Here is a 57,671-nt window from a genome sequence, read left to right on the forward strand (position 1 = left end):
TTTTGGTGTCCTGCGCCTTTCAGTCTAAAGAGAAGCCCACCCCTGCAACCCAAAGCCAGGAGGCAGAAACTGTGGCAAAAACCGATGAGGTTAAGGTATATCCCGTTTCACATGCAACGGCCGTTCTGGATTGGGGAGGAACCATTATTTATATTGATCCGGTTGGCGACCCCGATGCTTTTCAATCGCACCCCTCCCCCGACCTGATTCTGATTACCGATATTCATGGAGATCACTACAGCCTTGAAACCCTCGAGGCCCTGGACACAGAAAAAGCAAAGCTCATTGTACCAAAAGCGGTGGCGGAATTAATTCCTGAAGCTTTTGCTGCTCAAATTGATGTACTCGACAACGGCGAAACAAAGGAACGCTTCGATATAGAGGTGACGGCTATTCCGATGTACAACCTGAGGCCGGAAGCCCAGAAGTTCCATGTTCCCGGGAGGGGAAATGGGTATGTCCTGGAAAAAGACGGGATGCGGATTTATTTTTCAGGAGATACCGAGGACATCCCTGAAATGCGTGACCTGAAGGATATCGATAAAGCCTTCGTATGCATGAACCTTCCCTACACCATGACTGTAGAGCGAGCGGCTGATGCCGTAATGGCCTTCGCTCCCAAAGAAGTATACCCCTATCATTACAGGGGTAATCCGGATGTTAGCGATGTGGCGCGCTTTGCGGCTATCCTCGGTGAATCAAATTCGGATATCCGGGTCGTGCAATTAGATTGGTATCCCTCGGCTCCATATTAAAGAAATCCGTGGAAATGTGTAACATGCTACCGATTCAGGCGACTTATACTGCATTTAAAACTACAACTACGCAATAAACCTAGATTTATGATGACACGATTTGCAATTATGCGATTCTCCGCACTTTTTGGACTCTTGCTGCTGCTGGGCAGCTGTGCAGAGGAAAAAAGCAAAGAAGAAACCGCTTCAAAATTTGAAGTCCCCGTTACCTATTACACCCTGGACAATGGGTTAAAGGTAATCCTCTCGGAAGACACCACCTCCCCTACGGCTATTGTGGCGGTGTATTACAATATCGGGTTTCGGAACGAACCCCGCGATCGCACTGGATTTGCACACCTTTTTGAACATATGATGTTCCAGGGCTCTGACAACCTGGGAAAAATGGAGTTCATAAAACTGGTTCAGGAAAACGGTGGGATTCTTAATGGGTCCACCCGATTCGACTTTACGAATTATTTCGAAATAATCCCTTCCCATAAACTGGAAACCATGTTATGGGCAGAGGCCGACCGGATGAAGGGGCTTAGTATCACACAGGAGAACCTGACAAACCAACAGGGCGTAGTTAAAAATGAGGTGAAGGTTAACGTCCTCAACCAGCCCTACGGAGGGTTTCCCTGGTTGGACATGCCTCAATACGCCAATGAGAACTGGTACAATGCCCACAATTTCTATGGGGATCTGGAAGACCTTGATGCGGCAAGTCTTGAGGATGTCGCCAGTTTTTTTGACACTTTTTACGCCCCTAATAACGCCGCAATCTCGGTTGTTGGCGATATTGATGTTGAGCAGACCAAAGCCTGGATCGAAACCTATTTCGGAAGTATTCCGGCCGCAACCTTACCCCCGACCCCGGACATCTCAGAACCGCGACAAGAGGAGGAAAAATATTTTGTTAAGAATGATTCCCTGGCGAATAAACCTGCGTTGGCCCTGGCCTACCACATGCCAGAGCGCAATACCCCGGAATACTATGCTATGGGGCTGCTGGACCAAATTCTGATTCAGGGTGATAACAGTCTTCTGGTTCAGAAACTGGAAAATGAAAAGGGCTTTACCTCGGATGTTGCCGGGGGCATCAATTATCTTGGAAGCATGTTCAATTACAAAGGCCCCATGCTCTGGATGTACGATTTTACTTTTGACGATGCAGAAAGCAAGGAGGCAATCCTAAATGCTATCGATGAGGTAATGACTGGGCTGAAAGGGCAAATTGACCAGAAAATGCTGGATCAGGCCGTTGTTAAAATACGGTCACAACTCTACGACGATATAGGAGGTACTTTTGGCCTTGGAAGGGCCGATTTGCTGTGCAGTTTTGCACTGTTCGATGACAACCCTGCCCGGATTAATACCCTGGAAGCGGAATTCAAAAAAATTGATGTAGAAACGGTTCAAAGGACCATTGATACTTTTCTGAGAGCCAGTAACCGCACGGTCCTCGAAGTCAATCCACTATTAGCTGCTAACGAAAAAACTCAATAAAATGACTGCATTACGATATATCATCGCCCTTGCACTTCTGCTGCCTTTGGGAATCCTCAGGGCACAGGAGAAAGAAACGCCCCCGGAGGGAGGAACGCCAAAGGACTTTACCCTTCCCGAAAAACAGGTTATTTCCTATGACAATGGCCTTACGCTGGTCATGATTCCCTATGGTTCCATTCCCAAAGCGAGTATCCGCTTTAACCTCAAGACAGGGAACATCAATGAGCTGGAGGATCAGGTATGGTTGGCCGATTTAATGGCAGACCTTTTGGAAGAAGGCAGTACTACCCGTACATCCCGTCAGATTGCAGACCAAATGGCCGCTATGGGTGGGAATCTGAATATCGGTATTGGGACACATACCGGGTCTTTGTCTACTTCGGTACTTTACGAATTCGCCCCGGAAGCCATTCGGGTAATGGCAGATGTCCTGCGAAACCCTAAATGGCCAGAGGAGGAAATGGATCGTTTAAAAAGCGATATGAAGCGGAATCTTGCCGTTCAACTCTCCCGTCCTGGAAACCAGGCTTTTAAAGAGTTTTATGCCGCCCTTTACCCGGATCACCCCTATGGAAGGGTGTTTCCGACTGAGGAAATGATCGATTCCTATACGGTAGAAGACATCGCGGACTTCTACAATGAAAACCTCGGTGCCCGGCGGACGACAATCTACGTGGCCGGAAACTTTGATGCATCGGCAGTCCAGGCAGCCGTGGAAGAATCTATGGGTGACTGGCGTGAAGGTAAGGAAGCGGAGTATCCTATTGCTACACCGGCTACTTCGGCCGCGATTAAAATCATCGACAGGCCGGGGGCACCCCAGTCTACGATCTATTACGGACTTCCTGTACCCGATCCGTCCAACCCCGATTATCTGGCTCTGGATGTGACCAACTCCATCCTCGGAGGGTCTTTTGCCTCCCGGATTACCAGTAATATCCGCGAGGATAAAGGGTATACCTATTCCCCTTATTCCTCCCTGACCTCGAATTACAAGACGGGTATTTGGTATGAGGCGGCCGATGTGACCACAGAGCATACGGGCGCATCGCTCCAGGAGATCAAAAAGGAGATTGAAACCCTACAGAACGAGCCCCCGTCACAGAAAGAACTGGATGGGATCATCAATTATGAATCCGGAATTTTTGTGCTGCAGAATTCATCCCCCAATGGTATTATTGGGCAACTAATTTTCCTCGACACACATGATTTAGAAGAATCCTTCCTGAAGGATAAGGTAAAGAACATGCACGGCGTGACTCCTGAAAAAGTCATGGAAATGACCCGTAAATATATTCGGCCAGAGCAAATGACCCTTATCGTAGTAGGCGACAAAGAAAAGATTGAAAGCCAGATCGATCAAACCCTTGAAAAGCCTCTAAAACAATAGGAGACATTCAGATAAAAAAAAGCCCGGGAAATCCCGGGCTTTTTTTATTCGCGAATGAGTTTTTTGTACTTAAGGCGTTTGGGTACGGCATCCCCTCCCAAACGTTTTTTGCGATTTTCTTCATAATCCGAGAAGGATCCCTCAAAGAAGTAAACCTGGGAATCCCCCTCAAAAGCCAGGATATGCGTACATACCCGATCCAGAAACCAGCGGTCGTGGGAGATGATTACAGCACAACCCGCAAAACTGTCCAATCCCTCTTCCAGGGCACGAAGCGTGTTGACGTCCAGATCGTTCGTAGGTTCATCCAAAAGCAAAACATTCCCCTCTTCCTTAAGTGTCATCGCCAGATGGAGGCGGTTGCGCTCTCCCCCTGAGAGCATGCTCACTTTCTTATTCTGTTCGCTTCCTGAAAAATTAAACCGACTCAGATAGGCTCGGGAATTGATCTGATTACCGCCCATTGCGATGAGCTCCTGCCCGTCGCTAAAATTTTCCCAAATCGATTTATCCGGATCGATGTTTGAGTGGCTCTGGTCCACATAGGCGATTTTTGCCGTATCCCCTATGGTAAAAGATCCCTTATCCGGGGTTTCCTCTTCCATAATCATTCTGAAGATGGTCGTTTTCCCAGCTCCGTTTGGGCCAATTATCCCAACGATTCCCGCCTGGGGCAGCTTAAAATTGAGATCCTCGTAGAGCAGTTTATCTCCATAGGCTTTACTAACGCCCTTGGCTTCTATAACATTGGTGCCCAGGCGCGGGCCATTGGGAATATAGATCTCCAGTTTTTCATCGAGTTTTTTCTGGTCCTGGCTCAGTAATTTGTCGTAGTTGTTTAGTCGCGCTTTTTGTTTGGCGTGCCTGCCTTTGGGGCTTTGCCTTATCCATTCCAATTCGCGCTCCAGGGTCTTCTGTCGCTTGCTCGCCTGTTTTTGCTCCTGTGCCAGGCGCTTTGCTTTTTGCTCCAACCAGCTCGAATAATTTCCTTTCCAGGGTATCCCTTCCCCTCTGTCGAGTTCCAGGATCCAACCGGCAACATTATCGAGGAAATAGCGGTCGTGGGTTACCGCAATAACCGTACCCTTATACTGGGCCAGATGGTGTTCCAGCCATTGTACGGATTCCGCATCGAGATGGTTGGTGGGCTCATCGAGCAACAGCACATCCGGTTCCTGCAGGAGCAGCCGGCACAAGGCAACCCTTCGACGCTCTCCCCCTGAAAGGACGGAAATCTTTTTATCCGGTTCAGGAGTACGTAGGGCATCCATAGCCAGTTCAAGCTTAGAATCCAGCTCCCAGGCTCCGGAGGCATCGATCTGATCCTGAAGTTGCGCCTGCTTGTCCATCAGCTGCTGCATCTTATCCGGATTCTCATAAACCTCAGGCAGCCCGAATTGATCATTGATCGCATTGTACTGATCGAGAATCGACACAATCTCAGCAACCCCCTCTTTTACGACCTCTATTACGGTTTTATCCGGGTCCAGTTTCGGCTCCTGCTCCAGCATTCCCACCTTATATCCCGGGGAAAAGACAACGTCTCCCTGGTAATTTGGGTCTGTACCCGCAATAATGCGCAACAGGGTGGATTTTCCGGAGCCGTTCAGCCCGAGGATCCCGATCTTGGCCCCGTAAAAAAAGCTCAGATAGATATTCTTAAGGACCGGGGTATTTGAATTTTTATAGGTTTTGGTTACTCCGGACATGGAGAAAATAACCTTTTTATCATCAGCCATATAAAGTCTCTTTTTAAAGAAAAAGCCCGGGGATTACAGACGGCCCTTTAAAGCGTTGAAAACCCAGGCTACGGCAAAGAATCCGATGCCAACCGAGGCAAAGCCCCATCCGGCCACATCGTCATATCGGAATGCTCCGAGCGCAATCAGCCCAAGCCCAACTATAATCATAATAATTGTGGCCCATGCCAGTATGGTGTTTTTATTCATCCCCATGGTTTCAAAAGTTTGGTAAGAAAACAAATATCGGAAATTTTAAAGCAATTTTCAGTCCTGAGGATTACACTTTCAGGGTTTAGGGAAATCAATCCCTGCCAGACCCCTGATCTTATCCAATAGGGTGTGCAGGGCTATACTGTCTGCCCAGGTCCAAATTGGGCTCTCCAGGACCCCGGCACCCAGGCATCGGTGGACCTCCGCTATCTCATAGGTATATCCGAAACCCTCTGTAGGCCTGGATTCCTCGTGTACTTCCCCTCCCTTTTCCAGACGATAACTTTCGGTTTGATGCCATTTGGGATTCAGGAAAGCACTTCCGTCTTCACAGGAAATTTCCGCTTTCATTTCGCTTCGGGAAGAGAATCCACTGTACAACATGGCCATCGCATCCCCGTAATCAAAAATCATGGCAATTTGTTTTTCAACTCCCGTATGGTGGAAGTGTGCTGCCACTTTGATCGCTGCAGGAACCCCCAAAAACAAATAGGCAAGAAAAACAGGGTAAATCCCAATGTCGAGGAGGGAGCCTCCCGCCAGGGCGGGGTTCAAAAGGCGATCCTCCGGATTCCGGTTTAGGGCAGGAAAGGCAAAGTCCGCCCTGAGATAGGCAATCGCACCGAGATCTCCGGCTTTCACCCTTGCGTAGACCTCCTGGATACTGGGGTTAAAACGGCTCCAAAGTGCTTCCATCAAAAAGAGCCCTTTTTTGGAAGCGAGATCCGTCATTTGACGGACCTCTCCGGCATCGATGCCCAGCGGTTTCTCACAGAGCACATGTTTTCCTGCCTCGAGGGCGGCTAAGGTATGCGCGCAATGAAAACTATGGGGTGTTGCGATATAGACCACATGTACCTGTGGATCATCAAAAAGTTCCCTGTAGCTGTCAAATGCCTTTTTAGAGCCGAATTCCTTCGCAAAATTATTGGCCTTCGCCATATCCCTGGAAGCCACAGCTACCAGTTCAGATTCCGGAAAGCGTGCCAGATCACTGGCAAATTTTCCGGCGATATTCCCTAACCCAACGATGCCCCAACCAATCTTTGTACTCATTTGTCCTGCTTTAATACCTTAAAGGTACTCATAAATCCTCCGTATCTTTAGGGCTTAAAGTACATCGCTCAAAGAGAAAAACACATGGATCTTACCTTCAATAAAAATGAAGACCAGAACAAACTTGCCCTTGCAGACCTTAAAAAGAGGACTGCAGAGATCAAAAAAGGTGGGGGTGAAAAACGAATTCTAAAGCTGCATAAGGAAGGAAAAATGACCGCGCGGGAACGTATCGAATACCTGCTGGACACCCCTGATAATGCTCTGGAAATAGGAGCCTTTGCGGGATTCGGGATGTATGAGGAATACGGGGGCTGCCCTTCGGGAGGCGTTGTCGTGAAAATTGGACATGTCCAGGGACGGCTTTGTGTTGTGGTGGCCAATGATGCCACGGTCAAGGCAGGGGCATGGTTTCCGATTACCGGGAAGAAGAATCTTCGCGCCCAGGAAATCGCCATGGAAAATCACCTTCCGATAATTTATCTGGTGGACAGCGCCGGGGTATTCCTGCCCATGCAGGATGAAATTTTTCCGGATAAGGAGCATTTTGGCCGCATTTTCAGAAATAACGCCCAAATGAGCAGTATGGGAATCCCACAGATTGCGGCTGTTATGGGTAGTTGTGTGGCAGGAGGCGCATACCTGCCCATCATGAGCGACGAAGCCCTGATTGTGGACAAAACCGGGAGTATTTTTCTGGCTGGAAGTTACCTGGTCAAGGCCGCCATAGGTGAAAGTGTGGACAATGAAACCCTGGGTGGCGCAACAACCCACTGCGAAATTAGTGGGGTTACAGACTACAAGGCCAAGGATGATAAAGACGCCCTGAATCGCATTAAAAACCTGATCGACAAGATGGGCGCCTTTCCAAAAGCAGGGTTTAACCGGGCGGTACCCGCAAAACCGGCCAAGGATAGTAAAGAGATTTTTGGCCTGTTACCCGGATCGCGTTCGGAACCTTATGATATGCTGGAGATCATTGAGCGTTTGGTGGACGAATCTTCCTTTGAGCAATACAAAGAGGGGTACGGAAAAACACTGCTCACCGGGTATGCGCGAATAGACGGATGGGCCGTAGGAATTGTTGCCAACCAGCGTAAGGTGGTCAAGAATAAAAAGGGTGAAATGCAATTCGGGGGAGTCATCTACTCCGACTCCGCGGACAAGGCCACCCGGTTTATCGCAAATTGCAACCAAAAGAAAATCCCCCTGGTTTTTCTGCAGGATGTGACCGGTTTTATGGTGGGTAGCCAGAGTGAACACGGAGGAATTATTAAGGATGGGGCAAAAATGGTTAATGCCGTGAGTAACTCGGTAGTGCCCAAATTCACCGTGGTGATCGGCAATAGCTATGGTGCCGGAAACTACGCCATGTGCGGCAAAGCGTATGACCCTCGCTTTATGGTGGCCTGGCCCAGTGCAAATCTGGCGGTAATGAGCGGGAATTCAGCAGCCAAAGTGCTCCTGCAAATTGAAAAAGCAAGGTTGGAGAAGTCCGGAGAGTCCATTGATGCGAAAAAGGAAACCGCTTTGTTTGAAAAGATAAAACAGAAATACGATACTCAAATTTCTCCCTATTACGCAGCGGCCCGTCTATGGACAGATGCCATTATAGATCCTATGGATACCCGGCAATGGATTTCTACAGGGATCGAAGCGGCAGACCATGCACCAATCGAGAAACCCTTTAATATGGGAGTGCTTCAGGTTTGATCTCTGGTACAGACTCCCCGGTAGGAGTGGTTATTCCCGCTGTAGCTGGAAATTGAAGTTACGCGCCTCCTCCACCTCTACCAAAATCTGGAGCATTCCAGGATAATAAACGGAGAGCATATCCCCTCTTGATATTGTGGTGGTGTAGCGTCCCCACTTATCGGTTTCAGCGACTTCATTGCGGGTGTAATTGCGGACCAAAGCGCCCCGCAGGGGGTTCCCTGCATGAAATACATATCCGGAGATTTCCTTTTCGTTCTTTTGCCGTTTTCGTAAAACCCTGGCCTTTGGGAGTTTCCTTGGGTTGTCGGTATAAAGCGTACTTTGTATGGTAAAACCCACCACGGCTTCATCGATATGCTCCCAGGAATCCTGACTCGCATACCTCCTGTACGAATCTCCCCCTGTATACGCACCTGCAGGTAAGCTCAGGCCTACCCTATCGGTACCGAAGACACCCAATAGTTCCAGGCTAACGATGAAATCGTCTTTCGCCCAAATTTCAAAGGGTTTGAGGTCTATGGCCGTTAGGAGTTCGCCCTTTTTTAAGGTATACAGAATGTTTTGTCCACTCGTATTAAGGTTTGCTCCTGGTTTTCTGCTTTTTGCGTCCGTTTCGTATATATTGACCCGCAACCAAACGCTGTCCGACGGATTATCCAGGATGTGAAAGAAAAGGGCATTCAGCCTGCGCATACCTTTATCTATCCTGATCCGGGAACCGAGCTCTCCGCCCAGGGCCACACTGTCCTTCCAGTATCCTATTCCCCGGCCAATCAAGTCGGGATAGCCCAATTCCTCTTCTACTTCAAACAATTCAGAAGTGGAAACCACGACTTCATTGAGGTCTATCGGGACAGGCCTGAGCCGAAACGTAAAGTGTTCTGTAGACTGCTGTAGCCGGCTTAGTGGCACTTCCTTTGGCTCATACCCCAGGGAAGAAATACGAAGTACATCCCCGGATTGCACCCGGTCCGGCCTGAATTCCAGGAGAAAATCACCCTCTTCATTACTTACCGTTCCGATCGCACGGTTAAGCACCCCGATATTTACAAACGGTATGGGATCCCCGGTGGAAGCGTCTACAACCTTGCCTAGAAAGGCGAGCTGGGCCTGAACGGGCAGCGCAAGGACAAATAGTGCAGTGGCCAGAACACTTCTCATTGACTATCGCACGCGACTTATTCCCGGATTATTGATCGAAAGAAGTTTTTGCCAGTTATCCTTAAGCGAGAGCTTGAAGGTATATACCTCCTCTTTCTGATCGCGTTCACCGTAATTGTAATACGTGGTAACCTTCAGATAGGTTGGGGTAAGACTTTTATTCCCGTGGTACCTCACATTGACTTCCCAAAGGCCGGGTAAGGCATTATCGATAATATGCTCCTCCATGGAATACCCGGACATTTTTTCCTCGACAATTCGGTCTTCATTATCAACATAGGTGTGTTTCCAGGTGTGATACTGTCCTTCTGGATTTACGAATTGCAATTCAAATTCCGCCTCTGTATCGTTCCACTCCACTACAACCCTTGTCGTATTCTGAACATAGGGGTCAGAGACAATTTTACGGGGATTCGCACCAATCTGAGAAGCGTGTAACTGCAGCAGGTTGTCGCTTTCGTGTTGGATTATTTTAGAGAAGTCATCGGAAGGCAGGAGAAAGTTTTCGTCCACCAGGTATTTGTACCGTGCGTATATGGCTGCGGATTTATCGTAGGCGGCCACCTTCCTGTAGGCTTTGGCCAGATCCAGGTAGGACTGGCTGTAATTCGGTCTGAGTATAAAAACGTCTTTCAGGACTTCAAGCGCCAGCTTATCCCGGCCCTGTTCCTCATACATATAGGCAAGGGCCTTCAACATGGCCGCATTAGACCCGACCATCCGTTCGTTCTCCCGAATAATCTGATCTGCAAATTCGGGTGCCCCAGCCGTTTGATAGAAATAGCGATACGCATCCAGATAGAAGTAAGGAGAACTCTTGTATTGGGATTCATACCGGTAATAAGCGGTGCGGGCTTCCTCGAAAGTCCCCGCCTCCCGGAAAGCAGACATATAAGTGGGTTCGCTGTTGGCGACAGCTGTTTCACCAAGGACCGGTTCTTTGACATAATTATTACGCAAGCGGGCCCGATCCACGATTTGATTGGATGCCGGGTTTCCTGAAAGCGTATTGATTACCACGACTCCCCCACTACCTACCGCTCCGTATCGGGCAGTATAGGCTACGGAAGAGATCAATGCCATTCGCTTTATCTGGCTGACATCAATCCAAACGGGGACCTGCTGAAAAACAAGGCCATCCACATCAAAAATCCCTACCCTTTGATTGCTGACAGATCCGCCCCCTCTGAAGATCACTGCGCCGCCTTCCTGGCAGTTTCCGGTGGTACGGATCCCGGGAAAACGATTCCGAATCACATCCAGGATACATAGTGCGACGGGTAAAATCGAAGACTGGTCGAGCATGCGTACCTGGGCAGGGGCCGTATCCGCATCCAGGAGTCCAAAAGCAGTTTTGAGAATCCTGGGATTACTCTCATACTCCATAGCCAGGTCCTGCTGGGATTTTCGATTACTTCGGGTGACGGTTACCTCATCGAGTTCTTCCACATCCGGGATCATCACAAGATTCAGATATCGGGTGACGTCTTCTACCCGTACCAGGTAATCTTTCATACCGGTATACGAATATTGCAGCAAGTCCCCTACCTCTGCTTCAATCTCATATTTACCCTCATCATCTGTAAATACACGTACCTCCTGCTTCCCCTGAATGGCGATAAGCACATCCTGCATTGGATTTGTTCCATCGGAAACACTCCCCCGTACGGTTCGGGTCTCCTGTGCAAAAGCATTGAGGGTCAATGCGAAAAAAACCAGTGCAAATACAATTTTCCCCTTTCTCATAATTTCTGAACTTTAGAGTAAAATATAAAATTCACTCCATATATTTTTATATATATTTTAAAGCAATTGCATAAAATATATTTATGCTAAAGGCTTACTAAATCTGTAGAAAAATAAGAAGTCCTGAAGCCTGAAGACCTGGTCCCGAAAAAAGGCTCAGCGTAATCAGGGAAGCCTCCCTGCTAATTCAGTGCTACCGTAGCCCCCTTGGTTAGGGTGAACAAACGCTGATTAACATCTTTCAGGCTTAATTTGAATACCCGCACCTCTTTGCGCTGTGACCGGCTCCCGTAATTGTCGTAAATCGTCACTTTGAGGTAGGTAGGGGTCAGGCTTTTGTTCCCGAGATATCTGACATTGACTTCCCAGGTTCCGGGCAAGGAGTCGTCTATCAGAAATTCCTCTGTGTTAAAGCCAATTTCCTTTTCCCTCATTATGCCATCAGCATCACTTGCCATGGAATGTTTCCAGATGTGATACTGGTTTTCCGGATTGACAAACTGCAGATCGAACTCTGCTTCCCCGTCATTCCATTCAAAAACCAGCCGGGTTCCCTGAAAGGTCTCTTCTTCAACATAAAGGGATTCCCGCTGGGCCGCGCTGACAATACCCGCCTGATGCAGGAATAACAGATTATTGTAATCCCGGTTCAGGATAGGTACAAAGTCTGTGCTGTCCACTGGGATCATATTCTCTTCAACGAGGTAGTCGTAACGCTTATACTGGGCCGCTGCCTTGTCATACCTCTCCAAATTGCGGTAGCTGTTCCCCAGATCCATATACGATTGCCCGTAATTGGGACGCATTCGCATTACCTCCTTATAGGCTTCATGCGATTTATTAAATCGCGACTGACTCTCATAAGTGTATGCGAGGGCTTTCATATTGACGGGGTTTCTATCGAACAGATAAGCCTTGCTGCTCACTATTTCGTCAGCGAATTCCTGATCCCCTCGTACTTCGTAAAAGTGCCGGTAGGCATCGAGCACAAAGTATGGGGCACTAGAATAGCGGGAGGCGTATTTCTCATAAACAGCCTTTGCATCTGCCGTGGAGGTGGCCGCATTGAGTTCCTGGTAGTAAGTGGGTTCTCCTGAGGCAACATCCGCCCGGGTCAGGATAGGGCCCGTCTGAAAATTATTTCGGAGCCTCGCAAAGTCCTTGAGTTTGCCACTTTTGGGACTCCCGGCCAGCGTATTGATAACAATGACCCCGCCTGCTCCCAGGTTCCCGTACTGGGTAGTGGTCGCAAAATTGTTGAGAATGGCCATGCGCTTTATCTGGTTGATGTCAAGCCAAATGGGAGGATCTGAAAAGATCTGTCCATCGACATCGAAGAGGGCTGCCCTTTGATTGAAAATAGATGAGGTCCCCCGGATGTACACCCGTTGTGGCCCCAGGTTGTCGAACTCCTCAAAGGAATCTGCATCGGATTGCCGCACCCCTTGTATATTGGTAATCTGTCCGTCAGACGGTGGAGCTCCGCCTCCGGCACAATCTCCAACGACACGAACCCCGGCAAACCGGCTTCTCAGCAAATCCAGGATACATACATAGATCGGGCTTATCTCCTCCTCTGTCATAAACCTGATATTTCCAGGCGCCGTATCCGCATTCAAATACCCGTATGCTGTGCGAATCAGGCGTTCATTTACCGCATATTCATTGGCCAAATCGCGTTGGCTCTTTCGATTGCTCCCAACGACCACCACTTCTTCCAATTCAGCCACATCAATGACCATGGTAGGACTGAGAATCCGGGTAACGTCTTCTACGCGAATCCGCAGGGTTTTCATTCCCTGGTAGGTATACCGGAGAACATCCCCGGGCTCGGCGGCAATGGTATACATCCCTGAGGCATCCGTAAACGTCGAAGCACCACCTTCCTCCACACTGATCGCCACATCAGCAAGGGGACTGGTTCCGTCTGTAACGGTACCCCGAATGGTCTTTTGATTTTGTTGGCCAAAAGTAAGCGGGCCGATTAATAAGAGGAGAATCCAGAACTTTTTCATAGCAATACGGTTTTAACTACCTTAAAGATAAGGCTTTAAATGTTAAAAAAATTAAAATGCAAGGGTTTAACACCCTTTTATCTTTCAATAAAGAAGCGTGAAATCTAAAAAGGTTGCGCTCGTTTCCCGTCAAAGCCCAGGGCTTTCGTGAAGCATTATTCAAATTAAGAACCGAAGCTGCAGATTTCGGGATTACCTGGGAATAAGGTATAAATCGGTTTGTCGTCCATTCACATACCTGAAACCATCTGGGCCGTAATACCCGGCTTCCTCCAACATTACGCGAATATCCCTTTTCCATTCAGGAAGGGTAACCGTCGTATTTAACTCGATGGCATAAACGGTGCTTGGGTTCAAAGGATATCCCATCCCGTCCTTCGTTTTGACCCCATTTTGGGCATCCCACATCCCTATGGTCGTCCCGGCGGAATGCCCATAGGTTCCGAGAGGGTGCGTATAGATCGAAGGCTTAAGCCCCTCATCCCGGCCCTGGGCCAGGGCAGTAGCCAGAATATCATTTCCTGTCTTGCCTGCGATCATATTCCCGGTAAGCAGATCCTGTACCCGGTTACCATCCCTGAGGGCCTCTTTTAAATACCCGGGAGCTTCAGTTTCTCCGGGTTTTAAAACATAGGCCAGTTGCTGACAGTCTGTATTGAGTCGCAGATAGGTAATCCCAAAATCGCAGTGGAGTAAATCCCCCGGGGTTATGACCATACCTTCCGGCCTGTCCGAGAAGGAGTACAAATGCCCTTCGAGCTGGGCTGCCGTCCGCTGGATATCCACCGTGGGATGAAACCAGGTTTCGAGACCGAGATCCGTAACCTTCTGCCGCATCCACCATTCCACCTCGGTGGTCGTCGTGACTCCAGGAGTGATGACGGATGTCGAAAAAGCCTCCCCGATAATATTGTGCGTAATTTCGACCAGATGGGACATCAGGGTCATTTCCCTTGGGGTGCGGGTTTCAATCCATGAAACAGCCAGGTTTTCCGCCGATACCACTTTCGATCTATACCTTGAAGGGAGGTATTCCATAAACAGGTCGTAATCGGTCTTATCCAGGCCATCGGCTATGTTGTGATCCTCAGAAAAATTAAGTCCGATTTTGTCGGGGTTTCGCTCCTCAATCAGGTCCATCAGACGACGCCATTGATCGGGTTGTTGTTCTTTATCCCAAGCCGACTGGATACTCTCACCAATATTGTACCGGGCCACAGCGAGTTTATCTATGGTACCCTTGGAGGCGTCCCTGTAAAAGAGCAGGATCGTCCTTCTCCGTGCATTTAGCCAGGTTGCCGGCAACATGGTTTTTAACACAGGATCCTCGTTGTATTCCCTGGAAATCAGTACCCACATATCGATACCTGCCCGGTCCATCAAAACAGGTAGTAAGGAATCAAAGCGCTCTTTTAAAAGTTCATCGACCACCCTGGCACGATCCACTTCAGGAAGGATATCCTGAGAGCGAACCAAAAAACTGCCAAGCAAACAAATTATTACCAAAATTCCTCTCATCGCAAATCCGTTTTAAATTAATTTTTGTGTGATCTCCGCACGGCTGATCTTACCCGATTTAGTTTCCTCAAAAGCGCTGAGGTAATGTACCGCTTTGGGAACCTCGTATTTCTCCAACCCGGAAATACGCTTTATCTCAGCTATCAGGTCCCCCTCAGGTTCTCCCTCTACCACCAGTACCAATTTTTGCCCCAGTACCTTATCGGGCAGTCCCGTCAGGAAAAATCGCTGCTTTATAAAGGGTTGAAGTTTTGATTCCAGGAGTTCGGGCATCAATTTAACCCCTCCTGAATTCACTATGTTATCGGCACGCCCAAGCCAGTAAAATGAATTTTCTTCCGGCCTGGAAACCATATCATTCGTGCGAATGGAGGTTTCTGAGAGAAAAGGGGCATCGATAACAAGGCATCCGGTTTCATCCTGATCTACATGAATGCCTGGCAACACCTGAAAAGGGGGCAGGGATCCGGACTTTGAAGCCTCGGGAAGCGGATTGAGTTTTCGCAAGGCGATATGGCTGGCGGTTTCACTCATCCCATAGCTTTCATAAACGATCGTATCCAATCCCATCAAGGCCTGCTGCAGATGTGCGCTAACCGGTGCGCCGCCAACAAGGACCATGGAGACCCGATCCATTTCTTTTAGCGAAGCCTCCAGCTGCATCGGTACCATGGCTACAAAATCAATGGTATCCTGCAGGGCCCATAGCGGTGTCCGCTCAGGGGCCACCATGGTGAGTTCCCAACCCAGAATCAAGGCGCGAACGAGCATCATTTTTCCTGCAATGCTGTTTACCGGCAAACACAAAACTGCTTTTGTCCCTTCGCCGAGTCCCAGGAAATCCCCCGTGATTCGTGCACTTTTCACCATGCCTTCTTTGGACAATACAATTTCTTTCGGAGTCCCTGTTGAGCCCGAAGTACGCTGTACAATAACCGGGGACTCCGATATCCAGTCCAGGAGGAAATCCCCGATCTCGCGTTCGAAAGGCTCCCCTTCCTTTACCAGGCTGTAGGCTACTTCGCTCAGATCTGCATAGGCGATCTGAAGGCCGTTTATTGAAAATGAGGTGTTGAATTCAGTTATCATGATGTTTCTTCATTTAATAGGGGCATAGCCTCTGCTTTCGAAAGTACGCGCCCTGTGAGCCTTTCTTTCCAGTCTTGCCATCCATACCTGCGGCCGAAATAATAAAGCAGCAGGGGAAAGACAACAAATATAGGCAGGTATGCATCCCAGCTCAGGCCGGGTTCTGACACATCCTTTAGGATGGAATCCGTTTGAAAGGCCGTCCAGTCCGCTGTGACCAGAAGGGCAGTTATCAGGTTATTCGCCGCATGAAACCCCAGAGCGAGCTCCAGACCTTCATCCATGAGCGTTATGATTCCCAGGAAAAAGCCGGTTCCAATATAAAAAACCATGATGCCGTATCCCAATTTCCCGACTTCGGGGTTCCCAAGGTGCATTAACCCAAAAATAAGGGAAGTGACCACCAGGGGTACCCAGCGGTTCTTAAAGATAATACCCAGTCCCTGCATCATATGCCCCCTGAAAAGGTATTCTTCAAAACTGGTCTGCAGGGGTATCAGCAGTATCCCAATTAGGGCGAGCTTCCAGAATGCAGACCAGTTAAAATTCAGCACATAACTGTCCGGGGAGATCACATAATCGAGCAAGGTTAGCCCTGAGGTAATCAATGCCCAAAGCCCAAATGCAAAAAACACCCGATTCCAATCGATTTTCCTGCGGGAGGTAGTCAGGGAACGAATGGATTGCGGATGCACGAGTTTTGTCCATCCCAAAACCAGGACAAGGCCAAAAGCCAACGGAAATAATAAAAGAATCAAAACAATGTTGGTGCCCAGTTGGGCAATCATATCCGCCATCATCTGATCCACGCTGACCGGAGAATTCACAGTTGCAACGTAGTTGCCGACCATTAAGGCGATAAAGCCAAGAGGTAAGACAAAATACTTCCACAGACCGAGATCTCCTCGATACCCTTGTTCTATATACATAAGCTTTGAATTTTTTGAACATCCCAGGAGGCCCTGAAGTCATATCGAAGTGCCCCCCCGGCAACCTCCAATGGGCTGCTGATATTATTCGTAAACAAACTACCCGTTCCAAGCCCCTGTGGCATATGTACATCCAGGGATGAGGTCCATTGGGCAATAGCATTCAAACCAATATTGCTTTCCAGGGCACTGGTGACCCACCAGCCGATGCGTAGTTCCTCTGCCAACCGGATCCACTCCTCGCTCCCCGAAAAACCGCCCACCAAACTGGGCTTTAAAATAATGTACTGCGGTCGGATGGCTTTGAGCATCCTGGATTTATCCTCATACGGAATGCATCCGATCAATTCCTCGTCGAGCGCGATAGGCAGGGGTGTACCCGTACAGAGTTCAGCCATGGCATCGGGCTGGCCCGCCGCTATGGGTTGTTCAATAGAATGCAGGTCCAACGCCGCCAGGTGCTTCAGGCGTAAGAGAGCTTCACCTGCGGGAAAAGCGCCATTTGCATCTACCCGAATCTCCAGGTCCGCAGGGCCAAATTCGCTTCGGATTTCGCTCAGCATACGGAGTTCTTCTTCAAAATTGAGCGCTCCGATTTTGAGTTTCAGGCAGGTAAAACCTTGTTTTAACCTGTCCGCAATCTGCGCTTTCATAAACCCGATATCACCCATCCAGATCAGACCGTTGATCGGTATGGGATCGCCATTTAAAAAAGGGGCGTCCGGAAAAAGGCAAAAGGGATCAGGACTCTGAAAGGAGCGTACGGCCTGTTCCATACCAAAAACAATACTGGGGTATTCCTGGTATTTGAAAAGTGCACCTTCGAGATCCGTCTCCAGATCTTTACAGGCCAGGGCCAGCATGGCCTCATAATCCGGCCTGTCGTCGTAACTCAAGCCCCTGAAAAGTCCGGTTTCGCCTATCCCCCACTGGCCCGTGTCTTCCAATACGATAAAATAGGTATCCTTTTGGGTAAGCACCCCCCGGGAAGTGCCTCCGGGCTGTTTGAACTGGAGGGTGTATTTTAGGTAGGATGCTTTCATACAGGCCATCAAATTTACGTATATTTTTGATCTGAAACAGCGGATAAACATGGAACTGAAAGATAAGGTGGTTTGGATCACAGGAGCATCCTCGGGTATTGGCAAGGCTCTGGCGCAACAGGCGGGAAAAAAAGGGGCAAGGCTGATCCTCTCGGGAAGGAATACAGCACGGTTACAGGAGGTTCAGAAATCGCTTTCGGATCCCGGAAATTCCAGGGTACTCCCCCTGGATCTCGCAAATTTAGAATCCTTTGACAGGATCGTGCAGGAAGCACTAAGCGCTTTCGGGACTGTCGATATCCTGGTCAATAATGCCGGGATCAGCCAGCGCTCCCTGATCGCTGAAACAGGCCTTGACGTTTATGAAAGATTGATGCACGTGAATTACCTGGGAACCATCGGACTTTCTAAAGCCCTGCTCCCCTACTTTGTGGAAAACCAAAAGGGGCATTTTGTAGTTGTAACCAGTTTGATGGGGAAATTCGGCTCTCCGCTGCGCTCAGGATATTGCGGCGCCAAACACGCGCTCCACGGCTTTTTTGATGTGTTGCGGATGGAACATGAGAAGGATTCCATTGCCGTTACTCTGGTTTGTCCCGGATTTGTCAACACGGATATCGCCCGAAATGCGCTCACCGGGGATGGCAGTGCTCAGGAAAATCAGGATAACGCGACGGCCAACGGAATGGATCCGGACCGATTTGCCCGTAAAATGCTCCATGCCATTCAAAGGCGCAAAATGGAGGTGAATATTGGAGGGAAAGAGGTGTCCGGAGCATACATGAAGCGCTTTTTTCCAGGGCTGCTACACAAACTGGTGCTCCGCAGTCAGGTCGTCTAAACGCTGACTGCTTCCCCGATATCGGGCAATAAAAGCGTTTTACCACCCTGTTCGAAGGTTCGGACTGCCTGCTGCGTATCAATCTCAATATATCCGAAGGTATTGTAGTGGACGCCCATCACCCGGTCACAATTGACAAATCCTGAGGCCTGAAGCGCATCTTCTACCCCCATTGTAAAATTGTCTCCAATGGGCAGTATGGCCAAATCCGGTGTTCCATAAAGGGGGATGAGTTTCATGTCCATATGGAGGGCGGTATCTCCGGCGATGTAGACCATTTTCCCATCGCTTTTCAGGAGAAAACCTCCGGGTTGCCCACCATAAGTTCCATCGGCAAAAGACGAGGTATGAACGGCATTGACGTATTTCAGCCATCCAAAATCAAAATCACGGGCACCCCCATGATTCATCGGGTGACCTTCCAGGCCTTTATTCTGGTAGTATGTTACGATTTCGTAATTACTGATGATCAGGGCACCTGAGCTATGGGCAATGGTCTCAACATCCAGGACATGGTCCTGGTGGGCATGGGTGAGTAAAATAAAATCAGGATTGAGGTCCGCTACGTCTATTTTCCCCTTTGCCTGCTCGTTCCCCGTAATAAATGGATCGATCAGTATACGGTGTTTGCTTGTTTGAATAAGAAGGGCGGCATGCCCCAGGAAGGTAATTTTCATGGAAGGGTTCTTTCTCCCAAATTTATTTAAAATTGAACCAAAAACGAACCCCTTCAGCGGTTTTATCGATATTCAGGTTAGATTGTAACTGATTGACCAGCCTTTTGATCAGCCGAATACCCATGGAGTTCTCGGCCCGGGTTTCCGTGTCTTCGGGAAGTCCGACCCCGTTATCCGTATATTCAAAGAACCCGCCGTCTGTATTCTTCTGAATATGTATGTAGATCTTTCCGTTCTCGGAGGCTTCTGTAAAGGCGTATTTGAACGAATTAGATACCAGCTCATTGAGAATCAAACCTATAGGTATGGCCCTGTCAATGTCCAGTTCAACGCCTTCAGCGTCAATAGTGATATTGATACTATGGCCTCCTTTGCGATAAACAGACTGAATGCTATTGATCAGGCTTTCGATATAGCCCTGCATTTCTATCACCGAAAGATCGTCGTTTTGATAGAGTTTCTGATGGATCAGGGCCATGGCCTTTACACGGGTTTTGCCCTCCTCGAGGGCTTCTATGGCCGCCTTACTCCTTGTGTTTTTGGTTTGCAGGCTCAGCAGGCTCGAAACCATTTGCAGGTTGTTTTTTACCCGGTGGTGGATTTCCTTCAGCAGCGAATCCTTTTCGACCAGGGAATTTTCAATAATGCGTTTCTGTTCTGCGATTAAGCGTTGATTCTTGATGCTTTTTAAATAGGCGTAAACCAAACCGGCAAAACCGAGGAGCGTAAAAACCAAAGAGATGAACACCAGGTTAATCCTCATGTCCTGGGCCTCCATCACTTCCCGGCCCTGCTCGAGCATCAATTCCTGTTCCTTGTTCTTTTCCTTCTCCTTTTCGAGTTCTTCACTGGCCACGATGGAAACCAATCGCTCCTTCTGATTAAAGGCGTCCAGGGCATTAATGGAATCCTGAAGACGCATTGCATTTTTCAGGTAAATGGCTTCTCTTGAGCTGTCCCCGGTTGCTTTGTAATAATCCGCTAGTAGCCTATTGCGCCTTATGAGCAATTCCGGTTGAAAGGTATCCAGGTCCGCTGTGAGGTACTCGCGCGCCTTTCGATAGTTTTCGAGCTCCAGATAAGCAGAAGCCAGGGCGAGGGTGTTGATGGACTTCTCCTCATGGAAGGCCTCGGAAGACAGAGTACTAAGGACACCCAGGCTGTTTTCCAGATAGGGCAAAGCCTCTTCGTGCTCATTCTGAAGTATATGCGCTTTTCCGATATTTCCTTCGATAACTGCTTTTAGCAGACTTGCATTGTCTATTTCCTCACGTGTACGTACCTGATTGATGTCGTTTACAAACACCACAATGTAACCCTGTGCCTTCTTAAAGTAAGCCATGGCTGTGGCGGAGGACTTTTCCTGCAGCAGGAACTTTCCGATCTGGTTGTTATACACCGCCAAATGATAAAAATCCGAAGAATCGATGGTTTTCTTGACCTCTTCAATATATTGTTCCATCGCCTTGCGGTGCAGGCCCAGATTGGAGTAGATGTCGTAAAAACTGATGTTATCCGAGATGCCAAATTGCAACTTTCGCTCTCTTATCTCAATTTGCTTGTCAAACTGCCTGAGTTTCCCGTAGTTTTCGTCCATCAGATCCAATAACCTCTGAAGGCTGACCTTTTCGAGGGACTCCAGTTCCGGGTACATTTCCTGAGTGAGGGATGCGGCGCGCTTGTAGTTGCCGAGATCGTAATAAATCTGAGCTCGAATAAGCTGATAGGTACGCATTGCAGTAGAGTCCTGTTGCTGGACAGCGGTATTGATATCGGAGTTGATACGGTCGAGCCAGTCGTAGGCCGAGTGATATGTATACCGATTGTCCGTCTCGAAAAAGTAGGACAATTTTTCTTCCGGGGATTCCTTTTCAGTATACGTTTGCAGAAGGGACTCCGACGGTACGGCAAACTCCTGGGCCATTCCCATTGCGGGTAAGGCCATGCCTGCCAAATAACAAATGATGAGTAATTTTTTCATAAATCCGCCCTGCAGCAGTCGGATGCTATGGAGGCTGCTACATCAAGGTTGTTCAAACTTACCTCTAACTAACGGAAATTCGAATCTTTTGTTGTCAAACGGGAACATTCTGTAGCCTTTAATAAGAAAGGGGAAGTCTGAGGGGTCAAAATAAGAAAAGGCCGTGCAAATAAATGCACAGCCTTTTCATCTACATGTAAGATTTGGGATCTTAACTAAAGACCCTCCAAAAATAGAATTTTGGATGACCCGCCCGCTGGTTTTGTTGTGTAAGCGCTCAGAATTGTTGTGAAATTGGCTTTTGCGTCCCAAAGCTGCACTAAATCCAATGCTATCTGCCATTGATTTGCCAAAATTTCTACGATTGGCCGCAAAAGAAGAAAGAGTCTTGCCGCTTTGGCAAGACTCTTTCACGAGAACACTATATGAAAATGAAAAAATTTATCCTTAAATCCTGAAACGAATATACCCCGGATGCGGGCCGGAGCCAAGTCTTTGTTGTGAAGGGCGGAATTCTTGTTGTGAACAAGCACGCAGTGTTGTTTTACCCCTATTTACAAACCTGTATGGAGACCTCGGAGTTCGGCTTCTGAACATTCCGCTGCTTGGACCAGGATTTTCCATACCCCCTGAAATCAGAAAGAGCCTTGCCGCTTTGGCAAGACTCTTTCACGAGAACACTATATGAAAATGAAAAAAATTTATCCTTAAATCCTGAAACGAATATACCCAGGATGCAGGCCGGAGCCAAGTCTTTGTTGTGAAGGGTGGAATTCTTGTTGTAAAAGTGGAAATCCTGTTAGTCCGCGCTGTTTATGCAGGTCTTAAGAATTCATGGCCGAGATAATAAACTCCTTAAAATCTTTAGAGATCGGGATAAGCGTCCCGTTGATCAGGATATCTCTGGTATTGATGCCATCGATATGGTCTACATTTACTATGTACGATTTATGCGCCCTGTAGAATTTATTCCTTGGCAATTTCTCAAGGTACGTTTTCAGCGGAGAGCGTACCAAAAACTTTTTGTCTTTTGTATTGACCTCCAAATAGACGTTATCCGCCTTGATATAATGGATGTCATCAAAATAAATCCTGTAATACAAATGCTGCTTCTTGACAAAGATGGAATCCTTTAAAACGGAATTGGACGTAAATCCTTCTCCTTCGACCTCATCTCCGGTGTCGGCACTCCTGGATTTTTTTCCCGGCTCAAAATTAGAAAGTGCGATTTCTATGGAAGTGTACAGATCCTGCTGCTCAAAAGGCTTTACCAAATACCCATTCGGCTGAACGGTCTTGGCGTTTTCCACCGTAGCCCGGTCCGAGTTTGAGGTGACGAAAATAAATGGGATGTCGTAGGCTTCGCGAATGTGCTTCCCGAGATCTATACCCGTTTTATCCGAAGCAAGGATAATATCTATCAGCACCAGGTCTACCTGGTTATTTTTAAGGACCTCCACTGCCTGTTCGTAGACGATGACGTTATCGACAATCTCATAACCAATCTCCTCCAGCATGGACTGCATATCGTCGGCGATAATCACATTGTCCTCAACAATTAATATTTTGATAGGTTCTTCCAAAATAATTCAGGTTTAGCAGTTATGATTATAAAGCTACGAAAAATAATAATTTACTACCAGAAGCAGCAGGCCAATACCAAAAGTACTCAGCGCCAATTTTTTCAGTTCGGGATCCAAATCTGCGGGATTCTGGCAGGAAAGCACTTTACGAAGGTGGCTCAATACGACCAGGAAAGGAGACAGACAAATCAGGTAACGCAAGGGGTATTCCTGTATAATGACATAGCACAACATACACAAAAATGCGGTAAGGCAAAGGAGTAAATGATAGCGGACGCCGTTTCTAAAACCCATTTGCACCACAAGGGTGCGTTTGCCGGAGGCACGGTCGGATTCACTATCCCTCAAATTGTTCAGATTTAAAACCGCAGTACTCAGGGTCCCAATTGCTATGGCAGGGAGGAGGGCATCTGCTGTCACAGATCGGGTATATACAAACAAGGAGCCCAAAACACTGAGCAACCCGAAGAACAGAAATACAAAGAGATCCCCTAAACCGCGATATCCATAAGCATCGGATCCCACTGTATATTTTATAGAGGCCCAGATGGCTGCACTTCCCAGACCGAGGAATAAAAGAAGATAGCCAATGGATTCGGTTCCGAAGGCGTACACCAGTGTCCCCAGGGTGAGTAAGGCACTAAGGACAGCACTTATCCAGATCCCGTTTTTCAGACTCTCAGCGGACAGGGCACCGCTTTGAAGCGCACGCTTCGGGCCGATCCTGGATTCATTGTCCGTACCCTTGACCCCATCACCATAGTCATTCGCAAAGTTTGAAGTTACCTGATAGACAATTGTTGTGGCGAGCATCAAAAGAAATAAAAACCCGTCGGAGACCCCTGCTGCCAGTGCGAGCGCAGTGCCTGTAAGGATTCCGGAAATTGAAAGGGGAAGTGTTCTCAGGCGTGCCGCCTGTACCCACACGTGTAGCGTATTCAAGCTTTTGCGTTTCGGCTATTCTTCAATGGCGATGCGTTTTCCATCCTGGTAAGAAGCGACAAAAGCGTCCTTAAATCCCATGCTGACCAATTCGTTTTTGAAATTCCGGGCTTCTTCAAGGGTTTCAAAATTCCCGAGCGAGTAACCGTAAAACGGATTGTTTTTAACCAGAATTGTATTGGTAAGGGCTTCCGGGGCCAGATTAAAATTCTTATCTACGAAGGCTTTTACCTGTACAGAATAGATTTTCTCTTTTTCAAGAAACTCTTTAGCCAAATAAAATTCTTTGACCAGGCTCAACTCCTCATTTTGTTTACGAAGACTGCTCATTCGCCTGTTAACAGCATCCAGGCTGTCCCAAACCCCAGCCATATCCCGGGCTTTCGGACCCGAACTCAACCCCATGCTAAAAGAGGTGACAGCCAGCACGGCAATTAGGAATAAAATGGTGATTCCCGCAAATACATTGCGCTGAATTCCCTTCCTTCTGAGCTCGTGATTCTTGTGTTTTATCTGATCGAGCAGACGCTCATTGATAATCTGGGCTTTATCGATGTCTTTATGCAACTCCAGCAGATCACTCTCTTCGATGAATGGCATATACCAAGCCTTTTAAGTCTTAAGCGCTAAGTTAACCAAAATGCCGGGATTCAACAAAATAGAAATGGGTTATCTCAGGCACTTACCCGGTCAAATCCCATGCGCCGGTCAATCTGAAATCTTTTGGCCGGGAAGGCAAATTCCATCGGGCTGTATCTCAATCTTGCGCTCCCGGTACAAGATGCCTATCCCCTTTTTGAAAACCTTCTTACTCATCTTCAAAGCATCCTGAATTTCGCGGGGGTCCGATTTATCATGCAAAGCCAGTTTTCCACCTGCAGCCTCCAGGGCTTCATAAATACGCTGGGCCGCAGGTTCCAGTTTCCTGAAACCTATAGGCTCAAGGACAATATCGAGCTTTTGATCCGGACGAATGGCTTTAACATAACCCGTCAGGGTATCCCCCGGTCTAATCTTTTGGTGGACCTGATCGCGAAAAAGCAAACCCGTATGACGATTCTCCACCACAACCCCATATCCAAGAGGTGTTTCCTTAAAGACCAGTAGTGAAACTTGCTGACCTGCCGTTACCGAGATTGACGTATTGTCCAAAAACCGATCCAGACGCGCCGACCCCACGAGTCTTGACGATTTTGGATCCAGGTAGCAGTATACTACGTGGACTTCGCCCGCCTTCATTTGAACGGGTTGCTCTCTATAGGGTACTAAAAGGTTCTTCTCTAAACCCCAATCCATAAAAGCGCCGTATTCATTTACCTCCAGAACCTTCAGGGCTCCGAAGTTATCCCTGGTTACAGCTGGCTGGAGCGTGGTTGCTACCGGCCGTTCTTCATGGTCCAGGTAACAGAAAACTTCAAGGGTATCCCCTATCTCAAAATCCTGTGGAACGTATTTAGTGGGAAGAAGAACCTCTGCTTCAGTATTACTTCCCAGAAAGAGACCCACGCGGGTATCCCTCAACACAGTTAACGTATTGTACTTCCCCAGTTCAATCATAAGGTGATAGCGATGTATTCCAGGCTCTAAAACGGGTTTAAGCCAGGTAAGGATTATTTATAAATCCCTTCTTTGTTAAATCTTCGGGCCAGGATATAATAAACAACCGCCCGGTACTTATTTCTTTCGGAAGCTCCGTACTCCCTGATTACCTCTTTAATGGCATGCATCAGGTGCGGGCCATCTTCCAAACCTAATTTCTTAATGAGGAAATTTGCCTTAACGGTTTCAAGCTCAGACTCGTCACTCCCGGATACCAGGGCAGCATCACGGTTATAAATAGCAGGACCCAGGCCAGTAACTACTTTGTCGAGAAATGCCATATTGGGAGTTTCGGAAAACTTTTCTGTGATATGTCCGGCGTATTGGGCCAGAAGGGCTTCTTTTTTCTTACTCATCAGATTGGATTATTTCATTGGTTAATCGGCAGGGACCAAGATAGAAAATCAAAGTAGTCCAGCAAAATGGTATCGTTGAGCTTTCGGGGGGTTTTAATCTCCAGTAGCTCAGGCGATCCGGTGGGTTTGTAAAACGTTTTTAGGTTTGCTCCAAGAGATCCGGAGTCGTCGGCCAGTGCATAGCCAATACCAAAAGCCTTACAAAGCGCCTCTATGGAACGGTGTTGTACGGTTTCAAAATACGTTTCGAAATCAGGGTTTTCCGTTTTTCCGGGCAGGATCCTAAAGATCCCTCCTCCCCCATTATTGAGTACGATGATTCTGAAATCAGCTTTGATATAGTTATTCCAAAGTCCGTTGATGTCGTAAAAGAAACTCAGGTCGCCCGTAAGCAGCAAAGTAGGCTGCTCGGAATTAACAGAAGCCCCAACGGCTGTGGAGGTGCTCCCTTCAATACCACTGGTACCCCGATTGCAGTAAACCGCATTCTCAGCACCCATCTCAAAAAGCTGTGAATACCTGACCGTAGAGCTATTGGCCAGCTGTACCTGAACGCCGGGAGGAATACTTTGTAAAACCTGATGAAACGCGTGAAAATCCGTAAAGGGTATTTTATTCAAATAGGCCTTCCGGCGGTTCCGATAGGTCTGCATCACTTCAAGCCAGGGAGCCTTATAGGCACAGACACCCTTTTTAACGCTCGGCAGGAATTCCCTGAAAAAATCCCCTGCCCCCATTTGAACATGCCCGTCAAGGCTGTAATAGGTATCTGGGGCTGAATAAGGATCTATATGCCAATGCGTCTGAGGTTTATACCGCCTTAAGAATTGCTTTATTTTTTTGGAAACGACCATGCCTCCAAGGGTGAGCAAAACATCAGGGCGAAGGTTCTGGTAATGCGCTTCGGCATTTTCCGTTTTTTCAATCGGAGCCAGTATACTGTCAATACTCGGAAAGAACTGAGGGTGATGAACGTTGGACGTCGTTTCGGTAAACACCATGACGGAAGGGTCCTGCCCGAGCACCTCCAGGATTTCCGCCTGAATGCTTGCAGGAGGCAAGACACCGATAAGGATCATTTTACGGTTTGCTCCTTCCCATTTGTTTCTCAACGCGGTCCAATCCGGATTTAACCGATCAGATTCCGCTGCCTGAGACAAGGAAGGATTCACCGGTGGTTCATCCTGCATGTTGTAGAGGGGTTCTTCAAAAGGAACATTTAAGTGCACGGGAAGGCGCCGATTCAAGGCGGTTTTTAGGGCCATGCAAATCAGGTTTTCGTTTTCGCTCTGGCATTGGTCCTGCATCTGTTTTAACTGCCTGGCATTCTCAGGAGGATCACCTGCCTCCCATCGAATAGCCTCCGTAGCGTGTGTAACGTCCTGACCTAAAGCTGCCTGAAAACCGATATGCTTCTCGAATACCCCATTTTGCCTTATGGTTTGTCCGTCCCCTATATCGATCTTGTACTCGGGTCGGTCTGCTGAAAGGATGACCATAGGAATCCTGCTGTAATAACCCTCTGCCACCGCCGGATAATAATTTAGCAAGGCACTCCCGGAGGTACAGAGTAAAACTGCGGGTTTCCCGCTTTGCTGGGCGAGGCCTAAGGCAAAAAAAGCAGCGCTGCGCTCATCGACAATACTGTAACACCTGAAATACGGATCCTGAGAAAATGCCAGTATCAATGGGGCATTCCTGGATCCGGGTGAAATAACCACCTGCTGTATTCCATTGAATTTAAACAGTGAAACCAAGGTATGGGCAACGGGAATACTCGAGTACTTCATAGCGCTTGCAAAAATAAGGTCGTCTGCATTCTTACCCAATTGCTTTTGATGAATTCTCCAGGAGGGAAAGCATGGTGGTGCTTTTTTGCTGGGTTTCCTCCCATTCAGATTCTGGATCCGAGTCTGTCGTAATCCCTCCTCCCATATAGAGATAGGCCCGGCCATTGCGAATTTGAATGCATCTCAGATTGACAAATGTTTCAAAACTATCCGGGGCATCGATTCCCACCTCACCCAGAAAACCGGTATAGTATTCCCGATTGTAATTTTCATAGGTTGAAATAAAAGATTTGGTTTTATCCCGCGGAAGCCCGCATACTGCCGGCGTGGGATGAAGCTTTCTCAAGAGGGCTTCCGCCTTATCAGGGGGCAGTGGTGCTCGTACCGAAGTGCTGAGATGCCATAATTTGCCGGCCCTGAAATTTTCAACGGGACCTGTTTCAGGCTTCAGACCTGAAGCCTTCATCTGTTTCAAAATAAAATCGGTAACCACCTGCTGTTCGTACAACTCCTTGGGCGTCCACATGGATGATTTTTCTGTAGGATCTGAGCTTCGTGTCCCTGCAAGGGCTACGGTTTCTCCAATCCCCGATTGAGATCTTAAGAGTAATTCCGGGGTGGCTCCCATCCAGGTCCCAATGTCAGGATGATGAAACAGGTACCCAAATGCCTGTGGATACGCCTGTATCATCCGGAAAGCCAGTGAGACGATATCGACCTTAATCGGAACGGAATAACGCCGGCTGACAACTACTTTTTTGAATTCACCTTTCTCAATATGCTCCTTTGCCTCCTGAACCAGTTTAATGTGTATTTCCCGGCTGATCGGATTGGCATGGGGCTCTGCGAGCTCAAGCGGGGCAACAGCAGGTTTGGATTTACTGCAATAAAGCGCATCCGGCCTGAGAAAAACCAGCGGGGCCTTCTCTGGAAGGAATGGGGCCATTACAAACCCGGGGCGGTCAAAATCCAATGCGGTTTCCAACGTCCTGTCGGATTGCAGGATGGCCGTCATATACCTGGCCCCAGGCTTTCTGTATAGAACAAAAGGCAGGTTTTTACCCAAGTGGTCGCGAAGAATTCTCCGCAGGGCTTTACGCTTCTTCTTTTTTGGCGATCGCAATGGTGGTGAGTTTGCACTTAGAAATCAAATCCCCGGCATCGTCAGTTACGCGGATTTCCCATAACTGGAGCGTTCGCCCCTTGTGTATGAGGTTTGCCCTTGCGTGAACATAGCCCTGGCGGATACTGCGTACATGATTTGCCGCTATTTCGATACCCCGGAGGGAAAGCTTCTGGGCATCCATAAATACGTAGGAAGCTGCACTGGCCACACTTTCAGCCAGGGCTACTGTAGCTCCGCCATGCAGAATCCCATCGGGTTGATGTACTTTAGGAGTAACCGGCATCCGGGCAACAAGAAAATTTTCGCCTACATCTGTGTATTCAATATCCAAAGTCTCCATTAGGGTGTTTTTACACATTGAATTACAGACTTGAAGTATTTTTTCTTTGTATTCCTGCATGCTTTGGTCATTTTTGTAAAGGTAATCATTCCCTTTCAACCATGTCCTCAAAACACCCGCTTAAGACAGCGGAGAAACACCTCTCCATCCAAAGCACGCATCCGTATGAAACCCTGAATGAAAGGACTCCTGAAACTAAAAATGTGTGGGTTGTGTTTCATGGGATCGGATATCTCTCCAGGTATTTCCTCAGGCATTTTCAACATCTGGATCCCAAGGAAAACTATATCGTATGCCCCCAGGCTCCCTCCCTCTATTATCTGGATAAAACCTATACACATATCGGCGCCAGCTGGCTCACCCGTGAAAATACGGGGATTTATATGGAGAATTTACTGCACCTGTTCGATGAGCTCTATTTAAAGGAAGGCCTGGATACGGCTCCATCATTAGTGCTGATGGGCTATTCCCAGGGCGTATCGGTATTGTGCCGATGGATTACTGCACGTAAATTAAAATGCAACAGGTTAGTGCTGTACGCCGGACGGGTTCCCGACGAACTCGAAGCGGCAGATTTTGCCCATCTTCCGACAGAAACCCCGGTGGAGTTTTATATCGGCGACAGTGATCCCTTTATCACAGCCTTGGATCGAAAAACGATGATGCGTCGGTTGGAAGGACTTTTTGGAGATCGGCTGCAAATACGTGAATATTCCGGAGGCCACAACCTGAACAACAGCCATATAGTCGGCTGAAAGCACAGCCTACCCCATTTTAAGAAATACATACCGAAAAAACTGCCCTTTAAAAGCAGCCTTAGTTTTTGGGCAAACTATCCTGGGTCACCTCACTCAGGGGAGTGTAGTATGTTATTTTGCGTGTGGTATACGTATTCTGGGGGGTGATTATTTTCTTAATCCAGTTCCCCGGGTTTTTCCCGTCCGTCTGATAGATAAACTCTTTTTTGGCCACCCGATACACCTTGGGCTTACCGGATTTATGAGAATAGTACGTTGTGGTCTCACCCGTTTGCAAACCTCCCTCGTCATAGGTGTATTCCCAAAGTTCTTCTTTTAGGAAACTCTTGTTATCGGGATCGTAAATGAAGTTTGTACGCGCCATAATGCGATTGGGGCCACTCCGAATTTCTTCAACCGCCTTTTGAGGCGTACCTTGAAAATATTCTTTACGCAATGTTATTTTTTGTCTTGATCCGGCATTTTCCCTTTCAGATATCCTGACCGATTTCAAAAGCTGTCCGTTCAGGTAGTATTCCGAAGTAGTTTCGTCTTCATAACTCTTATAAACAACCTCCGTTTCATCGATACCCTCGGCTTGTACCCGAATAATCTTATTGATCCGACCTATGCTGTCGTATTTATAAGTAATCTGTTCGGTGATTTTCTGATCGTAAGAGGTGATTTTTTCGGTAAGGTCGCCTCGCTCCCGAAGCGTGTCCCTCTGATAAAAATGTGCGAAAGATGTACGCTTATCAAATGTTCCGTCCCGGTAAACCTCATCCCTTCGTTCCGTCAAAACAGTATCCCGATAGCGATAGTATGTAATGTCGTAATCAGAAGCGTTGTAACGCGTCAGGGATTTAAGCAACTTTCCCTCCCGGTCAAATTCAAAGCGCTCTTCCCCATAGTCGGTCAGAACAATACAATCTTTTACGGGTCCCTGCAGGTGAAAATCCCCCCGCGTAAACACTTCTGGCTGGGCTCTTGCCGCCAAAGCAAACCCCAGAAACATAAGTGTAGCAAAAAAAATGGATGACCGGCTCATTGCTGTAAAGGTAGCCGATACCTGTGATATCCGAAACAGGTAAGAAATAAAAAATGGGCGGTGTTACCCGCCCATTTCTGCATTTTGGAATTCCTAAAGGTTATTTCACCTCCTCAAAATCCACGTCTTCTACGTTATCACCTTCCTGGGTATCTGCGCCAGCTGTAGCCTCTCCATTGGAAGAAGGATCAGCCTGTTGCTCAGATGCCTGTGCCTTGTACATTTCTTCTGAAGCGGCTTTCCACGCTTCGTTGATGCTGTCAAGGGCCGGTTGAATCTCTTCGAGGTTCTTACCTTCGAAGGCTTTTTTCAAAACTTCAAGAGCGTCCTCAATGGGCTTTTTCTTATCATCAGAAAGCTTGTCTCCGAATTCGGAGAGTTGTTTTTCCGTTTGAAAGATCATGCTGTCAGCCTCGTTGAGTTTGTCTGCAGTTTCCTTGGCTTTCATATCCGCTTCGGCATTGGCCTCAGCTTCGGCCTTCATCCGTTGAATCTCCTCTTCAGTCAGCCCGGAAGAAGCTTCTATACGAATGTCCTGGGTCTTGTTTGTGGCCTTATCCGTAGCTGAAACCTTGATGATACCGTTGGCATCAATGTCAAAGGTTACTTCGATCTGAGGTGTTCCCCTTGGTGCGGGTGGAATACCGTCCAGGTGAAAACGACCAATTGTCTTGTTATCCCCGGCCATTGGGCGCTCACCCTGCAGGACGTGAATCTCAACCGAAGGCTGGTTGTCCGCAGCTGTTGAAAAAACCTGAGATTTCTTCGTTGGGATGGTCGTGTTCGACTCGATCAGTTTGGTCATTACCCCACCCATAGTTTCTATCCCGAGGGAAAGGGGGGTAACATCGAGGAGCAATACATCTTTCACATCGCCTGTGAGAACACCACCCTGAATTGCTGCTCCTACAGCAACAACTTCATCCGGATTCACCCCTTTTGACGGTTTTTTACCGAAGAAGCTTTCAACGGCTTCCTGAACCGCCGGAATACGCGTGGATCCTCCCACAAGGATGATTTCATCGATATCACTCTTTGAAAGGCCCGCGGATTTAAGTGCAGAGGCACAGGGGTCGATCGTTCTTTTAACCAGATCCCCGATCAATTGCTCAAACTTGGCACGTGAAAGGGTGCGCACCAGGTGCTTTGGACCCGACGCTGTAGCCGTAACATAGGGCAGATTGATTTCTGTCTGAGTTGTCGAAGACAATTCAATCTTTGCTTTTTCAGCTGCCTCACGAAGTCTCTGGAGTGCCATGGGGTCCTTGCGAAGGTCAATACCCTCATCTTTTTCGAATTCTTCGGCGAGCCAGTTGATAATTTTCTCATCTACATCATCTCCACCAAGGTGTGTATCCCCGTCTGTGGACAAAACTTCGAAAACGCCGTCTCCGAGTTCCAGAATGGAAACATCGTGTGTTCCCCCACCGAAGTCAAAGACAACGATCTTCTGATCTGTATGTTTTTTATCCAATCCATAGGCGAGTGATGCCGCAGTAGGCTCATTGATAATGCGCTCTACTTTTAAACCTGCGATTTCACCTGCCTCTTTTGTCGCCTGACGCTGTGAATCGTTAAAATAGGCCGGAACCGTGATCACAGCTCCTGTCACAGGCTGACCCAGATAATCTTCTGCCGTTTTCTTCATTTTCTGAAGAATCATGGCCGAAAGTTCCTGAGGCGTATATAGTCGCCCGTCAATATCAACACGGGGTGTATCGTTGTCGCCTTTAACCACTTTGTAAGGCACGCGTTTCGCCTCTTTTGTGGATTCCGAATATTTATTCCCCATAAACCGCTTAATAGAATATACGGTTTTCTCAGGGTTGGTAACTGCCTGACGCTTTGCGGGATCTCCCACTTTAATTTCTCCGCCTTCTACAAAGGCGATAACCGAAGGTGTTGTTCTTTTACCTTCTGCATTTGGGATTACCACTGGCTCGTTCCCTTCCATAACGGAAACGCAGGAGTTCGTGGTACCCAAGTCTATTCCAATAATTTTACTCATCCTCTGTGTGTTTATATGAATACTTAACTTATGGTTCGAATAACTTTTTAAATTCACTTCAAAAGGACAAACAACATGCCAAGGATTTAAACCTGACATACTGTCACAGCCTGCAGCCCAATACGCTTGGATCGGACCCCGTCTGGCATAAAATTATTTAGAATACTTGGCGTATTGACAGCCCTCTGAGTTGTATTTTAGCCAAAACAAACGATCGGACAAACCATGGAATGTATCAGTGTTTTCGACATGCTCAAAATTGGGGTCGGCCCCTCCAGTTCACATACCCTGGGGCCCTGGCGGGCCGCTGAACGCTTTCTTAAAGAACTCAGAAGCAGCGGGAAGTTCGATCGGGTAACAACAATCAGGGTGCTGGTGTACGGTTCCCTTTCGCTGACCGGAAAGGGTCATGCTACAGATCTGGCCATACTTATGGGACTCAGCGGTGCAGACCCGGAGGAAGTCCCAATCGACAAAGTAGCCGGGATAATTGCCGAAATCCGAAATAATAAACAACTCAACCTGGGCGGGGCTAAAGTCATTCCTTTTGAGGAATCAGAACAACTCAAGTTTCTCAGAAAGTTTCTTCCCTTCCACGCGAATGCCCTGACTTTTGAAGCCAGTGAGGGTGAAAAGCGTTTACATCGGGAGACCTATTATTCCATTGGGGGCGGTTTTGTCGTCAAAAAGGAACGGATTTCCGCCCGGAAGAAAGCCGTGATCTTTCAGTCCTTCCCCTACCCTATTCAAAGCGGGGTGGAATTGCTGGCGTATTGCGCGGAACTGGAAAAATCGATTTCACAGGTCGTATGGGACAATGAATGTGCCATAAGGAGCCCGGAAGACATCAATCAGGGCCTGGATCGGATATGGACCATCATGCTTCAGAGTATTTATGAAGGGTGCCATAGCCCGGGGGAACTCCCTGGTGGCCTTCAGGTAAGGCGACGGGCCCCGGACATCTACAATAACCTGAAGGGCGGCTTGCCTTATGACAATCCACAGGAATGGCTGCAAACCATCCGGAACACTGAAGTTAAGTTTCGGCAAATCCTCAAATGGGTTAGTTGCTTTGCCATTAGCGTCAATGAAGTAAACGCCTCACTGGGTCGCATTGTTACTGCACCCACCAATGGAAGTGCTGGCGTGGTACCCGCCGTGTTAATGTACTATTTGGTCATTGAGAACCACGAAGCAGGCGTGGAAGAGATTCGCAGGTTCCTTCTGGTTGCCGGTGAAATAGGCAGTCTCTTTAAAAAAGGGGCGACAATTTCCGCCGCCATGGGAGGATGCCAGGCCGAAATTGGGGTGTCTTCGGCAATGGCCGCCGGGGCATTGACCGAGCTCCTGGGTGGGTCGCCCGAACAGGTGCTCTGTGCAGCTGAAATTGCCATGGAGCATCATTTGGGCCTAACTTGTGATCCTATTGGAGGCCTGGTTCAGGTTCCCTGTATCGAACGGAATTCAATGGGGGCAATCAAAGCCATTAACGCCGCTGAACTTGCCCTGGAGTCAGATCCGGCCATGGCCAAAGTCCCTTTCGACAAAGTAGTACAAACGATGTGGGAAACCGCCAGGGATATGAATTCCAAATACAAGGAAACCTCACAAGGAGGCCTTGCCGTGGGTGTAAACCTGAGTGATTGCTAGACTGTTTATTCCGATTCAGGACAGCCAGTCACTTGTCTTGTATCTACTAAATAGATGATTTTCCAGGAGTTCCCGTCGTGGAATAACTGAAAGGAATTGACCCCGCAGTGATGCAACGTTCCCTGAACATACAAAGAATATGGAGTCCAGGCCTCTGCCATTGCACCATCGGTAAGAATGGTAAAAGAGTGCAAGCGCTCCTCGATTTTCAGGGTATCCGGCAGTGACGCCATCGAGGTTAGGAAATCGTCGATGGATTCATCTTTTAGATAAGGAATCCCATCAGCATCCTTCCCGATTCGTTGCATCGTAAGGTGCTCCGACAGCACACTCCGCATCTGGGAGGTATCCCTTTTGTGGAACCCTTCAAAAAAATCCTCAATCGTGCTTTTAATAGCTTCTTCTGAGGGGGACTGCCCCTGTACATGGCATAATACGAGCAGAAGCAAAGCGAATAGTTGCGTTTTCATATACGTGTCCTTTATTTACTAAATGTACAGTATTTTTAGTGGCCGGCCTTTGAAGATGTCGGGGTTTCCCGCCGTACCCACGACCAAAAATATGTACCTTTAGCGCGTTAAAAATCCGACTCATGTCCACAGCAAAGAAACAATACAAACGCATAACGGTGAAATCTCTGGTTGAGATGAAACAACAGGGAGAAAAAATCTCAATGCTGACCGCCTACGATTATTCCATGGCAAAAATTGTAGATGCCGCCGGTGTGGATGTGATTCTGGTCGGGGATTCCGCAAGTAATACAATGGCCGGGCACGAAACCACCCTCCCCATAACCCTGGATCAGATGATATATCACGCCAGCTCGGTGATCAGGGCTGTAGAGAGGGCTCTTGTTGTGGTGGATTTACCATTTGGAAGCTACCAGAGCGACCCCAAGGAAGCGCTCAGATCCGCAATCCGCATCATGAAGGAAAGCGGGGCCCATGCTGTTAAATTAGAAGGTGGAATTGAAATAAAAGATTCCGTAAAACGGATTTTAAATGCGGGTATTCCGGTAATGGGGCATCTTGGACTGACCCCCCAAAGCATTTATAAATTTGGGACCTATACGGTACGGGCACGGGAAGAACAGGAGGCCAAAAAACTTCTTGAAGATGCCCGAATGCTCGAGAAAATTGGCTGTTTTGCTGTTGTTCTTGAAAAGATCCCTGCGGAACTGACCCGGGTGGTATCCGGGGAATTAAACATCCCAACTATTGGAATCGGTGCAGGGGCCGCTTCAGATGGCCAGGTCCTGGTCATCCACGATTTATTGGGGATGACCCATGAATTTAACCCGCGTTTTCTAAGGCGGTATATGAATTTATACGAAGAGATGAATGTCGCCATCGGGCAGTATGTAAAGGATGTAAAAAACAAAGATTTTCCCAACGCGGGGGAACAGTACTGAACATAAGCAGTCCAACCCGTGATTGCAGCGTTTCTGAAGCTATAACACCCTGAGAATCAAATTTGTCAAATTCACCACAGCATAGCACACCCCAAAATCTTCAGGTGATCTACGAAGACAACCACCTTATTGTGGTCAATAAAAGGCCCGGGGATATCGTCCAGGGTGACAAAACCGGAGACACCCCGCTGAGTGAAGTGGTTAAGGCCTATCTCAAGGAAAAGTATCAAAAGCCCGGTGAGGTTTTTCTAGGGGTCATCCATCGACTCGACCGACCGACTTCAGGGATTGTCGTTTTTGCACGGACCTCCAAGGCACTTACACGGATGAATGCCCTTTTTAAAGCAAAGGAAGTTCATAAAACCTATTGGGCTATTGTGCAGAATCCACCTCCGGCCGAATCCGGAAGACTGGTCCACTGGCTCGAGCGAAATCCAAAACAGAATAAGTCCTATGCACGGCCCGGCGAAACCCCAAATGGCAAAAAAGCTGTTCTGAATTATCGTCTCATGCGATCCCTGGACCGGTATCATTTACTTCAAATCGAAATCGAAACAGGCAGGCACCACCAAATACGGGCGCAACTTTCAAGTTGTGGCTGTTCTATAAAAGGGGATCTCAAATACGGTTCTCCAAGGTCCAACCCCGACGGGAGCATACACCTTCACGCACGTGAACTTGAATTTATTCACCCTGTAAAAAAAACACCCCTGAAGGTCCAGGCGCAACCTCCGAAGGACGCCCTCTGGGACGCTTGTTTGTAAGCAACCTTTACATCCAATTATCTGGTCCGGGACGCCCCTGCAGATCCGGGATTGCCTCAGGGAGAACATCGGGTCGGCAATGAATTTAAATGATGGGCTTTGTGGAAAAACCTCAGCGGGTCAGGGCCACGGCCTTTTCCCTTATGATATCGGCCACTGGCCTTCCCTGCAAATGGCTCTCCAGCCAGGAAAGGATGTCCAGGTAAAGAAATGCCCGCTTTTCATAAGGATGGTCCTCATACGCCTTGAGTCTGTTGTAAAGATCCTGAAAGGCCATTTTCAATTCATGGGGATAAATAGAGCCCATCTTCCGAAGGAACTTGATCATCTCCCGCTGAACCTCATGTAATTCATTCATTTTAAGGAGAAACTTATAGGTGCTCTTCAGCTGTACCTCGAGGTGATAATCCATTCCGGCCTCATAATGGGCAACCAGTGATAAAACCCTCGCAAAACACATCAGGTCTTCCCGCACCTTGAGGTTTTTCTCATTGATGATTTTATTCAGGTAGCGGATACACGTCTTGTTATCGCCAACTCCGAAATACAGGGAGGCCAATTTGTAATAAAAGAGCATAATATGGTGCCTGTCCAGTTGGGCCCGATGTTTTTCAATACCGTATTCGACAATTCGTACCAGGTACAATCCTTTTTCAAAGGTCCCCTCCATAAAATGCAGGTTCAATCGATTGGCATTCAGATATAGAAAAGAAAGTGTAGCTACGTTATCGTTCTTCGGAAAAGCTTTCTGACTGATGACTTGTTCCAATTTGTCCAGCGTTTCCCGAAACTGTGAGCTGTATTTGACAAAAAAGAGCGATTCCAAAAGGTAATTGGCCCCTTTTAAATAAGCTACGGGGTTCAGATAGATCATGTCCGGAGTACTGTAGAATAAGGAAACCCACCTGCTCGAATACTTATAGCAGGACAGAAAATCCTGAGTGAGAAAGCTGTACCATAAATGCGCCTGATACAACCATAGCTTCTCCCGGAATCCGAGCTCCTCAAACCGAAATTCTGGGAGATGCGCGTCGAAGAAATCGGCGACCATCCGATGGTCCTCATCATTGCGGACATATCCCATTTTAAGCATCATCCCGTACAACTCCAGGGAAAGATTTGAGAGTTCCCCCGTGATTGCATTCAGTCTGGAGAGCCTGTGCGACTGACGAGACAACTCCCCTGCCCGATCCGGTAAACTTCGGGTGATGTACTGCGTCTCAATTACTTTTTCCAGTTCTACGATTTCATAAGCAATATTCTTCTCCTCCTTGTCAATGGCAATGCTTTTGGCTTTATCAAGGAGTTTAAGGCTTTGTTTGTAAAGCCCTTTCTGATACAAGATTGTGGCAAAGTCCAGTTGCTCGCGCAGCTGTACCCTTACGTTCTGATTGCCCGGATTCAGGCGCAGGCTGATCAGTATCTGTTTGTAGAGGTGGGCCTTGAGGTTGGAGAGCTGTGATTTCTTGACTATTTCACTTTGCAGAATGACCTTCTCGTCATAGCTACGCATCTTATCCAAAAGGTTAAAAAGGGCCAGAAATTTTGCATCCGTATTTACCCCCAATCGCCCGACATAGAGCTTGAATTGGCGTTTTTCGGACTTGGAAAGCGATTTAATAAGGACAAACAGCGTATCTTTCGGGGTACTTGTCATCGTAATAAATGCCTTTTATCTATCTGTATTTGTGCGTTTTAGTAGGCCTGAATTGCTCCTAAACGTCATAAACCGAAAATTGAAACCCAATCCTTTCGATTGGGTCCGTTTATTTTCGTCATTATGAATAAATGTACATAATTCTGATGAGTAAAGAGAAGGTTCAGATTTTTGACACAACCCTCAGGGACGGGGAACAGGTTCCAGGGTGTAAACTGGATACCCAACAGAAGCTGGTTATCGCCAGCCGGTTGGATCAGCTTGGAGTCGATGTGATTGAGGCAGGATTCCCAATTTCAAGTCCCGGAGACTTCAAATCGGTTTCCGAAATTGCCCAAATTGTAAAAAACGCCACGGTTTGCGGATTGACCAGAGCCGTGGAAAAAGATATTGAGGTAGCCGCTGAGGCCATCCGCAATGCGCGAAGGCCCAGAATCCACACGGGAATAGGAACCTCGGATTCACATATTAAATACAAATTCAACTCCAACCGCGAAAAAGTCCTGGAACGTGCGGTGGCAGCGGTTAAATATGCAAAGCGCTTTGTCGAGGATGTTGAATTCTACGCCGAAGATGCAGGGAGAACAGACAATGAATATCTCGCCCGGGTATGCGAAGCGGTCATAAAAGCCGGAGCCACTGTACTGAATATACCCGATACGACGGGATACTGCCTGCCGGAAGAATACGGCGCCAAGATGAAATACCTCAGGGAAAATGTACGCGGAATCGACAAAGCGATTCTCTCCTGCCATTGTCATAATGACCTTGGACTGGCTACTGCGAATTCGATAGCCGGTGTGATTAACGGGGCGCGCCAAATTGAGTGCACGATTAACGGCATTGGGGAAAGGGCCGGAAATACTTCTTTGGAAGAAGTGGTTATGATCCTCAGGCAGCACCCTTACCTCAACCTTGATACGGATATTGACAGTACGCTTTTGTTCGACACGAGTCAGATGGTTTCACAGAAAATGGGAATGCCCGTACAACCCAATAAAGCCATTGTAGGCTCCAATGCCTTTGCACACAGTTCGGGGATTCACCAGGATGGGGTAATCAAAAAACGGGAAACCTACGAAATCATCAATCCCGAGGATGTGGGCGTCACCGAATCTTCTATTGTCCTGACAGCCAGAAGCGGCAGAGCCGCACTCGCCTATCGGGCTAAAAAAGTAGGTTATGAACTCACGAAAGTACAACTCGATGAAGTTTACAAGGAGTTCCTGAAATTTGCAGATCGGAAAAAAGAAATAGTGGACGAGGATATTCATCAAATTGTTGAGAGCTCGTCAATTGAGATAGAAAACGTCGCCTGATGAAATTAAAAATCGCTTTGCTTCCCGGAGATGGAATCGGCCCGGAGGTAATCACCCAAGCTGTATCATGCCTGCAGGCAGTAGAAGACATCTTCGGTCACCAGTTCATATTTGCAGAAGCCCCTGTTGGGGCAACGGCTATGGACAATGGAGGAAATCCACTTCCGGCGGATACCTTGGCCCTTTGCAAACGTTCTGACGCCGTCCTTTTCGGAGCCATTGGCGATCCCAAATACGACAATGATCCGGCGGCAAAAGTCCGTCCGGAACAGGGCTTGCTGAAACTGAGGAAAGAACTGGAGCTATTCAGCAATATCCGGCCCGTACAGGTTTTCCCTACCCTGATCGAAAATTCACCTTTGCGGAAAGAAATCATTAACGGCACAGATTTCGTAATCTTCAGGGAACTGACCGGAGGAATCTATTTCGGTGAAAAAAAACGGAGTGAGGATGGGCGAACCGCTTCCGATCTCTGTATTTATTCAGAAGAAGAAATCAGCCGTATTGCCCACCTGGCTTTTAAGGCGGCGAAGGGCCGCAGAAAAAAACTCACCCTTGTGGACAAGGCAAACGTCCTCGAATCTTCAAGACTATGGCGCAGCGTAGTGACCAAAATCGCTGAGAGCTATCCTGAAGTAACCCTGAATTACCTGTTTGTCGATAATGCCGCCATGCAACTGATCCTCAACCCATCCCAGTTCGATGTTATACTAACTGAGAATATGTTTGGGGATATACTCTCTGACGAAGGCAGTGTTATCGGAGGATCCATAGGTTTATTGCCTTCTGCCTCCGTAGGGGAGAAATACGCCATGTTCGAACCCATTCACGGTTCCTTCCCTGAAGGGGCAGGAAAAAATATTGCCAACCCAATTGCCGCTATTCTGTCCGTAGCCATGCTCCTCGATCACTTCGGCCTCAAGGAGGAAACCAATGCCGTGATAAAGGCCGTAAACCGATCGCTGAAAGATGGTATTGTAACACCCGACCTCAATGCGAAAAGCAAATATGGCACAGATGACGTGGGACATTTCATCGCCAGTCAGATCACCGATGCAGAGGATTATCGCGGATTGAATAAAGAGAATATCGGCTTGGGAAAATCCACGATTATTTAGTTCCCTTTTTGAATTATCCGATCAGATCCCCGTAACAACATCCGGGGATTTTTTCATTACATACTAAAGGCCCACTTGCGTATTGAATTCTTTTAACATTATCTTATCTTTGGGAGCTTAAAGGGCATCATGAAAATCTCTTACAACTGGCTTAAACAATTCGTCGAAATCGACTGGAAATCAGAGGATATTGCCGAACTTCTTACCGATCTCGGTCTGGAAGTAGAAGGAGTCAGCAATTTCGAATCCATACCGGGTAGCCTGAAAGGGGTTGTCGTTGGGGAGGTCTTGAAATGTGAAAAACATCCAAACGCCGACAGGCTTAAAGTTTGCCTTGTGGATGTAGGAGAAAAGGAACCCCTTTCCATTGTCTGCGGCGCACCTAACGTGGCAGAAGGCCAGAAAGTTCCCGTGGCAACCGTAGGGACTACACTTTATGGATCCGATGGGAATCCCTGGAAGATTAAAAAAGGTAAAATCCGGGGCGAAGTGAGTCAGGGGATGATCTGCGCCGAAGATGAACTGGGGCTTGGGAACAGCCATGAGGGTATTCTGGTATTGGACGCCGGCATTGACAAGGGCACCCCCTGTGAAAAGCTTTTTCCCATTGAGAAAGATGAAGTTTTTGAAATCGGGCTTACCCCGAATCGGGCAGATGCCATGAGCCATTATGGGGTTGCCAGGGATCTCCGGGCAGGCCTCAGGCAACGCAAAAAATTTCTCGAAGTACGAACGCCTTCGGTGAGCACCTTCAACATAGACGACCGCTCCCTTAGAATAGATGTTTCCGTAGAAGATTACAGCCTGGCTCCTAGGTATTGCGGGATCAGCCTGACGAATCTTATCGTACAACCTTCGCCGGACTGGCTTCAAAACAGATTAAAGGCTATAGGGCTTAATCCGATCAACAATGTCGTGGATGCGACAAATTACGTGCTCCACGAGCTCGGACAACCCCTTCACGCTTTTGATGCAGATCGCATCTATGGCAAAAAAGTGGTCGTTAAAACCGTCAAGGCAGGGACCAAGTTCATGACCCTGGACGGAATTGAACACACCCTTGATGCAGAAGACCTCATGATCTGTGATGGGGAAAAACCCATGTGTATTGCCGGTATTTTCGGCGGTATCAACACCGGTGTTACTGAAGACACAAAGTCCATTTTTCTGGAAAGCGCTTACTTCGATCCGGTATCTGTGCGCAAAACTGCCAAGCGTCATGGGCTCAGTACGGATGCCTCGTTTCGTTTTGAGCGTGGAGTCGATATTGACAATACGGAATATGCCCTGGTACGGGCCGCCATTTTAATACGTGAGCTTACCGGAGGAAATATCAGCTCAGACATCGTCGATCTCTATCCGCGGAAGATGGAAGGCCATAATGTATTTCTCCGGTTTGAAAAGATCAATGCGCTGATAGGACACGTCATACCTAAGGACACCATAAAATCTATTCTTGCCTCCCTGGACATTCAGGTGCGTAGCGTTACGGAAACCGGTCTGGGTCTTGTCATACCCTTTTACCGCGTAGACGTGCAGCGTGAAGTCGATGTTATTGAAGAAGTTCTCCGCGTTTATGGATACAATAACGTCTCGTTTAGCGAGAAATTAAATGCTTCCATTATTCCTTCCGAATCTCTTGAGCCTCATGTATTGGAAGAGGCTATTGGAAGGCAGCTGTCCTACAATGGCTTTTATGAAATTCTGGCCAATAGCCTGACCAACCCCTCCTATCAGGAATTGTTAGCCCGGGAGTCCCAGTCGGTTGTTAGCCTTTTGAATCCATTGAGTCGGGAATTGTCTGCACTGAGAACCGATATGCTTTTTGGGGGGCTGGAAACGATAGCGCACAACCTGAATCGCAAACAACAGGATTTAAAACTCTTCGAATTCGGAAAGGTGTATCAACAGGAGAAAAGCAAACAAATAGAATCTCCGAGAATCTCCCTCCTACTTACTGGAAATGCCTACAGGGACCACTGGGCCAAACCAGAAGAAACCATGGGATTTTTCTATTTGAAGGGTGTACTGCATCAAATTCTGGAACGCGTGGGCTATACAGCCTGCCTGGAAACTCCTATTGCAGATACCCGGTTTACAGAAGGACTCCAACTCAGTGAAAATGGGGTTGAAATCGCAACCTTCGGTTTGGTTCGCGAGGGTATTCTTGAAGCCTTTGATATCTCCCAACCCGTGCTTTACGCTGATATCAACTGGAACGCCCTATTGGCAAAAGCCTCCGAAAACACATTCGAGTATCGGGAAATTCCAAAATTTCCGGAAGTCAAGAGGGACTTTGCACTTCTTCTGGACGAACACATCACCTATCAGCAACTGCACGAACTTTCATTTAAAGCGGAGCGATCGCTGCTGCGGGAGATGCAATTATTTGACGTTTATAAAGGGGACAAGTTGCCGAAAGGGAAAAAGTCCTATGCGGTCAGTTTTACACTACTCAACCCTAAAAAAACACTTACCGATAAACAAATTGATTCGGCCATGAAACGGCTCCAAACCAGTTTTGAGAAAGAATTGGGTGCAGAATTAAGGTGATTTCAGGGGATCGGGGTTCCGGGAAACACAACACGGTCTATTTCATGCATCACGAAATTTTCAGTATTGGCGTCTGCTGCAACGATTCTCGAAGTATTTCCCGAACAATCCATAAGAACAATGTCAACACCCTCCAGGGTAGCAATTAATTCCTCACCCTGAATGGTTGTGAGTATCGCAGCCCCTTCCCCCCTGCAAAGCGCTTTAAGGATTCGGGATGCCGTTAATTCTCCTGCCACTATATGATAGGATATCAGAGAATTCAGCTGTCTTTGATAGCCCGGCTGCTTTTGGTTTAATTGTTCATCCAGTTTTTGGAATGCCTTATCTGAGGGGGCGAAAATCGTAAAGGTGCCGCCATTGGCCAGGGTTTCACCGAGTTCCGAATGTCGCAAGGCTTCTGAAAAGGCTTGATACCCCTTTGCTGAAATTGAAGCTTGTGGCACCACCTGGGCCTTCAGGGACAACATCAGAAAAAAAAACCCGCATAGCAGGTAGAAGGGGGTAATTCGCATGGCATGGTCTTGATTGGGGCGAAAATTAAACTATCGATAAACGGTTCATTTTCATCGACAAAATAACACAAATCATTGAATTGATTGAAAGAATTACTACTAAAGCAGGTTTTTTAACACTTTTTAGTGCCTTATGAGGCTACTTATCGTTTGACATGATGGATATCATTTTTTAACTTTGAAACATTGCTAAAAGAAAAAGAATGTTTGAACGAACCAATATCGAGTTAAAGCTCGATGCAGAGCGGGGCGCTGTACCCGACCGCACAGCCCTAGAGAACCTGCTCAAAGGCGTTGAAATCGAATTGCCCTCTTATACGGAGGCACCCGGGAAGAAGGTCAGGCCCGCATCTGTAAATCAGTTTGACTTTGATAGCCTGGACACCTCCCGGATCTATCACCTGGATCACATCCGGAATATTTGCATCGATTACCGACTCCGTTTCCTTGACCTGAAATATTTTAAACCGGAACTCCCCCAGGAGGCCCGGGAAGCCATTGCTGAAATCGAGGAAGTGCACCAAACCGAATTACAGGGACTTAAGATCATTGCACCATCCCGTCTTTTTAAACTGGCAGATAAAGATGACCCCCTGCTCTTTGTGCCTATGGGTAACCAATATTTTTACCTCGTCCACAAATGGGGGAACGACCTGCACCCGTTGCGCAAATTATTGGTTTGGCCCTTTAAGAGTATGGTTAATTTAATCCTGCTGATCGTCCTGGCGAGTTATTTGCTTACCCTTGTGGTACCTGAAGGACTATTTTCCAAAAACGGCAGCCAGACCGAATTCTGGATTATTTTCTTCTTTGTCCTTAAATCCGTTATGGCAATTGCCATTTACTTCGGTATTGCCAAAGGGAAAAATTTCAATCCGGCCATTTGGAACAGCAAGTATTTCAACGCCTGAAAGCGCAGAAACCGAGCTAACCCCATTAAGAAGTAGCAAGTTCTGAAGCGTGCCACCTCCTATACGGGCACCTGGTATAATTTTTCGCGTTGTTCCTTTAAGGCTGCATCTGTCATGTAATCGTCGAAGGTGAGGTACCTGTCTACTGTATGTGTAGGCGTAAGTTCGACGATGCGATTGGCCACCGTTTGGGCAAACTGATGGTCATGCGTTGTAAAAATAACGGTTCCTTTGAACTGCTTTAAAGAGTTATTGAAGGCGGTGATGCTCTCCAGATCGAGATGGTTGGTAGGTTCATCCAGGAGGAGTACATTGGCGCGCTGCAACATCATCCGGCTCAACATACACCTTACTTTTTCCCCTCCGGATAAAACAGAACACTTTTTTAAGGCCTCTTCCCCGCTAAACAACATTTTGCCAAGAAAACCCCGAAGATAAACTTCTTCCTTTTCCTCCTGGGTTTTTGCCCATTGTCGAAGCCAGTCCACCAGGTTGTTGTCACTGTTGAAGAAATGGCTGTTATCGGCAGGAAGGTAGGAAACAGAAGTCGTTACCCCCCATGAAAATGTCCCGCCTTCAGGCTTCCGATTTCCGGAAATGATTTCATAAAAAGCTGTCGTAGCTCGGCTATCCCGGGAGATCAGGGCCACTTTGTCCCCCCGATTAAGGTTGAGTTCCCCTTTGCGAAACAGCCAGTCCCCTTCTTCGCTTCGGGCCTCAAGACCCTGGATATTCAGAATCTGATCCCCGGCTTCGCGTTCCCTGTCGAAGATGATCGCAGGGTATCTCCTGCTGGAGGGTTTAATGTCTTCAATTTTGAGTTTAGCCAACATTTTCTTCCTGGATGTAGCCTGTTTGCTCTTTGCCACATTCGCGCTAAAACGCTGGATGAATTCCTGTAGTTCTTTTGCTTTGTCTTCAGCCTTCCGGTTTTGCTGGGCTCGCTGACGCGCAGCCAGCTGACTGCTCTCGTACCAAAAAGTATAGTTTCCACTATGCATATTGATCTTTCCAAAATCTATGTCTGCAACGTGCGTACAGACGGCATCCAGAAAGTGCCGGTCGTGAGAAACCACAATCACCAGGTTTTCATAGTTGGCCAGAAAATGCTCCAACCAACTGATCGTTTCATAATCAAGGTCGTTTGTGGGCTCATCCATTACGAGGACATCGGGATTCCCGAAAAGGGCCTGAGCAAGCAAAACGCGAACCTTTAGCTTCGAATCGAGATCGGACATGCTCTTGTAATGCAAGTCTTCTTTGATCCCCAAATTCGAGAGCATAGCAGCCGCATCGCTCTCAGCATTCCAGCCATTCATCTCCTCAAAGGCCACCTGTAACTCCCCTATCCTGTCCGCATTTGCATCATCGTAGTCCGCATAAAGCGCGTCCATTTCAGTTTTGATGGCAAAAAGGGGCTTATTACCCATCATTACGGTTTCCAAAACTGGCTTATCGTCGTAGGCATTGTGATTCTGTTCGAGTACCGACATCCGTTTGCCTGGTTCCAGGATAACATGGCCTGAAGTGGGATCGACCGTACCCGCCAGTATTTTCAGGAAAGTTGATTTACCGGCACCATTTGCACCGATAACACCATAACAATTTCCTGGAGTAAAGGTTACATTGACCTCATCAAACAATACCCGTTTACCAAATTGAACAGAAAGATTCGAAACCGCTAACATACAGGGAGCATTAAAATTTTGGCAAAAATACGTAAAATTAAACCGGAACCAGCCCATAGCAGATACCCAAATAACAGATTGACCCGTCTTTAGGAGGTACTTTTAACTAGCTCTTAACAAGGGGCCTATCCCGCTTTCTTTAGCTTTGTAATTGATTCCATGTGGAAAGACTCTATGATAAGATTTTTATCGTTGCTTATTTTAGTTGGGGTATGGGGGTGTCAGGAAGCAGTAGAAGACTCCAATCCTGTATACATTTCGGGGGAAATTGTAAACCCAACCGACCCTTACGTCATTCTTTTTAAAGGGGAAGAGCCTTTGGATTCTGCCCTGCTTGATGCGCAGAACCGGTTCGTGCTCCGCATTGATTCCCTTGAAAACGGACTCTACAATTTCTTTCACCGACCAGAGTTCCAGTATATCTACCTCGAACAGGGGGACAGCATTCAGGTCCGCCTAAATACAGTTGCCTTTGATGAATCCCTCGTCTTTTCAGGTTCTGGAGAAGGGGTAAACAATTTTCTCATCGATTTCTTTCTCGAATCTGAAGGAGAAGAAAACCTGATCCGCGAAATGTTCATTCCGATGGAGCCATCGGCCTTCAGCGTAAAGCTGGATTCCCTCAAGGCCAGAAAGCTGAGACAACTCGATGAGCTCAAAACCGAATTCCCCATAACAGAGGGTGCCTATCACACGGCCAAGGCCAGTATCCTCTACAAGAATTACTACTACAAAGAAAAATACCCGTTTTGGCACCGCAAACTAACCGGAGATGCCAAAGGGGTGCATGAGCTTCCGGAGGATTTCTACGCGTACAGGTCAGAGGTGACCTATGATGATCCCAGCCTGACCTTCCTCAAGCCATATCACGACTTTATGATTTTCCATATTGGAAATCTCGCTTATATGGGGTGTAAAAAAGCCTGTGAAATCAGCTCGGATAATAAGGTGGGTAATCAACTCCATTTCAATCAGCACCAACTGCAGTTGATAGATAGTCTGGTTACCGGGGATGAATTGAGGGACAACCTTTTTAGAACGGTCGCATTTGACTATTTACTCAAGTATGACTCTCAGGAGAACCTGGATCAGTTTATGTCCGATTTTCACAAGCGATCTGAAAACAACAGGCATAATCAGGAAATCGATGCCCTGAGCGAGGCGATCCGAAAACTGAGTACAGATGAGGTAATGCCCGATCTGACGGTGGAAGATGCTGCAGGGAAAGTCCATAGTCTCCGGGATATCGCAGGAGCCGGTCCGGTCGTCTTTTACTTTTGGTCCGGCCCACAGCAACATCACCTGGCCAATATCACCCGTAGAATAGGCTCCCTGAAAGAGGAATACAAGGAATATCGGTTTGTTGGGATCTGCCTGCGCACGGAGAAAGCCCGTTGGAATTCAATGGTTTCTACCTACGGACTGAATGCGGAGGATCAATATTGGGCTGAGGATTTTGAAGACTTCGCCCATACGCTGGTGGTTTATCACCCCTACAAGAGTATCGTTGCCAGAAACGGGAAGATTGTCAATGGTTTTGCCAACCTCAACACTTCGTTCTAACGCTTCCGGATACCCGGATAAGAGGGAGTAAAAAGTGCAATAAAACACCTGGGCACAACTCTAGCCCGGGGCATTCGAAATCCATACAGGTCTACGCGTTCCCTTTTCGATAATCAGCCAGAAACTTTTCGAGACCGCTGTCGGTTAGCGGATGTTTTAAGAGGCTTTCAATTGAAGAGAGTGGCCCTGTCATCACGTCCGCACCCAACCTGGCACAATCGATTATGTGCATCGCATGGCGAACAGAGGCAGCCAGAATTTGGGTCTCAAAGGCATAGTTGTCGTAAATCTCCCGAATTTCAGCTATAAGCCTTAAACCATCTGAGGAGATATCATCCAAGCGCCCTATAAACGGGGATACATAGGTAGCTCCTGCTTTCGCAGCCAAAAGTGCCTGCCCGGGTGAGAAAACCAGGGTGCAGTTTGTTCGGATACCATTTAGGGAAAAGTACCTCAGCGCTTTGACACCGTCGCGAATCATTGGAACTTTTACGACGATTTGTTCGTGCAAATCAGCAAGCTCCTCCCCTTCTTTGATCATTTCGTCAAAGGTGGTCCCGATTACCTCGGCAGACACGTCACCCTGAGCGATATTGCAGATTTCGACATAGTGCTTCAGAATATTGTTCTTACCCGTAATCCCTTCCTTAGCCATTAAGGAGGGGTTTGTGGTAACCCCGTCCAGAACGCCGAGTTCTTCGGCCTCCCGAATCTGATCCAAATTTGCAGTATCGATAAAAAATTTCATGATATAAAGGTTTTAAGGTGGGTAATTCCAGCACTATCGAGCGGCAAAATTACAACTTATAGTGATTTAACAAGAGTCGTTCATACAATTTGTCCGGAAGGAGTTTTTTGAGCGTTATGGAGAATCGCTGAAGTGGGCTTCCCACCGTATAATGCACACTGGGATTTTTCTTCCTGAGGATTTGAAAAACTTTGTGCGCTACGGCATCCGGTGGTTTTGCTTCACCCACATGTTCATCCATCAAGGAGAGGCTATGCTTATAGGTGTCGCGGTAAGGGGAATCCTCGAGAATCGGGCTGTGGTAACGACCAGAGGCGATATTGGTGGCAAAATCACCGGGGGCCAGACTACTCATTCGGATGCCGAATGCCCTGAGTTCCATCCTGTAGGCTTCGGTTACCAGTTCCAGAGCACCTTTGGTGGCAGAGTAAATTCCTCGGAAGGGCAGTCCCATATAACCTGCAACCGATGTGATATTCAGAATAAAGCCCTTTTTACGTTCCCTCATATGTGGCAGCACTTCCTGAATCATCCGCAATGGCCCGTGGAGGTTTGTCTCAAATGCATTGAGGGCTGCACTGTGCGGTGTCTCCTCCAGGGGTCCGGTAATACCAACACCTGCATTATTGATCAGGATATCAATACGTTCTTCCCTTCGAATCAGTGCTTCCACAGCCTCCCGAACGGAAGCTGATTCCTGAACATCCATTTTGAGAAGTGGAAAATCGTTAAAATCAGGGTATTTCAGAGGATTCCGAGCCGTGCCATATACGATATAGCCCTGGGACTTCAAAAAGCGTCCAATGCATCTTCCAATTCCGGAAGAGCCCCCTGTAATGAGAACAACTTCAGCAGGTGGTTTCATAAGCGCAAAATACTAAAAAAGCCTTTGAAAGCAGTGACCGGCAAGGGTTTAAAACCTGAGTATAGGGCATAAAAAAACGGCAAGCTACCTACATCGCACTGCTACGACCACATACCCTTGCTGCGTTCCCACCCTGGGGGATTCTGCAGGAGCTAGTCGTGTAGGACTTGCCGAATGCAAATATACATTCTTTTTGTGTTTGTGACAATGCATTTACATGTGTAATTTAGCATCATGACTGTATTAAAATTCTGTTTTTCATTTTCGGTCTTAAGCCTTTTTCTGGCTTGCAGTGAAACCGATCTTTCCAAGAACTTTTCACTTGAAATCGAGGGGAATGCCAAAAAGCTCCAACAAGGCCAGACCGTTGGTGTCCAGCTTAAGAATCGGGCCAACTTGCCGATTGACTCCATTGTATATGTATTGGACGGCAGCCCGGTCACGCTGGAAGCCGGAGGCCTTACCCTGAATTCCCCTGTACTGGGAACCAAAAACCTCCAGGCCAAAATATTTTCAGAGGGCCGGAACGTTACGGTCTCCAGGGAGTTACTGGTTTTAGCTGAAAGCAGGCCTGCGCTGTATACTTATGAAATTGTAAATACCTTCCCGCACGACCCCAAAGCCTTTACCCAGGGACTTGAATTTTATCGGGACACCCTTTATGAAAGCACAGGTCGGAGGGGCACCTCTTCCCTGCGCAAGGTTAATTATCAAACTGGTGAGGTCCTGCAGAAAACGGATCTGGAAGATCAATATTTCGGAGAAGGCCTTACGGTATTGAACGACACCATTTTCATGCTTACCTGGCAGGCCGGGACCGGTTTTATGTACGACCGTAAAACACTTCAAAAGCTCGGCAGCTTTCAATACGGGGAAAGCAAAGAGGGCTGGGGACTCACCAATGACGGAAAACGTATTTTCAAAAGCGATGGCACCCAGCGTATCTGGATCCTGGATCCGGCCACGCTGAAGGAAACCGGATACCTGGAGACGGTTACCGATAAATCGGTTTTCAATAAGGCCAATGAGCTGGAATATGTCGGGGGCAAGCTTTATGCCAATGTCTGGCAGAAAGAAAGTATGATGATTATCGATGCAGAATCCGGGGCCATTGAAGGAGTTGTGAATTTCGGGGGCCTGAAAGAAAAAGTCGGACAACACCCTGACCTGGATGTCTTTAACGGCGTAGCCTACCATCCGCAGCGACAGACCTTTTTCGTGACGGGAAAAAACTGGGACACCCTTTTTGAAGTCCGGATTTCCAAAAAAAATTAATGAACACTTTCCATATAAACGTTACCGTAGCTCCCGAACACCTGGATGACCTGAATCATGTGAATAATGTGCAATACCTGGAATGGGTGCAGCAGGTTTCAAAGGCACACTGGCAAAAACTAAGTTTGCCGGAATGGGATATGCATTATATTTGGGTCGTCCACAGTCACCTGATCCGGTATCACCAACCAGCATTTCTCGGGGAAGAACTCGTCATCAGTACCTTTATCAAAGCGGCCAAAGGGGCCAAGTCGGAGCGCCACGTACATATAACGCGAAAGGGAATGGAGCCCCCCCTTGTTACCTGTGAGACTATTTGGGTATTGCTGGATGCTAAATCGGGTAAACCCGTTCGGGTACCTGCAGAAATGATCAGCGCGCTGGAATAAGACCCCAACTATATCGGATGGCTACCCTGCGAAAAGAGGCCTGTCTCCCATAAATGCGTTGATTTCCTTTTTCACACGTGTTGCCACTGTTTCGGATTCAGGGTCGGTAAGGACCTGATCGATCCATTTCACGATTCCCTCCATGTCGCCCTCTTTTAGGCCCCTGGTCGTAATGGCAGCGGTTCCGAAGCGAATTCCGGAGGTAACGAAGGGCGATTTATCATCAAAAGGAACCATATTCTTATTGGCTGTGATATCTGCCAGGACCAATGCCTTTTCTGCCGCCTTACCTGTGATACCTTTATTTCGAAGGTCGATGAGCATCATGTGGTTATCTGTGCCTCCCGAAATGATGTGGTATCCCTTATCGGTGAATGCTTTGGCCATGGCCTTCGCGTTCTTTTGTACCTGTATCATATAATGGAGGAAATCATCACTGATGGCCTGTCCAAAGGCTATAGCCTTGGCAGCTACAATATGCTCCAGGGGCCCACCCTGATTCCCTGGAAAGACCGCAAGATCAATAAGTGCCGACATTTTTCTCAGTGCCCCCGATTTGAGCCGAATGTCAAAAGGATTGTCAAAGTCGGACCCCATTAGGATCAGTCCGCCCCTGGGCCCTCTCAGTGTTTTATGCGTCGTGGTGGTAACAAAATGGCAATGGGGAACCGGGTCGCTTAGAATTCCTTTTGCAATAAGGCCGGCGGGATGGGCTATATCTGCAAGCAAGAAGGCGCCCACCTCATCTGCAATTTCACGGAAGCGCGCAAAGTCCATGTCCCTCGAGTAGGCCGATGCCCCAGCGATGATCAGACTCGGTTTTTCACTCCTTGCAATTTCAGCAATCCGGTCGTAATTCAACAGTCCGGTCTCCTGATCCACGCCGTAAAAAACGGGACGGTATAACTTACCTGAGAAATTTACCGGAGAACCGTGCGTGAGGTGTCCTCCATGAGAAAGATCGAAGCCCAGGATGGTATCTCCGGGTTTTAAGATGGCCTGATAGACCGCGGCATTGGCCTGTGATCCCGAATGGGGTTGCACATTGGCATACGTAGCCCCAAAGAGCTCCTTTGCCCGGTCGATAGCGATCTGCTCTACCTGATCGACAATTTCACACCCCCCGTAATACCTTTTACCCGGGTATCCTTCGGCGTACTTATTGGTCAGTACAGATCCCGAAGCTTCCATAACCTGAGGACTTGCGAAATTCTCTGAGGCAATAAGTTCTATACCGTTAATTTGTCTCCTTTCTTCTGCTTGGATCAGTTCAAAGATCTCCAGGTCTCTTTCCATAGGTAATACGGTGTTTTTGGATCGGGTAAAAGTACAAATTGAGTCGGGTTAAACCAGATAAAATAATATCTTTGAGAAGGAATTTATTAAACATCAATTAACATTTGTCCATGCCTATAAAAGCGAACGATCCGAGCCGTGTTTCTTGGCTGCCGGTTGCCTCAGACTCCGATTTTCCAATTCAGAATATCCCATTTGGGGTTTTTCTCACCCGGGATGACGTCATCACTATAGGCACGCGCATCGGGGATATGGCCATTGACCTGGGAGCATTGCATCAATTGGGGTACCTGAGGGATATTCCGCTGACTGATGATATTTTTCTTCAGGATTCCCTGAATGATTTTATTTCCGATGGCAAAAAGACCTGGAGGGCCGTTCGAAACCGTATTGCCGAGATCTTCGATATTCACAACGAAGAATTGCAAAAGAACGAAGCGCATAAAAAAATCATCCTCTTTGCCCTGGAAGAGATCGAAATGCAATTACCGGTACAGATCGGGGATTATACAGATTTTTATTCCAGCAGGGAGCACGCTACAAATGTCGGAAAGATGTTCCGGGATCCGGAAAATGCGCTCCTGCCCAACTGGCTCCACATACCCGTGGGCTATCACGGACGCAGTTCGACCATAATCCCTAGTGGAACGCCGATTCGCAGGCCCTATGGGCAGACGTTGCCCAAAGACTCCAAGACACCGGTTTTCGGTCCTTCCCAGAGAGTGGATTTTGAATTGGAAATGGCCTTTATCACCACGGATGCAAACAAATTGGGAGAAGCCATTCCTGTTAATGACGCCGAGGACTACATATTTGGCCTGGTTTTATTCAATGACTGGAGTGCACGGGACATACAGAAATGGGAATACGTGCCTTTGGGACCATTTTTGGGTAAAAGTTTTGCCTCATCGATTTCTCCCTGGATCGTTACCCTAGATGCCCTCGAGCCTTTCAGGGTTGAAAGTCCTGAGCAAGACCCCAAACCCTTTCCCTACTTAAGGCAGGAGGGGCCGGGAAGTTTTGATATCGAACTGGAAGTAGACCTGATTCCGGAATCCGGAGAAACCAATACCATATGCCATTCCAACTTCCGGTATATGTACTGGACTATGGCGCAGCAACTCGCGCATCATACCATCAACGGGTGTAAGATCAACAGTGGCGATATGATGGGTAGCGGTACGATCTCGGGAACAACTGAGGATTCCTATGGCTCCATGCTGGAACTCGCATGGATGGGCAGTAAACCCCTTACCCTGAAGAATGGAGAAACCCGAACATTTATCGACGACCTGGACACCGTGGTCCTGAGGGGATACTGCAAAAGAGACGGTTTGCGTATCGGGTTCGGGGAGGTGCGATCCCAACTCCTGCCCCCCTTAACCCCTAAAGGCGAGACCAGATAGCGCTTCGGGTGATTTCGACCTGTATATACTAACTCTTATCGATTTTCGTTCTAGTTTCGACTGGTTTTGGCATGCCTATTGAATTATGCCATTAAACCCAAATCGAAATAACCATGAAACGATCCATTATCATCGTAATGCTCCTGGCATTCGTCTATAGCTGCGGAGGTGTCAAAAAAACGCAGCAAGCCCTGAATACAGGGAATTATCTCCAAGCTATCAATTCTTCGGTCATGGAATTGGCCGAAAACAAAACTCGAAAGAACAAACAGTCGTATGTGGTACTTCTCGAAGAAGCCTATGCGAAATATATCGAATTCGAGGAGCAGCAAATCAATTTCCTGAAGAAGGACGGAAATCCTGCCCATTTAGAAGAAATTTATAAAAGGTATAGTGAAATGCGGAATGTTCAGAATCGGATCCGCCCGCTACTCCCATTACCCATTTACGAAGAAAATCGGGAGGCGCGGTTTAGCTTTCCAAATTACGAGAATGAACTCCTGGCTGTTCAGGAATCCCTCTCATCCTACCTGTATGAGAATGCCTCGCAAATTTTGGGTAATGCTACCCAGAAATGGGAGTTCCGCAAAGCCTACGAGGACTTTAAATACCTCAATGAAATCAATCCGGGATATGCAGACACCCGGGATCAGATGGATTATGCCTATCAGAATGGGTTGGATTATGTTAAGGTTCGTATGATCAACGATTCCCAGCAAATCATCCCGGAACGCCTCGAAGCGGACTTACTGAATTTCAACACCTATGGCCTGAATAGTTTATGGACTGCCTACCATACCAACCCGTTGGATGAAATCGATTATGACTACGAAATGCAGGTTGCCTTTCGCGATATTGTAATCTCACCGGAACAGGTTTCCGAGAGGCAGGTCATTAAGGAGCGTCAGATCAAAGATGGCACTCAGGACCTCATCGATGAAGAGGGCAATGTCGTCCGGGATAGTCTCGGGAACCGAATCGTTATTGATCGCCTGAGGACCGTGCGTTGCAATTACTACGAATTCACCCAGCAGAAAATTGCGCAGGTTGTTGGAAACGTAAATTTTGTGGACTTGCGTACCCGTCAGTCGCTGAACTCCTATCCGCTAACAAGCGAGTTTCAGTTTCAGCATATCTATGCGAACTACGATGGTGACCGGCGCGCCCTGGATAATGATTTAGTCGCCAGACTGGGTCTTGCCGCTGTTCCTTTTCCGACGGATGAAGAAATGGTGTACAACGCAGGAGAAGACATAAAAAACAGGATTAAAAATATTTTAAAGAATCAGCGATTCCAATAGGAACATCGTCAGATATTCTGAATTTGAAACCCGGCTCAGGCCGGGTTTTGTTGTAAATCGTCCGGACTGAGCATGCCGATATCCCCATGTGAGACATGTTTGAAGACGCCATCTTTATCCAGAACCAAAACCTGAGGAGATTGATGCATGACACCATAGCGCTGGGCTATTTCCCGGGACAGCTCGCGATATCGGATTAAATCCAGGAAATAGAAATCGGCCAGGTCTCCTGAAGCCGCCCACTGTTTTTCAAACCTTCTGAGCATCATACCGCTTAAACCGCAGGAGGTCGAATGTTTGAACACGACTTGCGGTTTGGACTTTCGACCCTCATCGATGCGATTCAAATCCGCAATGTTTTCTAAATACAGCCAGGATACAGGTTCCTGCCCGTCCTTTGACACCTCGTCAGGTAATCCAAAAAGGGTCTTGAATAACTTCATAAAACGCAATTATAACTGCCTATTTGACGTGTAAAAATGTTTTTTTACTGTCATTCTGTCGCCTGATATGGGATGGTAAGATTCTTGCCCTATGCCTACCGTAATAAATCAGGAATCTAAAGATAACAATAATGAACATAAATAATTTTACCATAAAATCACAGGAAGCGATTCAGCAGGCGCAGCAGCTGGCTCAGGAGCTCGGGCATCAGCAGGTTGAGAACGAGCATTTGTACAAGGCGATTTCACTCACAGATGAAAACGTGCTTCCTTTTCTATTAAAAAAACTCACTGCGAACGAGGCTATGGTTGCGCAAATCCTCGAAAAAGAACTCGAAAGTTTCCCAAAAGTATCCGGAGGAAATCTCATGTTCTCCAGCGAGGCGGGTAAAACCCTTAACGAAGCCGCTATTATCGCCAAGAATATGGGCGATGAATTCGTTTCAATAGAACATCTGGTACTGGCCATTTTTAAATCAAAAAGCAAAATAGCCCGTATCCTTAAAGATCAGGGGATCACGGAAAAAGATCTCAAGGCGGGTATTGAAGCCCTGCGAAAGGGGGGCAAGGTAACCTCCCAAAGCGCCGAAGACACCTATAATTCACTCGATAAATACGCGCGAAACCTCAATGAATTGGCGGATAGTGGGAAACTCGACCCGGTAATTGGAAGGGATGAAGAGATCAGGCGCATTCTTCAAATACTATCCAGAAGGACGAAAAATAATCCCATGCTGGTTGGAGAACCCGGAACAGGTAAAACGGCAATTGCCGAAGGTCTCGCACACCGGATTATTCAGGGGGATGTCCCTGAAAACCTGAAGGACAAAGTGATTTATTCCCTCGACATGGGGGCGCTGATTGCAGGCGCCAAGTATAAAGGGGAATTCGAGGAGCGCCTCAAATCGGTCATCAAGGAGGTCACAGGCTCTGATGGAAACATCGTCCTGTTCATTGATGAGATCCACACCCTTGTAGGTGCTGGTGGGGGCCAGGGGGCCATGGACGCTGCAAACATCCTTAAACCCGCTCTTGCGAGAGGGGAATTAAGGGCAATCGGCGCGACTACCCTGGATGAATACCAGAAATACTTTGAAAAAGACAAGGCTCTGGAGCGTCGCTTTCAAAAGATCACTGTGGATGAACCCGATACAGAAAGTGCGGTTTCCATTCTGAGAGGATTAAAGGAAAAGTACGAAACCCACCATAAGGTGCGGATCAAAGATGAAGCTGTACTGGCTGCCGTTGAGCTTTCTCAAAGGTATATCACAAACCGCTTCCTGCCCGATAAGGCCATTGATCTGATGGATGAAGCCGCTTCAAAACTTCGGATGGAAATCAATTCCAAACCTGAAGAACTGGACGCCATGGATCGGAGGATCATGCAGCTGGAGATTGAGATTGAAGCGATTAAACGCGAAGATGACCCCGCTAAGCTTAAAACCCTGAATGCCGAACTGGCGAACCTGAAAGAAGAGCGATCCTCTATTTTCGCCCAATGGGAACAGGAAAAGAGTGTGGTCGATTCCATTCAGAAGACCAAACAGGATATCGAAGATTACAAGCAGGAGGCAGAACGGGCCGAGCGAAACGGAGATTATGGTGTGGTGGCTGAACTGCGCTATGGAAAGATCAAAGATGCCCAGATAAAACTCGAAACCCTTCAACAGGATCTTGCCGAGCAGCAAGCTTCGGGAACTTTAATAAAAGAAGAAGTCACTGCCGATGATATTGCAGAGGTTGTGGCCAAATGGACGGGAATCCCGGTTACCAAAATGCTCCAAAGCGAAAGGGAAAAACTTCTGAACCTGGAAGACGTCCTGCACAGAAGAGTTATCGGACAGGATGAAGCCATTGGGGCTGTTTCCGATGCGATCCGGCGCAGCCGGGCCGGACTGCACGATCCCAAG

General features: G+C 47.7%; 49 protein-coding genes and 1 other RNA gene (2 of these 50 only partly in view). 19 read left to right on the forward strand and 31 right to left on the reverse strand.

What is annotated here, in order from left to right; genetic code table 11:
• The 3 genes from QU605_RS10370 to QU605_RS10380 form a co-directional block, all read left to right on the forward strand.
• On the forward strand, positions 1-755 hold the 3' portion of the coding sequence (locus tag QU605_RS10370; RefSeq protein ID WP_289725239.1) for an MBL fold metallo-hydrolase. The gene continues 49 nt to the left of window position 1, outside the view; 755 of the gene's 804 nt are visible here — the last part of the coding sequence; its start codon lies beyond the left edge, outside the window; the stop codon is at positions 753-755.
• A gap of 87 nt (positions 756-842) precedes the next feature.
• Positions 843-2,243 carry a M16 family metallopeptidase gene (locus QU605_RS10375; RefSeq protein WP_289725240.1) on the forward strand — a complete coding sequence of 467 codons (1,401 nt, stop codon included), beginning with the start codon at positions 843-845 and terminating at the stop codon, positions 2,241-2,243.
• Position 2,244: 1 nt separating this feature from the next.
• A complete protein-coding gene (locus QU605_RS10380; protein WP_289725241.1) occupies positions 2,245-3,636 on the forward strand; it encodes a M16 family metallopeptidase in 1,392 nt (463 codons plus the stop codon).
• Between the two features lie 44 nt (positions 3,637-3,680).
• On the opposite strand, the gene ettA is transcribed toward QU605_RS10380, so the two are convergent.
• From ettA to QU605_RS10395, 3 genes are all read right to left on the reverse strand, one after another.
• Positions 3,681-5,375 carry an energy-dependent translational throttle protein EttA gene (gene ettA / locus QU605_RS10385; protein ID WP_289725242.1) on the reverse strand — a complete coding sequence of 565 codons (1,695 nt, stop codon included), beginning with the start codon at positions 5,373-5,375 and terminating at the stop codon, positions 3,681-3,683.
• A gap of 33 nt (positions 5,376-5,408) precedes the next feature.
• A complete protein-coding gene (locus QU605_RS10390) occupies positions 5,409-5,591 on the reverse strand; it encodes a CAL67264 family membrane protein (RefSeq protein WP_289725347.1) in 183 nt (60 codons plus the stop codon).
• 72 nt (positions 5,592-5,663) lie between these two features.
• The gene (locus QU605_RS10395) at positions 5,664-6,644 is read right to left on the reverse strand and encodes a Gfo/Idh/MocA family protein (RefSeq protein ID WP_289725243.1); all 981 of its coding nucleotides are present in this window, start codon (positions 6,642-6,644) and stop codon (positions 5,664-5,666) included.
• 84 nt (positions 6,645-6,728) lie between these two features.
• Between QU605_RS10395 and QU605_RS10400 the strand changes: the two genes are divergently transcribed.
• Positions 6,729-8,357 (forward strand): acyl-CoA carboxylase subunit beta, encoded by a 1,629-nt coding sequence (locus QU605_RS10400; protein WP_289725244.1) that lies wholly within the window; start codon positions 6,729-6,731, stop codon positions 8,355-8,357.
• A gap of 30 nt (positions 8,358-8,387) precedes the next feature.
• Here the strand turns inward: QU605_RS10400 and QU605_RS10405 are convergent, their stop codons facing one another.
• The 7 genes from QU605_RS10405 to QU605_RS10435 form a co-directional block, all read right to left on the reverse strand.
• Positions 8,388-9,521 (reverse strand): carboxypeptidase-like regulatory domain-containing protein, encoded by a 1,134-nt coding sequence (locus tag QU605_RS10405; RefSeq protein WP_289725245.1) that lies wholly within the window; start codon positions 9,519-9,521, stop codon positions 8,388-8,390.
• Between the two features lie 3 nt (positions 9,522-9,524).
• The gene (locus QU605_RS10410; protein WP_289725246.1) at positions 9,525-11,267 is read right to left on the reverse strand and encodes a DUF2135 domain-containing protein; all 1,743 of its coding nucleotides are present in this window, start codon (positions 11,265-11,267) and stop codon (positions 9,525-9,527) included.
• A 182-nt stretch (positions 11,268-11,449) separates the two neighbouring features.
• Positions 11,450-13,282 (reverse strand): DUF2135 domain-containing protein, encoded by a 1,833-nt coding sequence (locus QU605_RS10415; protein ID WP_289725247.1) that lies wholly within the window; start codon positions 13,280-13,282, stop codon positions 11,450-11,452.
• Between the two features lie 192 nt (positions 13,283-13,474).
• A complete protein-coding gene (locus tag QU605_RS10420) occupies positions 13,475-14,800 on the reverse strand; it encodes a M24 family metallopeptidase (RefSeq protein ID WP_289725248.1) in 1,326 nt (441 codons plus the stop codon).
• Positions 14,801-14,812: 12 nt separating this feature from the next.
• Positions 14,813-15,889 carry an AMP-binding protein gene (locus tag QU605_RS10425; protein ID WP_289725249.1) on the reverse strand — a complete coding sequence of 359 codons (1,077 nt, stop codon included), beginning with the start codon at positions 15,887-15,889 and terminating at the stop codon, positions 14,813-14,815.
• Positions 15,886-16,818 (reverse strand): CPBP family intramembrane glutamic endopeptidase, encoded by a 933-nt coding sequence (locus QU605_RS10430; protein ID WP_289725250.1) that lies wholly within the window; start codon positions 16,816-16,818, stop codon positions 15,886-15,888. Before QU605_RS10430 ends, QU605_RS10425 begins: the two co-directional genes overlap by 4 nt.
• A complete protein-coding gene (locus QU605_RS10435; RefSeq protein ID WP_289725251.1) occupies positions 16,809-17,861 on the reverse strand; it encodes an o-succinylbenzoate synthase in 1,053 nt (350 codons plus the stop codon). The genes QU605_RS10430 and QU605_RS10435 overlap by 10 nt, the downstream gene beginning before the upstream one ends.
• Before the next feature lie 49 nt (positions 17,862-17,910).
• Between QU605_RS10435 and QU605_RS10440 the strand changes: the two genes are divergently transcribed.
• Positions 17,911-18,702, forward strand: coding sequence for an SDR family oxidoreductase (locus QU605_RS10440; protein WP_289725252.1), 792 nt, complete (start codon positions 17,911-17,913; stop codon positions 18,700-18,702).
• Here QU605_RS10440 and QU605_RS10445 read toward each other — a convergent pair.
• The 10 genes from QU605_RS10445 to QU605_RS10490 all read right to left on the reverse strand — a co-directional run bounded on the left by QU605_RS10445 (position 18,699) and on the right by QU605_RS10490 (position 29,156).
• Positions 18,699-19,379 (reverse strand): metal-dependent hydrolase, encoded by a 681-nt coding sequence (locus QU605_RS10445; RefSeq protein ID WP_289725253.1) that lies wholly within the window; start codon positions 19,377-19,379, stop codon positions 18,699-18,701. The two genes, QU605_RS10440 and QU605_RS10445, sit on opposite strands and share 4 nt — an antisense overlap.
• Before the next feature lie 22 nt (positions 19,380-19,401).
• The gene (locus tag QU605_RS10450; protein WP_289725254.1) at positions 19,402-21,360 is read right to left on the reverse strand and encodes a sensor histidine kinase; all 1,959 of its coding nucleotides are present in this window, start codon (positions 21,358-21,360) and stop codon (positions 19,402-19,404) included.
• Positions 21,361-22,184: 824 nt separating this feature from the next.
• Complete coding sequence (locus QU605_RS10455) at positions 22,185-22,943, reverse strand: LytR/AlgR family response regulator transcription factor (RefSeq protein ID WP_289725255.1); 759 nt, start codon at positions 22,941-22,943, stop codon at positions 22,185-22,187.
• Between the two features lie 33 nt (positions 22,944-22,976).
• Positions 22,977-23,885, reverse strand: coding sequence for a 1,4-dihydroxy-2-naphthoate octaprenyltransferase (menA, locus tag QU605_RS10460; RefSeq protein ID WP_289725256.1), 909 nt, complete (start codon positions 23,883-23,885; stop codon positions 22,977-22,979).
• Between the two features lie 15 nt (positions 23,886-23,900).
• Positions 23,901-24,485, reverse strand: a complete 585-nt coding sequence (locus tag QU605_RS10465) for an SPOR domain-containing protein (RefSeq protein WP_289725257.1) — start codon at positions 24,483-24,485, stop codon at positions 23,901-23,903.
• Between the two features lie 108 nt (positions 24,486-24,593).
• The gene (locus QU605_RS10470) at positions 24,594-25,442 is read right to left on the reverse strand and encodes a CvfB family protein (protein ID WP_289725258.1); all 849 of its coding nucleotides are present in this window, start codon (positions 25,440-25,442) and stop codon (positions 24,594-24,596) included.
• 53 nt (positions 25,443-25,495) lie between these two features.
• Positions 25,496-25,840: a DUF2853 family protein gene (locus tag QU605_RS10475; RefSeq protein WP_289725259.1), complete on the reverse strand. Its 345-nt coding sequence runs from the start codon at positions 25,838-25,840 to the stop codon at positions 25,496-25,498.
• Between the two features lie 14 nt (positions 25,841-25,854).
• A complete protein-coding gene (gene menD, locus QU605_RS10480) occupies positions 25,855-27,630 on the reverse strand; it encodes a 2-succinyl-5-enolpyruvyl-6-hydroxy-3-cyclohexene-1-carboxylate synthase (RefSeq protein WP_289725260.1) in 1,776 nt (591 codons plus the stop codon).
• A 31-nt stretch (positions 27,631-27,661) separates the two neighbouring features.
• Positions 27,662-28,753 (reverse strand): chorismate-binding protein, encoded by a 1,092-nt coding sequence (locus QU605_RS10485; RefSeq protein WP_289725261.1) that lies wholly within the window; start codon positions 28,751-28,753, stop codon positions 27,662-27,664.
• The gene (locus tag QU605_RS10490; protein WP_289725262.1) at positions 28,725-29,156 is read right to left on the reverse strand and encodes a PaaI family thioesterase; all 432 of its coding nucleotides are present in this window, start codon (positions 29,154-29,156) and stop codon (positions 28,725-28,727) included. The genes QU605_RS10485 and QU605_RS10490 overlap by 29 nt, the downstream gene beginning before the upstream one ends.
• Positions 29,157-29,197: 41 nt before the next feature.
• On the opposite strand from QU605_RS10490, the gene QU605_RS10495 reads away from it, so the two are divergent.
• The gene (locus tag QU605_RS10495; RefSeq protein ID WP_289725263.1) at positions 29,198-29,851 is read left to right on the forward strand and encodes an alpha/beta hydrolase; all 654 of its coding nucleotides are present in this window, start codon (positions 29,198-29,200) and stop codon (positions 29,849-29,851) included.
• A gap of 61 nt (positions 29,852-29,912) precedes the next feature.
• On the opposite strand, the gene QU605_RS10500 is transcribed toward QU605_RS10495, so the two are convergent.
• Both QU605_RS10500 and dnaK read right to left on the reverse strand, forming a co-directional pair.
• Positions 29,913-30,881, reverse strand: coding sequence for a hypothetical protein (locus QU605_RS10500; protein ID WP_289725264.1), 969 nt, complete (start codon positions 30,879-30,881; stop codon positions 29,913-29,915).
• 100 nt (positions 30,882-30,981) lie between these two features.
• Positions 30,982-32,889, reverse strand: coding sequence for a molecular chaperone DnaK (gene dnaK / locus QU605_RS10505; protein ID WP_289725265.1), 1,908 nt, complete (start codon positions 32,887-32,889; stop codon positions 30,982-30,984).
• Positions 32,890-33,114: 225 nt separating this feature from the next.
• Here dnaK and QU605_RS10510 point away from each other — a divergent pair, with 225 nt between their 5' ends.
• Complete coding sequence (locus QU605_RS10510; RefSeq protein WP_289725266.1) at positions 33,115-34,539, forward strand: L-serine ammonia-lyase; 1,425 nt, start codon at positions 33,115-33,117, stop codon at positions 34,537-34,539.
• A gap of 5 nt (positions 34,540-34,544) precedes the next feature.
• On the opposite strand, the gene QU605_RS10515 is transcribed toward QU605_RS10510, so the two are convergent.
• Positions 34,545-35,009: a nuclear transport factor 2 family protein gene (locus tag QU605_RS10515; protein ID WP_289725267.1), complete on the reverse strand. Its 465-nt coding sequence runs from the start codon at positions 35,007-35,009 to the stop codon at positions 34,545-34,547.
• Positions 35,010-35,131: 122 nt separating this feature from the next.
• Here QU605_RS10515 and panB point away from each other — a divergent pair, with 122 nt between their 5' ends.
• Both panB and QU605_RS10525 read left to right on the forward strand, forming a co-directional pair.
• Complete coding sequence (gene panB / locus QU605_RS10520; protein WP_289725268.1) at positions 35,132-35,950, forward strand: 3-methyl-2-oxobutanoate hydroxymethyltransferase; 819 nt, start codon at positions 35,132-35,134, stop codon at positions 35,948-35,950.
• A gap of 104 nt (positions 35,951-36,054) precedes the next feature.
• Positions 36,055-36,714, forward strand: coding sequence for an RluA family pseudouridine synthase (locus tag QU605_RS10525; protein WP_289725269.1), 660 nt, complete (start codon positions 36,055-36,057; stop codon positions 36,712-36,714).
• A gap of 112 nt (positions 36,715-36,826) precedes the next feature.
• Here the strand turns inward: QU605_RS10525 and QU605_RS10530 are convergent, their stop codons facing one another.
• Positions 36,827-38,371: a hypothetical protein gene (locus QU605_RS10530; RefSeq protein ID WP_289725270.1), complete on the reverse strand. Its 1,545-nt coding sequence runs from the start codon at positions 38,369-38,371 to the stop codon at positions 36,827-36,829.
• Between the two features lie 146 nt (positions 38,372-38,517).
• Here QU605_RS10530 and QU605_RS10535 point away from each other — a divergent pair, with 146 nt between their 5' ends.
• The 3 genes from QU605_RS10535 (at position 38,518) to pheT (ending at position 43,361) form a co-directional block, all read left to right on the forward strand.
• Entirely contained in the window at positions 38,518-39,690 is a 1,173-nt protein-coding gene (locus tag QU605_RS10535) for a 2-isopropylmalate synthase (RefSeq protein WP_289725271.1), read from the forward strand.
• Positions 39,690-40,808, forward strand: coding sequence for a 3-isopropylmalate dehydrogenase (gene leuB, locus QU605_RS10540; RefSeq protein WP_289725272.1), 1,119 nt, complete (start codon positions 39,690-39,692; stop codon positions 40,806-40,808). Before QU605_RS10535 ends, leuB begins: the two co-directional genes overlap by 1 nt.
• A 129-nt stretch (positions 40,809-40,937) precedes the next feature.
• Positions 40,938-43,361, forward strand: coding sequence for a phenylalanine--tRNA ligase subunit beta (gene pheT, locus QU605_RS10545; RefSeq protein WP_289725273.1), 2,424 nt, complete (start codon positions 40,938-40,940; stop codon positions 43,359-43,361).
• A 2-nt stretch (positions 43,362-43,363) separates the two neighbouring features.
• Here the strand turns inward: pheT and QU605_RS10550 are convergent, their stop codons facing one another.
• Positions 43,364-43,876 (reverse strand): fasciclin domain-containing protein, encoded by a 513-nt coding sequence (locus QU605_RS10550; protein ID WP_289725274.1) that lies wholly within the window; start codon positions 43,874-43,876, stop codon positions 43,364-43,366.
• Positions 43,877-44,079: 203 nt separating this feature from the next.
• Here QU605_RS10550 and QU605_RS10555 point away from each other — a divergent pair, with 203 nt between their 5' ends.
• The gene (locus QU605_RS10555; protein ID WP_289725275.1) at positions 44,080-44,787 is read left to right on the forward strand and encodes a hypothetical protein; all 708 of its coding nucleotides are present in this window, start codon (positions 44,080-44,082) and stop codon (positions 44,785-44,787) included.
• Positions 44,788-44,846: 59 nt separating this feature from the next.
• Here QU605_RS10555 and QU605_RS10560 read toward each other — a convergent pair whose 3' ends face one another.
• Positions 44,847-46,475, reverse strand: coding sequence for an ABC-F family ATP-binding cassette domain-containing protein (locus QU605_RS10560; RefSeq protein ID WP_289725276.1), 1,629 nt, complete (start codon positions 46,473-46,475; stop codon positions 44,847-44,849).
• Between the two features lie 174 nt (positions 46,476-46,649).
• On the opposite strand from QU605_RS10560, the gene QU605_RS10565 reads away from it, so the two are divergent.
• On the forward strand, positions 46,650-48,038 hold the full coding sequence (locus QU605_RS10565) for a TlpA family protein disulfide reductase (protein WP_289725277.1): 1,389 nt from the start codon (positions 46,650-46,652) through the stop codon (positions 48,036-48,038).
• Between the two features lie 91 nt (positions 48,039-48,129).
• Here the strand turns inward: QU605_RS10565 and fsa are convergent, their stop codons facing one another.
• The 3 genes from fsa to ffs all read right to left on the reverse strand — a co-directional run bounded on the left by fsa (position 48,130) and on the right by ffs (position 49,824).
• Positions 48,130-48,786: a fructose-6-phosphate aldolase gene (gene fsa / locus QU605_RS10570; protein WP_289725278.1), complete on the reverse strand. Its 657-nt coding sequence runs from the start codon at positions 48,784-48,786 to the stop codon at positions 48,130-48,132.
• A gap of 49 nt (positions 48,787-48,835) precedes the next feature.
• Positions 48,836-49,651, reverse strand: coding sequence for an SDR family oxidoreductase (locus QU605_RS10575; protein WP_289725279.1), 816 nt, complete (start codon positions 49,649-49,651; stop codon positions 48,836-48,838).
• 74 nt (positions 49,652-49,725) lie between these two features.
• Positions 49,726-49,824, reverse strand: an RNA gene (ffs, locus tag QU605_RS10580) — signal recognition particle sRNA small type.
• Positions 49,825-49,885: 61 nt separating this feature from the next.
• On the opposite strand from ffs, the gene QU605_RS10585 reads away from it, so the two are divergent.
• The gene (locus tag QU605_RS10585; RefSeq protein ID WP_289725280.1) at positions 49,886-50,926 is read left to right on the forward strand and encodes a glutaminyl-peptide cyclotransferase; all 1,041 of its coding nucleotides are present in this window, start codon (positions 49,886-49,888) and stop codon (positions 50,924-50,926) included.
• Positions 50,926-51,315 (forward strand): acyl-CoA thioesterase, encoded by a 390-nt coding sequence (locus QU605_RS10590; protein ID WP_289725281.1) that lies wholly within the window; start codon positions 50,926-50,928, stop codon positions 51,313-51,315. The genes QU605_RS10585 and QU605_RS10590 overlap by 1 nt, the downstream gene beginning before the upstream one ends.
• 21 nt (positions 51,316-51,336) lie before the next feature.
• On the opposite strand, the gene glyA is transcribed toward QU605_RS10590, so the two are convergent.
• Entirely contained in the window at positions 51,337-52,611 is a 1,275-nt protein-coding gene (gene glyA, locus QU605_RS10595) for a serine hydroxymethyltransferase (RefSeq protein ID WP_289725282.1), read from the reverse strand.
• Between the two features lie 110 nt (positions 52,612-52,721).
• On the opposite strand from glyA, the gene fahA reads away from it, so the two are divergent.
• Positions 52,722-54,017, forward strand: a complete 1,296-nt coding sequence (gene fahA / locus QU605_RS10600) for a fumarylacetoacetase (protein WP_289725283.1) — start codon at positions 52,722-52,724, stop codon at positions 54,015-54,017.
• Positions 54,018-54,130: 113 nt separating this feature from the next.
• Complete coding sequence (locus QU605_RS10605) at positions 54,131-55,318, forward strand: hypothetical protein (protein WP_289725284.1); 1,188 nt, start codon at positions 54,131-54,133, stop codon at positions 55,316-55,318.
• Positions 55,319-55,353: 35 nt separating this feature from the next.
• Here QU605_RS10605 and ytxJ read toward each other — a convergent pair whose 3' ends face one another.
• Entirely contained in the window at positions 55,354-55,761 is a 408-nt protein-coding gene (ytxJ, locus tag QU605_RS10610) for a bacillithiol system redox-active protein YtxJ (protein ID WP_289725285.1), read from the reverse strand.
• Between the two features lie 131 nt (positions 55,762-55,892).
• Between ytxJ and clpB the strand changes: the two genes are divergently transcribed.
• Positions 55,893-57,671, forward strand: partial view of an ATP-dependent chaperone ClpB gene (clpB, locus tag QU605_RS10615; protein WP_289725286.1) — the 5' portion only. 822 nt of this gene lie beyond the right edge of the window; the window shows 1,779 of its 2,601 coding nt (coding positions 1-1,779); its start codon is at positions 55,893-55,895; its stop codon lies beyond the right edge, outside the window.

The sequence above is a fragment of the Robiginitalea aurantiaca genome, assembly GCF_030380815.1.
Lineage (GTDB): Bacteria > Bacteroidota > Bacteroidia > Flavobacteriales > Flavobacteriaceae > Robiginitalea > Robiginitalea aurantiaca.

Excerpts from the sequence above, each read along its gene's own strand:
- QU605_RS10490 (WP_289725262.1), bottom strand. The coding sequence starts at position 29,156 with ATGCAGGAATACAAAGAAAAAATACTTCAAGTCTGTAATTCAATGTGT.
- QU605_RS10530 (WP_289725270.1), bottom strand. The coding sequence starts at position 38,371 with ATGACAAGTACCCCGAAAGATACGCTGTTTGTCCTTATTAAATCGCTT.
- leuB (WP_289725272.1), top strand. The coding sequence starts at position 39,690 with ATGAAATTAAAAATCGCTTTGCTTCCCGGAGATGGAATCGGCCCGGAG.
- QU605_RS10535 (WP_289725271.1), top strand. The coding sequence starts at position 38,518 with ATGAGTAAAGAGAAGGTTCAGATTTTTGACACAACCCTCAGGGACGGG.
- QU605_RS10465 (WP_289725257.1), bottom strand. The coding sequence starts at position 24,485 with ATGCCATTCATCGAAGAGAGTGATCTGCTGGAGTTGCATAAAGACATC.
- QU605_RS10400 (WP_289725244.1), top strand. The coding sequence starts at position 6,729 with ATGGATCTTACCTTCAATAAAAATGAAGACCAGAACAAACTTGCCCTT.
- QU605_RS10405 (WP_289725245.1), bottom strand. The coding sequence starts at position 9,521 with ATGAGAAGTGTTCTGGCCACTGCACTATTTGTCCTTGCGCTGCCCGTT.
- QU605_RS10575 (WP_289725279.1), bottom strand. The coding sequence starts at position 49,651 with ATGAAACCACCTGCTGAAGTTGTTCTCATTACAGGGGGCTCTTCCGGA.
- QU605_RS10560 (WP_289725276.1), bottom strand. The coding sequence starts at position 46,475 with ATGTTAGCGGTTTCGAATCTTTCTGTTCAATTTGGTAAACGGGTATTG.
- QU605_RS10605 (WP_289725284.1), top strand. The coding sequence starts at position 54,131 with ATGAAACGATCCATTATCATCGTAATGCTCCTGGCATTCGTCTATAGC.
- QU605_RS10470 (WP_289725258.1), bottom strand. The coding sequence starts at position 25,442 with ATGATTGAACTGGGGAAGTACAATACGTTAACTGTGTTGAGGGATACC.
- QU605_RS10475 (WP_289725259.1), bottom strand. The coding sequence starts at position 25,840 with ATGAGTAAGAAAAAAGAAGCCCTTCTGGCCCAATACGCCGGACATATC.
- dnaK (WP_289725265.1), bottom strand. The coding sequence starts at position 32,889 with ATGAGTAAAATTATTGGAATAGACTTGGGTACCACGAACTCCTGCGTT.
- pheT (WP_289725273.1), top strand. The coding sequence starts at position 40,938 with ATGAAAATCTCTTACAACTGGCTTAAACAATTCGTCGAAATCGACTGG.
- QU605_RS10565 (WP_289725277.1), top strand. The coding sequence starts at position 46,650 with ATGATAAGATTTTTATCGTTGCTTATTTTAGTTGGGGTATGGGGGTGT.
- QU605_RS10430 (WP_289725250.1), bottom strand. The coding sequence starts at position 16,818 with ATGTATATAGAACAAGGGTATCGAGGAGATCTCGGTCTGTGGAAGTAT.
- QU605_RS10395 (WP_289725243.1), bottom strand. The coding sequence starts at position 6,644 with ATGAGTACAAAGATTGGTTGGGGCATCGTTGGGTTAGGGAATATCGCC.
- QU605_RS10555 (WP_289725275.1), top strand. The coding sequence starts at position 44,080 with ATGTTTGAACGAACCAATATCGAGTTAAAGCTCGATGCAGAGCGGGGC.
- QU605_RS10450 (WP_289725254.1), bottom strand. The coding sequence starts at position 21,360 with ATGAAAAAATTACTCATCATTTGTTATTTGGCAGGCATGGCCTTACCC.
- QU605_RS10420 (WP_289725248.1), bottom strand. The coding sequence starts at position 14,800 with ATGAGAGGAATTTTGGTAATAATTTGTTTGCTTGGCAGTTTTTTGGTT.
- fsa (WP_289725278.1), bottom strand. The coding sequence starts at position 48,786 with ATGAAATTTTTTATCGATACTGCAAATTTGGATCAGATTCGGGAGGCC.
- panB (WP_289725268.1), top strand. The coding sequence starts at position 35,132 with ATGTCCACAGCAAAGAAACAATACAAACGCATAACGGTGAAATCTCTG.
- QU605_RS10495 (WP_289725263.1), top strand. The coding sequence starts at position 29,198 with ATGTCCTCAAAACACCCGCTTAAGACAGCGGAGAAACACCTCTCCATC.
- menD (WP_289725260.1), bottom strand. The coding sequence starts at position 27,630 with ATGAAGTACTCGAGTATTCCCGTTGCCCATACCTTGGTTTCACTGTTT.
- fahA (WP_289725283.1), top strand. The coding sequence starts at position 52,722 with ATGCCTATAAAAGCGAACGATCCGAGCCGTGTTTCTTGGCTGCCGGTT.
- QU605_RS10425 (WP_289725249.1), bottom strand. The coding sequence starts at position 15,889 with ATGATAACTGAATTCAACACCTCATTTTCAATAAACGGCCTTCAGATC.
- QU605_RS10440 (WP_289725252.1), top strand. The coding sequence starts at position 17,911 with ATGGAACTGAAAGATAAGGTGGTTTGGATCACAGGAGCATCCTCGGGT.
- glyA (WP_289725282.1), bottom strand. The coding sequence starts at position 52,611 with ATGGAAAGAGACCTGGAGATCTTTGAACTGATCCAAGCAGAAGAAAGG.
- QU605_RS10500 (WP_289725264.1), bottom strand. The coding sequence starts at position 30,881 with ATGAGCCGGTCATCCATTTTTTTTGCTACACTTATGTTTCTGGGGTTT.
- QU605_RS10550 (WP_289725274.1), bottom strand. The coding sequence starts at position 43,876 with ATGCGAATTACCCCCTTCTACCTGCTATGCGGGTTTTTTTTTCTGATG.
- ytxJ (WP_289725285.1), bottom strand. The coding sequence starts at position 55,761 with ATGAAGTTATTCAAGACCCTTTTTGGATTACCTGACGAGGTGTCAAAG.
- QU605_RS10585 (WP_289725280.1), top strand. The coding sequence starts at position 49,886 with ATGACTGTATTAAAATTCTGTTTTTCATTTTCGGTCTTAAGCCTTTTT.
- QU605_RS10510 (WP_289725266.1), top strand. The coding sequence starts at position 33,115 with ATGGAATGTATCAGTGTTTTCGACATGCTCAAAATTGGGGTCGGCCCC.
- QU605_RS10445 (WP_289725253.1), bottom strand. The coding sequence starts at position 19,379 with ATGAAAATTACCTTCCTGGGGCATGCCGCCCTTCTTATTCAAACAAGC.
- QU605_RS10435 (WP_289725251.1), bottom strand. The coding sequence starts at position 17,861 with ATGAAAGCATCCTACCTAAAATACACCCTCCAGTTCAAACAGCCCGGA.
- QU605_RS10515 (WP_289725267.1), bottom strand. The coding sequence starts at position 35,009 with ATGAAAACGCAACTATTCGCTTTGCTTCTGCTCGTATTATGCCATGTA.
- QU605_RS10375 (WP_289725240.1), top strand. The coding sequence starts at position 843 with ATGATGACACGATTTGCAATTATGCGATTCTCCGCACTTTTTGGACTC.
- QU605_RS10380 (WP_289725241.1), top strand. The coding sequence starts at position 2,245 with ATGACTGCATTACGATATATCATCGCCCTTGCACTTCTGCTGCCTTTG.
- QU605_RS10590 (WP_289725281.1), top strand. The coding sequence starts at position 50,926 with ATGAACACTTTCCATATAAACGTTACCGTAGCTCCCGAACACCTGGAT.
- QU605_RS10390 (WP_289725347.1), bottom strand. The coding sequence starts at position 5,591 with ATGGGGATGAATAAAAACACCATACTGGCATGGGCCACAATTATTATG.
- ettA (WP_289725242.1), bottom strand. The coding sequence starts at position 5,375 with ATGGCTGATGATAAAAAGGTTATTTTCTCCATGTCCGGAGTAACCAAA.
- QU605_RS10415 (WP_289725247.1), bottom strand. The coding sequence starts at position 13,282 with ATGAAAAAGTTCTGGATTCTCCTCTTATTAATCGGCCCGCTTACTTTT.
- QU605_RS10410 (WP_289725246.1), bottom strand. The coding sequence starts at position 11,267 with ATGAGAAAGGGGAAAATTGTATTTGCACTGGTTTTTTTCGCATTGACC.